This window comes from Synechococcus sp. F70.1 (assembly GCF_047502745.1).
GTDB lineage: Bacteria > Cyanobacteriota > Cyanobacteriia > Thermostichales > Thermostichaceae > Thermostichus.
Genome location: NZ_JANSJL010000087.1, coordinates 50886 through 101914, shown reverse-complemented (window position 1 = coordinate 101914; position 51029 = coordinate 50886). Strand labels below are relative to the sequence as shown.

44 protein-coding genes are annotated in these 51029 nt (G+C 60.6%); 26 read left to right on the top strand and 18 right to left on the bottom strand.

What is annotated here, in order from left to right:
* Window positions 1-2 precede the first annotated feature (2 nt).
* The 6 genes from adhE to cysW all read left to right on the top strand — a co-directional run bounded on the left by adhE (window position 3) and on the right by cysW (window position 9434).
* Complete coding sequence (gene adhE / locus NW860_RS09185; RefSeq protein ID WP_414513770.1) at window positions 3-2597, top strand: bifunctional acetaldehyde-CoA/alcohol dehydrogenase; 2595 nt, start codon at window positions 3-5, stop codon at window positions 2595-2597.
* 52 nt (window positions 2598-2649) lie between these two features.
* On the top strand, window positions 2650-5457 hold the full coding sequence (locus NW860_RS09180; RefSeq protein ID WP_414513768.1) for a GNAT family N-acetyltransferase: 2808 nt from the start codon (window positions 2650-2652) through the stop codon (window positions 5455-5457).
* Window positions 5458-5532: 75 nt separating this feature from the next.
* The gene (locus tag NW860_RS09175) at window positions 5533-6567 is read left to right on the top strand and encodes a sulfate ABC transporter substrate-binding protein (RefSeq protein ID WP_414425182.1); all 1035 of its coding nucleotides are present in this window, start codon (window positions 5533-5535) and stop codon (window positions 6565-6567) included.
* A 175-nt stretch (window positions 6568-6742) separates the two neighbouring features.
* Window positions 6743-7786: a sulfate/molybdate ABC transporter ATP-binding protein gene (locus NW860_RS09170; protein WP_414513765.1), complete on the top strand. Its 1044-nt coding sequence runs from the start codon at window positions 6743-6745 to the stop codon at window positions 7784-7786.
* Between the two features lie 6 nt (window positions 7787-7792).
* Entirely contained in the window at window positions 7793-8605 is an 813-nt protein-coding gene (gene cysT, locus NW860_RS09165; RefSeq protein WP_414513763.1) for a sulfate ABC transporter permease subunit CysT, read from the top strand.
* On the top strand, window positions 8595-9434 hold the full coding sequence (cysW, locus tag NW860_RS09160) for a sulfate ABC transporter permease subunit CysW (RefSeq protein ID WP_011429375.1): 840 nt from the start codon (window positions 8595-8597) through the stop codon (window positions 9432-9434). The genes cysT and cysW overlap by 11 nt, the downstream gene beginning before the upstream one ends.
* 13 nt (window positions 9435-9447) lie before the next feature.
* Here the strand turns inward: cysW and msrA are convergent, their stop codons facing one another.
* The 3 genes from msrA to sfsA all read right to left on the bottom strand — a co-directional run bounded on the left by msrA (window position 9448) and on the right by sfsA (window position 11723).
* The gene (msrA, locus tag NW860_RS09155) at window positions 9448-10122 is read right to left on the bottom strand and encodes a peptide-methionine (S)-S-oxide reductase MsrA (RefSeq protein WP_414393463.1); all 675 of its coding nucleotides are present in this window, start codon (window positions 10120-10122) and stop codon (window positions 9448-9450) included.
* A gap of 81 nt (window positions 10123-10203) precedes the next feature.
* A complete protein-coding gene (gene xth, locus NW860_RS09150; protein ID WP_414513760.1) occupies window positions 10204-10989 on the bottom strand; it encodes an exodeoxyribonuclease III in 786 nt (261 codons plus the stop codon).
* A 14-nt stretch (window positions 10990-11003) separates the two neighbouring features.
* On the bottom strand, window positions 11004-11723 hold the full coding sequence (sfsA, locus tag NW860_RS09145) for a DNA/RNA nuclease SfsA (protein WP_414513758.1): 720 nt from the start codon (window positions 11721-11723) through the stop codon (window positions 11004-11006).
* A 180-nt stretch (window positions 11724-11903) separates the two neighbouring features.
* Between sfsA and NW860_RS09140 the strand changes: the two genes are divergently transcribed.
* Window positions 11904-12500 (top strand): NYN domain-containing protein, encoded by a 597-nt coding sequence (locus NW860_RS09140; RefSeq protein WP_414393469.1) that lies wholly within the window; start codon window positions 11904-11906, stop codon window positions 12498-12500.
* Window positions 12501-12690: 190 nt separating this feature from the next.
* Window positions 12691-15042: an AAA family ATPase gene (locus NW860_RS09135; RefSeq protein ID WP_414513756.1), complete on the top strand. Its 2352-nt coding sequence runs from the start codon at window positions 12691-12693 to the stop codon at window positions 15040-15042.
* Window positions 15043-15077: 35 nt separating this feature from the next.
* On the opposite strand, the gene cbiE is transcribed toward NW860_RS09135, so the two are convergent.
* Window positions 15078-16325: a precorrin-6y C5,15-methyltransferase (decarboxylating) subunit CbiE gene (cbiE, locus tag NW860_RS09130; protein ID WP_414513754.1), complete on the bottom strand. Its 1248-nt coding sequence runs from the start codon at window positions 16323-16325 to the stop codon at window positions 15078-15080.
* A 95-nt stretch (window positions 16326-16420) separates the two neighbouring features.
* Window positions 16421-17047 carry a cobalt-precorrin-8X methylmutase gene (locus tag NW860_RS09125; protein ID WP_414513752.1) on the bottom strand — a complete coding sequence of 209 codons (627 nt, stop codon included), beginning with the start codon at window positions 17045-17047 and terminating at the stop codon, window positions 16421-16423.
* Window positions 17048-17187: 140 nt separating this feature from the next.
* Between NW860_RS09125 and NW860_RS09120 the strand changes: the two genes are divergently transcribed.
* Together NW860_RS09120 and ribH are read left to right on the top strand one after the other, a co-directional pair.
* The gene (locus NW860_RS09120) at window positions 17188-18237 is read left to right on the top strand and encodes an alpha/beta fold hydrolase (protein ID WP_414513750.1); all 1050 of its coding nucleotides are present in this window, start codon (window positions 17188-17190) and stop codon (window positions 18235-18237) included.
* Between the two features lie 151 nt (window positions 18238-18388).
* Window positions 18389-18967, top strand: coding sequence for a 6,7-dimethyl-8-ribityllumazine synthase (ribH, locus tag NW860_RS09115; protein ID WP_414393477.1), 579 nt, complete (start codon window positions 18389-18391; stop codon window positions 18965-18967).
* Here the strand turns inward: ribH and htpG are convergent.
* Both htpG and NW860_RS09105 read right to left on the bottom strand, forming a co-directional pair.
* Complete coding sequence (htpG, locus tag NW860_RS09110; RefSeq protein ID WP_414405529.1) at window positions 18961-20820, bottom strand: molecular chaperone HtpG; 1860 nt, start codon at window positions 20818-20820, stop codon at window positions 18961-18963. The genes ribH and htpG overlap by 7 nt on opposite strands.
* A gap of 163 nt (window positions 20821-20983) precedes the next feature.
* Complete coding sequence (locus NW860_RS09105; RefSeq protein WP_414513748.1) at window positions 20984-22327, bottom strand: LCP family protein; 1344 nt, start codon at window positions 22325-22327, stop codon at window positions 20984-20986.
* A 139-nt stretch (window positions 22328-22466) separates the two neighbouring features.
* On the opposite strand from NW860_RS09105, the gene NW860_RS09100 reads away from it, so the two are divergent.
* The 3 genes from NW860_RS09100 to NW860_RS09090 all read left to right on the top strand — a co-directional run bounded on the left by NW860_RS09100 (window position 22467) and on the right by NW860_RS09090 (window position 25499).
* A complete protein-coding gene (locus tag NW860_RS09100; protein ID WP_414513746.1) occupies window positions 22467-23144 on the top strand; it encodes a 4'-phosphopantetheinyl transferase family protein in 678 nt (225 codons plus the stop codon).
* Window positions 23145-23189: 45 nt separating this feature from the next.
* Entirely contained in the window at window positions 23190-23639 is a 450-nt protein-coding gene (locus NW860_RS09095) for a sulfocyanin-like copper-binding protein (protein WP_414405532.1), read from the top strand.
* A gap of 636 nt (window positions 23640-24275) precedes the next feature.
* Window positions 24276-25499 (top strand): glycosyltransferase, encoded by a 1224-nt coding sequence (locus NW860_RS09090; RefSeq protein WP_414513744.1) that lies wholly within the window; start codon window positions 24276-24278, stop codon window positions 25497-25499.
* Between the two features lie 13 nt (window positions 25500-25512).
* On the opposite strand, the gene NW860_RS09085 is transcribed toward NW860_RS09090, so the two are convergent.
* Complete coding sequence (locus NW860_RS09085) at window positions 25513-27351, bottom strand: peptidoglycan D,D-transpeptidase FtsI family protein (RefSeq protein WP_414513742.1); 1839 nt, start codon at window positions 27349-27351, stop codon at window positions 25513-25515.
* A gap of 486 nt (window positions 27352-27837) precedes the next feature.
* On the opposite strand from NW860_RS09085, the gene NW860_RS09080 reads away from it, so the two are divergent.
* The 4 genes from NW860_RS09080 (at window position 27838) to NW860_RS09065 (ending at window position 31390) form a co-directional block, all read left to right on the top strand.
* A complete protein-coding gene (locus NW860_RS09080) occupies window positions 27838-28887 on the top strand; it encodes a tetratricopeptide repeat protein (protein WP_414513740.1) in 1050 nt (349 codons plus the stop codon).
* 114 nt (window positions 28888-29001) lie between these two features.
* Window positions 29002-29526, top strand: coding sequence for an acetolactate synthase small subunit (gene ilvN, locus NW860_RS09075; protein ID WP_414405579.1), 525 nt, complete (start codon window positions 29002-29004; stop codon window positions 29524-29526).
* 30 nt (window positions 29527-29556) lie between these two features.
* Window positions 29557-30153 carry a hypothetical protein gene (locus NW860_RS09070; RefSeq protein ID WP_414513738.1) on the top strand — a complete coding sequence of 199 codons (597 nt, stop codon included), beginning with the start codon at window positions 29557-29559 and terminating at the stop codon, window positions 30151-30153.
* 202 nt (window positions 30154-30355) lie between these two features.
* Window positions 30356-31390 (top strand): glucokinase, encoded by a 1035-nt coding sequence (locus NW860_RS09065; RefSeq protein ID WP_414513737.1) that lies wholly within the window; start codon window positions 30356-30358, stop codon window positions 31388-31390.
* A gap of 23 nt (window positions 31391-31413) precedes the next feature.
* Here the strand turns inward: NW860_RS09065 and NW860_RS09060 are convergent, their stop codons facing one another.
* Window positions 31414-31983, bottom strand: coding sequence for an NUDIX hydrolase (locus NW860_RS09060; RefSeq protein ID WP_414405538.1), 570 nt, complete (start codon window positions 31981-31983; stop codon window positions 31414-31416).
* 113 nt (window positions 31984-32096) lie between these two features.
* Here NW860_RS09060 and trpE point away from each other — a divergent pair, with 113 nt between their 5' ends.
* Window positions 32097-33614 (top strand): anthranilate synthase component I, encoded by a 1518-nt coding sequence (trpE, locus tag NW860_RS09055; protein ID WP_414513734.1) that lies wholly within the window; start codon window positions 32097-32099, stop codon window positions 33612-33614.
* Here trpE and tilS read toward each other — a convergent pair.
* The 4 genes from tilS to NW860_RS09035 form a co-directional block, all read right to left on the bottom strand.
* Window positions 33611-34618 carry a tRNA lysidine(34) synthetase TilS gene (tilS, locus tag NW860_RS09050; RefSeq protein ID WP_414513732.1) on the bottom strand — a complete coding sequence of 336 codons (1008 nt, stop codon included), beginning with the start codon at window positions 34616-34618 and terminating at the stop codon, window positions 33611-33613. The genes trpE and tilS overlap by 4 nt on opposite strands.
* A 38-nt stretch (window positions 34619-34656) precedes the next feature.
* Window positions 34657-35814 carry a heat-inducible transcriptional repressor HrcA gene (hrcA, locus tag NW860_RS09045; RefSeq protein ID WP_414513730.1) on the bottom strand — a complete coding sequence of 386 codons (1158 nt, stop codon included), beginning with the start codon at window positions 35812-35814 and terminating at the stop codon, window positions 34657-34659.
* Window positions 35815-36278: 464 nt separating this feature from the next.
* Window positions 36279-38666: an endonuclease MutS2 gene (locus NW860_RS09040; protein ID WP_414513728.1), complete on the bottom strand. Its 2388-nt coding sequence runs from the start codon at window positions 38664-38666 to the stop codon at window positions 36279-36281.
* Window positions 38667-38669: 3 nt separating this feature from the next.
* Window positions 38670-38834 (bottom strand): hypothetical protein, encoded by a 165-nt coding sequence (locus tag NW860_RS09035; RefSeq protein WP_414409584.1) that lies wholly within the window; start codon window positions 38832-38834, stop codon window positions 38670-38672.
* Between the two features lie 153 nt (window positions 38835-38987).
* On the opposite strand from NW860_RS09035, the gene NW860_RS09030 reads away from it, so the two are divergent.
* From NW860_RS09030 to NW860_RS09015, 4 genes are all read left to right on the top strand, one after another.
* On the top strand, window positions 38988-39392 hold the full coding sequence (locus NW860_RS09030) for an NIL domain-containing protein (RefSeq protein ID WP_414393509.1): 405 nt from the start codon (window positions 38988-38990) through the stop codon (window positions 39390-39392).
* 70 nt (window positions 39393-39462) lie between these two features.
* Window positions 39463-39684, top strand: a complete 222-nt coding sequence (ndhL, locus tag NW860_RS09025) for an NAD(P)H-quinone oxidoreductase subunit L (protein ID WP_414513725.1) — start codon at window positions 39463-39465, stop codon at window positions 39682-39684.
* 12 nt (window positions 39685-39696) lie between these two features.
* A complete protein-coding gene (locus NW860_RS09020) occupies window positions 39697-40032 on the top strand; it encodes a DUF3007 family protein (protein WP_414513723.1) in 336 nt (111 codons plus the stop codon).
* 159 nt (window positions 40033-40191) lie between these two features.
* Complete coding sequence (locus tag NW860_RS09015) at window positions 40192-40827, top strand: response regulator (protein WP_414513721.1); 636 nt, start codon at window positions 40192-40194, stop codon at window positions 40825-40827.
* A gap of 59 nt (window positions 40828-40886) precedes the next feature.
* Here NW860_RS09015 and NW860_RS09010 read toward each other — a convergent pair whose 3' ends face one another.
* The 4 genes from NW860_RS09010 to NW860_RS08995 all read right to left on the bottom strand — a co-directional run bounded on the left by NW860_RS09010 (window position 40887) and on the right by NW860_RS08995 (window position 46660).
* A complete protein-coding gene (locus tag NW860_RS09010; RefSeq protein WP_414513719.1) occupies window positions 40887-41996 on the bottom strand; it encodes a sensor histidine kinase in 1110 nt (369 codons plus the stop codon).
* Between the two features lie 260 nt (window positions 41997-42256).
* Window positions 42257-43027, bottom strand: a complete 771-nt coding sequence (locus NW860_RS09005) for a DUF2993 domain-containing protein (protein WP_414513717.1) — start codon at window positions 43025-43027, stop codon at window positions 42257-42259.
* Window positions 43028-43096: 69 nt separating this feature from the next.
* The gene (gene bchD / locus NW860_RS09000) at window positions 43097-45112 is read right to left on the bottom strand and encodes a magnesium chelatase ATPase subunit D (protein ID WP_414513715.1); all 2016 of its coding nucleotides are present in this window, start codon (window positions 45110-45112) and stop codon (window positions 43097-43099) included.
* Between the two features lie 105 nt (window positions 45113-45217).
* Window positions 45218-46660: a gamma-aminobutyraldehyde dehydrogenase gene (locus NW860_RS08995; RefSeq protein ID WP_414513713.1), complete on the bottom strand. Its 1443-nt coding sequence runs from the start codon at window positions 46658-46660 to the stop codon at window positions 45218-45220.
* 175 nt (window positions 46661-46835) lie between these two features.
* Here NW860_RS08995 and NW860_RS08990 point away from each other — a divergent pair, with 175 nt between their 5' ends.
* From NW860_RS08990 to gatB, 4 genes are read left to right on the top strand one after another with little or no spacing between them, the layout of a single operon-like run.
* Window positions 46836-48152: an RNA-guided endonuclease InsQ/TnpB family protein gene (locus NW860_RS08990; RefSeq protein WP_414513711.1), complete on the top strand. Its 1317-nt coding sequence runs from the start codon at window positions 46836-46838 to the stop codon at window positions 48150-48152.
* Between the two features lie 39 nt (window positions 48153-48191).
* Complete coding sequence (locus NW860_RS08985; protein ID WP_414513709.1) at window positions 48192-48386, top strand: hypothetical protein; 195 nt, start codon at window positions 48192-48194, stop codon at window positions 48384-48386.
* Complete coding sequence (locus NW860_RS08980) at window positions 48383-48667, top strand: acylphosphatase (protein ID WP_414393525.1); 285 nt, start codon at window positions 48383-48385, stop codon at window positions 48665-48667. Before NW860_RS08985 ends, NW860_RS08980 begins: the two co-directional genes overlap by 4 nt.
* A 57-nt stretch (window positions 48668-48724) precedes the next feature.
* Window positions 48725-50197, top strand: a complete 1473-nt coding sequence (gene gatB / locus NW860_RS08975) for an Asp-tRNA(Asn)/Glu-tRNA(Gln) amidotransferase subunit GatB (protein WP_414513707.1) — start codon at window positions 48725-48727, stop codon at window positions 50195-50197.
* Here gatB and NW860_RS08970 read toward each other — a convergent pair.
* Window positions 50194-50787: a Maf family protein gene (locus NW860_RS08970; protein WP_414405548.1), complete on the bottom strand. Its 594-nt coding sequence runs from the start codon at window positions 50785-50787 to the stop codon at window positions 50194-50196. The genes gatB and NW860_RS08970 overlap by 4 nt on opposite strands.
* Between the last annotated feature and the right edge of the window lie 242 nt (window positions 50788-51029).

Here is a 51029-nt window from a genome sequence, read left to right as displayed (position 1 = left end):
TGATCCAACAGGTGAAAGCTGCCCAGGCTGAGTATGCCACCTTCACCCAGGAACAGGTGGATCGGATCTTTCACAAAGCTGCCCTGGCCGCCAACAACGAACGGATCCCGCTGGCCAAGCTGGCCGTGGAAGAGACCGGCATGGGGATTGTGGAAGACAAGGTGATCAAAAATCACTTTGCCTCTGAATACATTTACAACAAATACAAACACGAGAAAACCTGCGGCGTCATCGAGCGGGACGAGAGCTTTGGCTACGAGCGCATTGCTGAGCCGGTGGGGCTTTTGGCAGGTATTGTGCCAGTAACCAACCCCACGTCGACAACAATTTTCAAAGCCCTCATCACTCTAAAAACCCGCAACGCCATCATCTTTGCGCCTCACCCCCGTGCCAAACGATGCACGGCTGCTGCAGCCAAAGTGGTCAAAGAGGCGGCTGAGGCGGCAGGCGCGCCGGTGGGGTTGATTGGCTGGATTGACGAGCCCACGATTGAGCTCTCCCAGGCTTTGATGCAGCATCCTGAGGTGAAGCTGATCCTGGCCACCGGGGGCCCTGGCATGGTCAAGGCGGCCTATTCTTCCGGCCACCCATCTTTGGGGGTGGGGGCAGGCAATACCCCGGCAGTGATCGATGCCAGCGCCGACATCCCCACAGCCGTCAGCTCGATTATCTTGAGCAAGACCTTCGACAACGGCATGATCTGCGCCTCAGAACAGGCGGTGATCGTGGTGGATGCTGTTTACGAGCAGGTCAAGGCCGAATTCCGCCAGCGGGGGGCCTACTTTTTGGATCCGGAACAAACGCAAGCGGTGCGCTGCCTCCTCCTCAAAGACGGCCGCCTCAATCCGGCTATTGTCGGCCAATCGGTGCAGACCATTGCCGCTCTGGCCGGGATCCAAGTACCCGAAGGCACGAAGCTCCTGATTGGAGAAGTGGACAAGGTGGGGCCTGAGGAGCCGTTCTCCTACGAAAAATTGGCCCCTGTTTTGGCCCTCTACCGCGCCAAGGATTTCCCCAGCGCTGTCGATATTGCCGTCCAAGTGGTCAATTTCGGGGGGCGGGGCCACACCTCTGTTTTGTATACCGATCCAGCCAATCGGGACGATATTGCCTACTTTGAGAATGCCCTACAAACAGGGCGGGTGCTGATCAACACCCCCTCTTCGCAGGGGGCGATTGGGGATCTCTACAACTTCAGGCTGGATCCCTCGCTCACCCTAGGCTGTGGCACTTGGGGGGGCAATTCGGTCTCGGACAATGTGGGGCCGCGCCACCTGCTCAACATTAAAACGGTGGCCTACCGGCGGGAAAATATGCTCTGGTTTCGGGTGCCGCCCAAGATCTACTTCAAGCCGGGATGTCTACCGGTGGCGCTGCGGGAGTTGGCCGGCAAAAAACGGGCTTTTTTGGTTACCGATAGGCCCCTCTTCGAGCTGGGCGTGCTGCAGGCGGTTACCCGGGTTTTGGACGAACTGCAGATCAAGTGGGATGTCTACCACGACGTGGAGCCGGATCCCACCCTCAGCAACGTCAACCGCGGCCTGGAGCAGTTGCGCCAATTCCAGCCGGATGTGATCATCGCCGTGGGGGGCGGATCCCCGATGGACGCGGCCAAGGTGATGTGGCTGATGTACGAGCAGCCGCAGGTGGAGTTTGAAGGCCTGGCCACGCGCTTTATGGACATCCGCAAGCGGGTCTACGAGCTGCCGCCGCTGGGGCAAAAAGCCCAACTGGTCTGCATCCCCACCACTTCCGGGACGGGATCCGAGGTGACGCCCTTTGCCGTAGTCACCGACGACCGGGTGGGGATCAAGTACCCACTGGCCGACTACGCCCTCACCCCCAGCATGGCCATCGTGGATCCGGATCTCACCCTGAAGATGCCCAAGAAGCTAACCGCCTACGGCGGCCTCGATGCCCTTACCCATGCCCTGGAAGCCTATGTCTCGGTGATGGCCAGCGAGTTTACCGACGGGCTGGCGCTGCAGGCGATTAAGCTGCTGATGACCTACCTGCCGCGGGCCTACGAGAGGGGGGCCGAAGATCCAGAAGCGCGGGAAAAAGTCCACTACGCTGCCACCATTGCCGGCATGGCCTTTGCCAACGCCTTTTTGGGGGTGTGCCACTCCCTGGCCCACAAGCTGGGATCCACCTTCCACCTGCCCCACGGCCTGGCCAACGCTTTGATGATTACCCACGTCATCCGCTACAACGCCACCGACGCTCCCTTCAAGCAGGCCATCTTTCCCCAATACCGCTACCCCAACGCCAAGCACCGCTATGCCGAGATTGCCGATTACCTGCAGTTGGGCGGGGCCAATGACGATGAAAAGGTCATGCGCCTCATTGAGGCTATCGAGGAGCTCAAGCGGAAGCTGGGGATCCCGGCCAGCATTCGCGAGGCCCTCAGCGAGAGCGAGCAGGCGTTCTATGACCGTCTGGAAGCGATGGCGGAGCAGGCTTTTGACGACCAATGCACCGGCGCCAACCCCCGCTACCCCCTCATCCAGGACATGAAGGAGCTGTACATCTTGGCCTATCGGGGCTGCCGGGTAGAGGCTGCCCTCTACCACCAGCCGGAGCCAGCTCTGGCCTAAGAGCCGCCTTTCTGCTCCCAGCCAAAACGTGACCCCCACCCTGGCAACGGCTATGGCTACGCTGCACCGCCCCGATCCCAGCCTCGACATCTGGAAGGCCAGATCCCACCCCTTAGCTCCCATTTTTCTGCCCCGTTCGGTGGCGGTGGTGGGGGCCACGGAGCGGGAGGGCAGTGTGGGGCGCACGGTGCTGTGGAACCTCATTAGCCATCCCTTTGGCGGCACGGTCTACCCGGTCAACCCCAAGCGGCACCAGGTGTTGGGGATCCGGGCCTACGAGCGGCTGTCCGCTCTGCCGGAGCCGGTGGATCTGGCCATCATCGCCATCCCGGCAGCCGGGGTGCCGGCGGTTATCCAAGAATGCGTCGAGGCCGGAGTCAAGGGGGCCATTGTCCTCTCGGCAGGCTTTAAGGAAATCGGCCCGGAGGGGTTGGCCCTGGAAAAGACCATCCAACAGGCCGCCCGCGGCAAGTTGCGCCTAATTGGCCCCAACTGCCTGGGGATCCAAAACCCCCACACTGGCTTGAATGCCACCTTTGCCGCCCAGATGGCCCGACCCGGCAACGTGGGGTTTATCAGCCAAAGCGGGGCCCTCTGCACTTCAATCCTGGACTGGAGCCTGCGGGAAAATGTGGGCTTCAGCGCCTTCATCTCCCTGGGATCAATGCTGGATGTGGGCTGGGGGGATCTGATCGACTACCTGGGCGAGGATCCCCATACCCACAGCATTGTCCTCTACATGGAATCCATTGGAGATGCCCGCTCCTTCTTATCGGCAGCCCGCGAGGTGGCGCTGAGCAAGCCCATCATCGTCATCAAGGCGGGACGCACCCAGGCAGCAGCCCAGGCAGCAGCCTCCCACACGGGATCCCTCACCGGCAGCGACGCGGTTTTGGATGCGGCCTTTCGCCGTTGTGGTGTGCTGCGGGTGGATCGCATTGAAGATCTCTTCGACATGGCGGAGGTGCTGGCCAAACAGCCTCGTCCCCAAGGGCCCCACCTCACCATCCTCACCAATGCCGGCGGGCCGGGGGTGCTGGCCACCGACGCCCTCATCCGCGCCGGCGGATCCCTGGCCCAGCTTTCTCCCCAAACCCTGGAGCAGCTCAACCAGATCCTGCCGCCCCACTGGAGCCACGGCAACCCCATCGATATCCTGGGCGATGCCGGCCCGGAGCGCTTTGCCCAGGCGCTGGAAGTGGTGCTGCGGGATCCCGCCAGCCAGGGCTGTTTGGTGATCCTCACCCCCCAAGCCATGACGGATCCCACGGCCACGGCTGAGAAAGTGGTGGAGACCTGGCGGCGCAGCGGATCCCGCCAACCCATCCTGGCCAGTTGGATGGGGGGAGCCCTGGTGGATGCCGGCGAGCAGATCCTCAACCAGGCCGGGATCCCCACCTACCGCTACCCAGACCAGGCGGCGCGGGTGTTTAGCTACTTGTGGCGCTTTAGCGACAACCTCAAGGCCCTCTACGAAACTCCCACTTTGCCCCCTGCAAGAGCGGTCGAGCGGGATAGGGTGCACCAAATCCTCAGCCAAGCCCGGCAGCAAGGTCGCACGCTCTTAACCGAGGTCGAGTCCAAGGAGATCCTAGCCGCCTACGGGATCCCGGTGGTGCCCACGCGGGTGGCAGCAAGTTCGGAAGCGGCGGTGGAAGCTGCTGAGGCCATAGGCTACCCGGTGGTGCTGAAGCTTTACTCCCACACCCTCACCCACAAAAGCGACGTAGGCGGCGTGCAGCTCAACCTGCCCGATGCCGAAGCCGTGCGGCGGGCCTACCAGCAGATCCAGACTAATGTTGCCGAAAAAGCCGGATCCCAGCACTTTCAAGGGGTGACGGTGCAGCCCATGGTTCCCACCAACGGCTACGAGCTGATCCTGGGCAGCAGCGAGGATCCCCAATTTGGGCCGGTGTTGCTGTTTGGCAGTGGCGGACAACTGGTGGAGGTGTTTCAAGATCGCTCCATCGGCCTTCCCCCCCTCAACACTACCTTGGCGCGGCGCTTGATGGAGAATACCCTCATCTACAAGGCCCTCAAGGGGGTGCGGGGACGCCGGGCCGTGGATCTGGAGGCCCTGGAACAGCTCTTGGTGCGCTTTAGCCAACTGGTGGCCGAGCAGCGGGAGATTAAAGAGATCGACATCAACCCCCTGCTGGCCTCGGGCGAGGGGCTGGTGGCTTTGGATGCCCGCGTCATTCTGCGCTCAGAGCAAGAACCACCGGTGCCGTTGGCCATCCGCCCCTACCCCAGCCAGTACACCTGGCCCTTCCGGGACGGCATCACCATCCGCCCCATCCGCCCTGAAGACGAGCCTTTGGTGATCGATTTTCACCGCCACGTCTCCGATTACAGCGTCTATCTGCGCTACTTCCACCCGATCAAATACAGCGCCCGCATCGCCCACGAGCGCCTTACCCGCATTTGCTTTAACGATTACGACCGCGAGATTGCCTTAGTAGCAGAAAAACAGGAGCCAGAGGCCAATCGCGTCAGCGGGACGAAGTCCTTAATCCTCGGCATCAGCCGCCTCTCCAGAAAACATGGCTTTCCCCAAGAAGCGGAGTTTGCCCTCTTGGTGGCGGATCCCTACCAAAGACAGGGGATCGGCACGGAGCTCTTGACCCGCCTCATTCAGGTGGCCCGCTGCGAAGGGATCCAGCGCCTGGCCGGCGAGGTGCTCAGCGAAAACGAGGGCATGCGCCGCCTGTGTAGGCGCTTGGGGTTCCAGTTGCTCCCCTCCCCAGAGGATCCCGGCCTCCTCAGGGCCACGTTGGATCTTGCTGCCGATGCAGCGCTCCCCACGCCCTGCCTAGGGAGCCCTGGCTCTAAAAACGGTTTACCGACCGGCTTACCGTAGAATAGATCCCTGACGCCCAACCTTCCCGCGCCTTTGGGGAGAGGGGTTGGGGGTGAGAAGCTTTTGGGGATGGCTGTGAACAGATTACCCATCGCGGTGGGCTGGTCGGCGAGAGTGGGGCGGTGGCTGGGGCTGGGATCCCTGCTCCTGGGACTTCTGCTGGGGCTGGGTGGCTGCGGCGGCGGGGCGGGATCCCAGGGGGAAGTGAGGATTCTACTAGCTTCTTTTGCAGTGACCCGCGATGCCTACCGGCAGATCATCCCTGCCTTTGAGGCCTACTGGCTGGCCCAGACCGGACAACGGGTGCGTGTAGAAAGCAGCTACGCTGGCTCGGCAACGCAAGCGCGGGCGGTCATCGAGGGGCTGGATGCCGATGTGGTGGCCTTGGCCCTGGGCCTGGATGTGGAGCGCATCGTGGCTGCCGGCCTGATTCGGCCGGGTTGGGAAAGTCGCACACCCAACCAAGGGATCGTCACCCGTTCAGTGGTGGTGATGGTAACGCGGGAGGGCAACCCCCACGATATCCGCTCCTGGACGGATCTGGCTCGGCCCGGCTTGCAGGTGGTTACTGCCAACCCCAAAACCTCAGGGGGTGCCCGCTGGAACTTTTTGGCCCTCTGGAGCGCTGTCCCTGAGCCGCAGGCCCTAGCCTTCACTACTCAGGTCTACAAAAACGTCCGCGTCCTGCCGCGGGACTCGCGGGAGGCTACGGATGTCTTTTTCCAAAAAGGGCAGGGGGATGCCCTACTCACCTACGAACATGAGGTGATCCTGGCGGGCTTGCGCGGCCAGCCCTTGCCCTACGTGGTGCCGGATCCCAACATTTCCATCGACAACCCGGTAGCGGTGGTGGATGCCAACGTAGACCGCAAGGGCACCCGCGCCGTGGCCGAAGCCTTTGTGGACTATCTCTTTACGCCCGAGGCGCAGCGGGCCTTTGCCAAGGTGGGTTTTCGGCCAGTGGAGCCCACGGTGGCGCAAGAGTTTGCCTGGCGTTACCCTCCTGTTGAGAAACTGGTAACCGTTGCCGACCTAGGCGGCTGGGAGACAATCCAAAACCGCTTCTTTGCCGATGGGGCTTTGTTCGATCGCATTCAAGCCGAGTTGTAGGGAGGCTCCCTTGTTTTGGATTCCCATTCAAGTTATTCTGGGAGCTGTATCAACGGTTTGTTGACAGGTTTACCGTAGATTAGGTGGGCGTTTAACTTCCCTCAACCTTTTGAGAAGACTCAGCCGGCAACCAATCCAGCAACTTCTCAGGCAACCCACTAGCTAGGCAGAGCCTATGGGCATCACCATTGCAGGGGTATCGAAGCGTTTCGGCGAGTTTCAGGCGCTCTACCCTACCGATCTCACCATCCCCACGGGATCCCTAGTGGCCTTGTTGGGGCCGTCGGGTTCTGGCAAATCTACCCTGCTGCGCCTGATTGCCGGCCTGGAGAAGCCAGACACGGGACGGATTTTCCTCACCGGGCGGGATGCCACCCACGCCAGCGTCCAGGAGCGCAACGTCGGCTTTGTCTTCCAGCACTACGCCCTGTTTAAGCACATGACGGTGCGGCAGAACATTGCCTTTGGCCTGGAGATCCGCAGGCTGCCAAGAGCTGAAATTCGGGCACGGGTGGACGAGCTGCTGGAGCTGGTGCAACTGTCGGGGTTTGGGGATCACTACCCCTCCCAGCTTTCGGGCGGCCAGCGGCAGCGGGTGGCCCTGGCCCGTGCTCTGGCGGTAGAGCCGCAGGTGTTGCTTTTGGATGAGCCCTTCGGGGCGCTGGATGCCAGAGTGCGCAAGGAGCTGCGCCAGTGGCTGCGGCGCCTACACGACGAGGTGCATGTCACCACCGTCCTGGTTACCCACGACCAAGAAGAGGCTATGGAGGTGGCCGACCAAATTGTGGTCATGAACCAGGGGCGGATCGAACAGGTGGGATCCCCTGCCGAGATCTACGATCATCCGGCCACTCCCTTTGTCATGAGCTTTATTGGCCCGGTCAACGAGCTCTCGCCCCGCTCCGTATTATCCTGCCAGCTCCCTGAAGCGCAGGCCGGTTCGCATCGGCTTTTCTTGCGCCCCCATGATGTCCAAATCGAGCTCAGCCCCACCAGCAGCGGTGTCTCGGCTTGGGTCAAAGAGATTATCCACCTAGGGCGGGAGATCCAGGCGGAGCTGGTCTTGAGCGATGGCGGATCCCTCTGGGCCCACCTCAGCCGCGAGCAATACACCAACCAGCCCCTGCACATTGGGCAGCAGGTTTACGTGCGCCCCAGGGTAATCAAAGCCTTCCCCATCAAGAAAACGGAAATGACAGCCATGGCGGTGGGAGCTTAGGGAACCTTGCTGCAGGCGGTGTTTCCAGTGTCTTGGCCGTGGTGGCTGACCCTGGGCTATCTCTTCCTGATGCTGGTCTTGCCAATAGCTGCCTTGGTTGCCAAGGCCAGCACCTTGGGCTGGGCAGAGTTTTGGCGGATTGCCACCGATCCCCTGGCCCTCTCTGCCTATGAGGTTACTTTTGTAACCGCCTTGCTGGCGGCCATAGTGAACGGTGTGATGGGCACTCTAACCGCCTGGGTGTTGGTGCGCTACGCCTTCCCTGGGAAAAAGCTCCTCGAGGGGTTGATTGATCTGCCCTTTGCCCTGCCCACGGCTGTGGCCGGCCTCACCCTGGCGACCGTCTACAGCAGCAACGGCTGGATAGGATCCCTGCTGGCTCCCTTGGGAATCCGCATTGCCTTTACCCGCTGGGGGGTGGGGGTAGCAATGCTGTTTATCTCTTTTCCCTTTGTGGTGCGGACCGTGCAGCCGGTGCTGCAGGAACTGGAGCCGGATGTGGAGGAAGCTGCCTGGAGCTTGGGCGCCTCCCGCTGGCAGACCTTTTGCCGAGTGGTACTACCGCAAATTCTGCCGTCTATCCTAACGGGGGTGGCGTTGGGGTTTTCTCGCGCTGTCGGTGAGTATGGCTCCATCGTCATTATTGCCGCCAGCATTCCCTTCCAGGATTTGATTGCGGCGGTGCTGGTCATCCAAAGACTGGAACAGTACGACTACGCCGGCGCCACGGTGATTGGGACGGTGATGCTGGTGATCTCCTTCCTTTTGCTGGCGGTGATTAACCTTCTGCAAGGCTGGGCAAGTCGCCATGAGACCTAAGGGAGTTGCCGAGGTTCAAGGGAAGCCACCCGCCAACCCTTGGCTGGCTGGCCTGCTGATTGGGATCGTCTTGCTCTATGTGGGGCTGCTCATCGGGATCCCCCTGGTGAATGTCTTCTACCAGGCGTTGCGGGAAGGGATCCCCAGTTTTTTTCAGCACCTGGGGGAGCGAGAGTTTCTCAGCGCAGCCCGCTTGACTTTGCTAACTGCCCTGGTTGTCGTGCCTCTCAATACTCTTTTTGGCCTCTGCGCTGCCATAGCGCTAGCACGCCGCCGCTTTCCAGGGCGGGCCTTGCTGCTTAGCCTCATTGACCTGCCCTTTTCCATTTCGCCGGTAGTAGCCGGCCTGATGCTGGTGCTGATCTTTGGCCGTCAAGGTTGGCTGGGATCCTGGAACCTGCGGGTCATTTTTGCGTTTCCAGGCATTGTGCTGGCCACGGCTTTCATCACCTTGCCCTTTGTGGTGCGGGAAGTATTGCCGGTGTTGGAAGAGGCCGGCACCGAGGAAGAAGAAGCCGCCAAAACTCTGGGGGCCAATTCCTGGCAGGTCTTCTGGCGGATTACCCTGCCCAACATCCGCTGGGGCCTCTTGTATGGAGTCATCCTCACCAATGCTCGCGCCATGGGGGAGTTTGGCGCTGTGGCGGTGGTCTCGGGCAACATCGTTGGGCGCACCCAAACCCTGCCTCTGTTTGTGGAAGATGCCTATCGCAGCTATGCCACAGGATCAGCCTATGCAGCCGCGGTGGTGCTTTCTTTGCTGGCGGTGGTGACCCTAGTGGCCAGGGAGCTGCTGGAGCGGGGATCCCCTTCCCGTCGCATCTTTTAGGTTCCCTCTCTCTCTAAGGAGAAAGGTCGGGGGTGAGGAGCTCCGGCAGCGGTACCCCAGTTCCCCCCAGGCCGCAGTAGCCGCGCGGGTTTTTGGCGAGGTACTGCTGGTGGTAGTCTTCGGCGTAGTAGAACTCTGGAGCCTCCAGGATCTCAGTGGTGATGGGGCCGTAGCCGTGGGCGCTCAGGACTTGCTGGTAGAGGTCGCGGGTTTTTTCCGCCAGCTCCCGCTGGGTCTGGGAATAGACGTAGATGCCGGAGCGATACTGAGTGCCCACATCATTGCCCTGGCGCATCCCCTGGGTGGGATCGTGGTTTTCCCAAAACACTTTCAAGAGCTGGAGGTAGCTAATCTGGCTGGGATCGTAAACCACCCGCACCACCTCGTTGTGGCCAGTTAAGCCGGTGCAGACCTCTTCATAGGTGGGGTTGGGAGTATACCCGCCCGCATAGCCCACTGCAGTGGTATACACCCCAGGCAACTGCCAAAACCTGCGCTCCGCTCCCCAGAAGCAGCCCATGCCAAACATGGCTAGCTCCATCCCCTCGGGAAAAGGGGGCTTCAGGGGCGTGCCCTTGACGTAGTGCCGGTTAACGATTGCCATTGGCTCGGAGCGGCCCGGCAAAGCCTCCTCCGGGGTAGGCAGGGTCAGTTTCTTGCTCAGTTTGCCGAAACCAAAGAGCGCCATGGCGGCAGCCCGATACATTCGTTAACGTCTACCAGCCTAGCGTAGATAGCCGCTGTTGTCTCAAGGGAGCAGCTTAGAGTTTTAGACTGCCAGCTCCACAACCACAGGGGCATGGTCGCTGGGCTTTTCTGCCCGCCGCGGCTCGACGTCGATCCAGCAAGCCGTAGCTTTGTCCTGAAGCAAGGGGGAAAGGTAGAGGTGGTCAATGCGCCAGCCCCGATTCTTCTGGAACCCCCCGGCCCGGTAGTCCCACCAGCTAAAATGTCCAGGGTCCGGGTTAAACTTGCGAAAGGCATCCTCAAAGCCCAAAGCCAGGATCTTCTGCAGGGCCTGCCGCTCCGGCTCGGAGGCCATGATTTCTCCGGCTTTGCTGGGATCATAGATATCCCGATCTTCCGGGGCGATGTTGAAGTCGCCACAGAGCAGAATAGGCTGCCCTTGGTCGAGGGCCACCTGGAGGTAGTCTTTCAGGCAGGCCAGCCAGCGCAACTTGTAGGCGTACTTGTCAGATCCCACCGCCTCGCCATTGGGCACGTAGAGGTTGAGGATGCGGATGCCGCGGTAGAGGCCGCCAATAAGCCGCTTTTGCTCATCCAGCTCTGCGGCTGCCGGCAGCAGGGCAGCAAAGCCCCGCTCCACCTTTTCCGGCACCTCCCGGCTGATGAGGGCAACGCCGTTGTAGGCTTTCTGCCCGTACACCTCCACATGGAAGCCCCGCTCCTCAAAGGGGGCACGGGGAAACTCCGCATCCACCACCTTGGTCTCCTGCAGGCAGAGCACATCCAGGGATCCCTGCTTGTCCAGCCAGGCCAAAACCTGGGGCAGGCGGCTGCGGATGGAGTTGACATTCCAGGTGGCTACTCGCATCCCAGAAGGTTCTCTCAAGCCACAAGCTTAGCTAGGCCCAGGGGGCGGATCCCTTGCGGCGAAACCTCGACCCGGTAGGGCAGCACCTCAACTCCCGCCTGCAGGGCCTGGTGAAACAGACGGGCATAGCGAGGATCCCGTTCTGCTCCGGGGGCAAACTCGGTGCAATCGGCGCGGTTAATCCAATACAGCAGCAGAGCCCGCTGACCCTGTCGGCGGATCTCCATCAAGTCTTCCAGGTGTTTTTGACCGCGAGTCGTCACGGTATCGGGAAAAAGGGCACAGGAGCCAACAGCCCAGGTTGTATTTTTAACCTCCAGGTAGGCACAGCCGCCCGGCCCCTCCAAAAGAAAGTCCATCCTGCTTTTGCCCCAGACCACTTCCCGCCGCCAGCGGGAAAACTGAGCCAGTTGGGGGAACCAGCCCTGCTGCAGCCCCCATTCCACTAGGCGATTGGGTAGGCCAGTGTTGATCCCTACCCACACCTCCCCCACTTGGATCATCTCCCAGGTGTAGGCCAGCTTGCGCCTGGGATCGGGGTGATAGGAGAGGCAAACGGGTGCCCCCGCCTGGCAAACTCCCGTCATCGGGCCGGTGTTGGGGCAGTGGGCAGTTACCTGTTGCCCATTTTCCAGCTCCACCTCGGCAAAGAAGCGCTTGCAGCGGCCGCGCAACACGCCTTTGAGTAGGGGAATGGGGAAACGATAGGGTGGCGGGCCCTCCTGCCCAGGCATCTGCAAGTGCCCTCCAGCTAAGTATTTTTTCTTTAGGATTTTGGAAGTCTTCCAGGGGGGAGCGATCTTCTACGCTAGGGTAATGGCGTAAGCTAGGGCTCTCATGGGCCGATGCCTTGCTCCCCTGTTAATATCCTACCTTTTCTATCCCTTGGCCAAAACTTGGAGAAGACAACTCGAATGTTGCGTCTTGACCCTGACCCTGGCTTTCAGCTTCCGGAGCCTTTTCAGGACAACCGCGGGCGCGTAGCCATCTTTATTGACGGGGCCAACCTCTTCTACGCTGCCCTGCAGATGGGCATTGAGATTGACTACACCCGCCTCCTGAAGACGCTCACCGGCCGTTCTCCCCTTCTGCGCTCCTTTTTCTACACCGGCGTCGACCGCAACAACGAAAAGCAGCAGGGGTTTTTGCTCTGGATGCGCCGCAATGGCTTCCGTGTGGTTACCAAAGAGCTGACCCAACTCCCCGATGGATCCAAGCGGGCCAACCTAGATGTGGAGATTGCCGTGGACATGTTGTCGCTGGTGCGCTGGTATGAGACAGCGGTGCTGGTAAGCGGAGACGGGGACTTGGCCTATGCCGTCAATGCTGTCAGCTACCAGGGAGCACGGGTAGAGGTGGTTAGCCTGCGCTCCATGACCAGCGATCAGCTCATCAACTTGGCGGATCGCTACATCGACCTGGAATCCATCAAGGACTACATCAAGAAAACCAACCGTTCTTCCTATCTCTACCGAGGGGGAGTTAGCAACGACGAAGAGGACGAGGGCTAGAGCCCTAGGAGGCCCACCACTCCCCAGCCCTCCTGCCATTCTAGGCAAATAAATGCCCACCTGGCTTCCTAGCCCCTCTGCTGGGAAGCTAGGTGTTTTCCGTATGGGTTACTCACCTCCTAGCCCACCTGTCCATTCAGAAATTACAATGGGGCATCTAGCTCATTAGTGTTCCAGGATCTCTCTTTCCATGAGCTACTTGGTTATTGACACCGAGGGCAACCCTAACCTTGAAGAGATTGCCATTGTCGACAGCAGCGGTAAGCTTGTTTACCACGCCCATACCCAGGAATACTCGCCTGGCCACCCCCAGCCCAAGCCTTTAGCCCAGATTGTTGCGGACCTGCGGCGTTTGGCCCAAGGTAAAACCCTCGTTTTCCACCGCGCAGAGCACGACCTAAAAATCCTTAAACAAGCCTTTGAGCAAGCTAACCAAGAGTGGCTTTCTAACCCCGTTTTTTGCACTTGGCTAGCTGCCAAGGAATGTTTCCCCAACCTCCCCAGCTACAGTCTAGAGTATCTTAGCAAACATCTTAGTATCCAACTGGAGAGCGGCTATTTCAACTCCAAACTGGCCCACGACGCCAGCTACGATGCTCTTTTTACCTATCACCTCTATCGCCACCTCACCCACGCTCAGCTCAAAGCTCAGAATATTCCCAACCCCTTTGCCAGCAGTAGAGTTGACAATCCCTTTCAGAGTTACCCCGACGAGGCTACCATCTATCAGTCTCAGTACCAGCAACTCACAGCCGTTCTCCAGGACATTCAACGGGATCCCAACCACCAGAGCCGGGGCGTTGTCCTACTGGGGGAACCTGGATCCGGCAAGACTCACCTAATCATGCGGGTGGCCCAAAACCTGCTGCGCCACAACCGTCTCCTGTTTATCCCTCAGCCCACCCATCCCGACAACATCTATCACCACATCTACAGCCACACCCTGGAATCCCTGCGAGAACGGGTAGATGCCCATCACCACACCCAGCTCGACTACTTGATTGCCAAGAGCTTTGTGGAAATCTTGAAAACCTTCCCCCAAACCTCAAAAACTGAAGAGCTTCTCTCCCTTCTCACGGCGGATCCCCTCAACCTCTTTCATCGCCTGGGAGCAGAAGGCAGCGAGCGTCGTCGTCAGCAATGGCAAGCCATTGAAAAACTGGTTCTGCGCTGGTGGGCAGAGCAAAACTTCCTTACCGGTTCCACCGAAAACATTCTCAAGGGCATCATCAAATACTGCAGCTACAGGGATCCCAACCGCCGTCACCAGATCATCCGCTGGCTCAGCGGTACCGACCTGGATCCTGAAGAAACCAACTTGATTGGGTTGCCCCCTTGGAGTGCAGATCTGGATCGCAACACCTTTGCCCTAGAAGGGATGAAAGTCATCGGCAGGCTTTCGCTGCTCGACCAGCCCCTGATCATTGTCTTCGACCAATTGGAGGCTCTGGGCCGAGAGGAAAATCGAGATATCCTTCTCAACTTTGGCGATGCTCTAAAAGAGCTTTTTACCCGTATTCCCAACAGTCTGATTGTCCTTAATTTGTTTCCTGATCGTTGGCAACATTTCCAAACCCAATTTGACCGGGCTACCGTCGATCGCCTCTCCCAAACCGTCCTCTCCCTAGATCTCCCCTCTCTTCCCCAGCTTCAAGCCCTTCTCCAGAGCCGCCTGCCTTCAGGGATCCACCTCCAAGCTCTCTTTACCGCCGATGACCTAAGCGATATTCTTGGCCAACCCTCCATCCGGGCCATTCTCAACCGGGCCTCAGCCTACTATCGCCACTACATCAACGGGATCCCTCTCCCTCCCCAGGTGCAAGTTGTACCCACTGCCAGCAATCTAGCCGCCCGTGTCCAGCGGCTCGAAACTGAGCTGCAAACCCTCAAACAACTGCTCATCCCCCTTCTGCCTGCCCACGGCCCCTCCATCGTTCTATCTCCACCCCTTCGGGATCCCAGCCCATCTGCCGATCTTGTTGAGACGCTGGATCCCTATCTCCGCACCACTGAGGCTCAGCTCCGCGCCGCCTATCCCCAAGAGGCGATCATCGACAGCACAGCTGATATCGGCAAATTGCGCACCATCGTCAATGCCCTGCAAGGGATCCATCCTGTCCCCATGAGCACCCTGAAGCTGGGCAAACGCAAGCTTCCAGATCACCTCTATTTCCCCAGCCAAAAGCGGGTGATTGCCTTTATCCAAGTGGCTGCTGGCAGCATGTATTGGCAGGTCAATAACTTCAACCAATTGGTGATTGCTCACCCTGGGCTTCAGTTTCTCTTGCTGCGGGACGCCCGCCTCAAGCCTCCTTCTCCAACAGCTACTGCCACCCAAGCGGCCTTGGCTGCCCTCAACAACAGCCCTAATGGCAAGTATGAGCTGCTCACCAAAGAGGATCGCATTCACCTGGAGCTGATGTACAGAATGATCACCGACATCCAAAACCGCGACTTGGAGCTAGACCTGACCTCAGCCGTTCGGTACTATCTTGAGCATAGGGATCCCCCCCTTATCGCCTGGATCCTAGGCCGTGCCTAAGCCTTCCCTGAACTCTCTCCCATTCAGTTGAGGTCTTAGTGGAACTTCGAGGTGGAAGGGATTGCTTGCAGCAGGTAAACGGGGTTAAGGGGGGAAAAGCGAGTGCCCTCAGCCAAGGCCGTGGAGCGGGAGATCTGGACATGTTCCACTCGCACCTGCCAGCCCTGTGAGCGCAGCCACTGCAGGGTTTCGCTGCAGGTTTCTAGGGTGGCGAAGTTGGCCACCAGGATCCCTCCAGGCCGTAGGCGGGGCGCCACTGTGGGCAGGAGCTGGGGGATCCCCTTTCCACCTCCTCCCAGCAACACCCGATCCGGATCCGGCAGGTCAGCCAGCACCTGAGGCGCTGCCCCTGGGATTACCTGCAGGTTTTCCAGACCAAAGCGTTGGCGGTTGCGCTGGATGAGACAAATGCCCATGGCGTTGCGCTCGATGGCATAGACCTGGAGCTGGGAAGAGAGGCGGGCGATCTCCACAGCCACTGAGCCCGTGCCAGCCCCGATATCCCACACCACCCCCTGTCGCGGCAATTGCAAGGCTCCCAGGGTGAGGAGGCGGATGGGCTGCTTGGTGATTAGGCCGGGCTGGTCGGGAAAGGTGTGGAACTGGTCGTCCGGGATCCCAACCAAAGGCCAGCGGCTGGGATCCGGTTCCGGCTCAACGCGCCGCAGCACCACCAGGTTAGGGCTGGGGAAGGCAGAGTTCTCCCCTTCCTGCAGGGGCATGATCTGCTCCTGGGGGGATCCCAGTTGGCTGCATACCCAGGCCTGGTAGCGCACTGGCAGCCGCAGGTCGGCAATGAACTGGGCCAAGCTGGCTGGTGTGTGCTCTGGATCGGTGAGCACTACAATTACAGGGGATCCCTGTTTGAGAACGGGTTCCAACTGCTCCATTCCCCGCCCATGTAGGCTGAGGATAGTGGCCTCCTGCCAGGGGATCTGTAGGCGGTTGAGGGCCAACTGTACCGAGCTCACCTGGGGATAAAAAGCCAACTGCTCCCTCGGGAAATACTGGGTCAGCAGGCGCCCAATCCCAAAAAACAGCGGATCCCCGCTGGCCAACAAGACCAGAGATCCCTGCGCTAGCTCCTGCTGCAGAAGCGGGATCCAACTTTCCACTGGCCCGGTCAGCGGGATCTTGCGGGCTGGATGGTCAGCAAAGTGCTGGAGTAGGCTAGGAGGCCCGGCCAGGACTTTGGCCTGCGAAAGGGGTGGGATCCCCCAGGAAGCCACCGAGCCATCTCCGGCTACCCCTACAACTGCAAGCTGAGGCAACTGGCTCGCCATCTAGCGTTCGACAGGCGGGTGTACTGGCGTATGGGGTTTCCTGCATTTCTATCGCGGCGAGATTCCTGGATGGCCTTCCCAGCTCGTCCCCAATTCTAGCCCCGGCGGGCAGCCAGCAGCAGGGCATTGACAATGGCGGCAGCCACCGGGGATCCCCCTTTACGGCCCTCCACCCGAATCTGGGGAACCTCTGTCTGGGCCAAGGCTTGCTTTGCCTCTTCTACTGCCACAAAGCCCACCGGCACCCCAATCACCAGGCTGGGCCGGACCCGCTGTGCCCGAATCTCTTCCACCAGCGCCAGCAGGGCTGTGGGCGCGTTGCCGACGACAAAGATTGCCTCTGGGTAGCAGCGGGCCACCTTGATCATCCCTTGAGCGGTGCGGGTTTGCCCCACCTCGAGGGGCTCTTCCACCCAGTCCAAGGCGCAGTGGAGCGGAATCCCCTGGGCCTGCAGACCAGCTTGGATCCCGGCGGCTACCATCCTCACATCCACCACCACTGGTCGTTTTTGCCGCAGGGCCGCTAGCCCCGCCTCAACCGCCGTGGGGCTGAACACAAAGCGATCCCGGAGCTCGAAGTCGGCCGTGGCGTGGATAGCGCGGCGCACGATCTCATAGGGGATCCCCTGCCAGGGGTGGGGGCCGATCTCTTGGTCAATCTGGCGAAAGCTGGCTGCTGTAATCGGGTCTATCCAGGCCGTCTCGTCGGTTTTCTCGCTCATCGAATCTGCAAGTAGAGCTCAAGCGAAGACTGCTGGCGGGCGGAAGCTGGGCGGAGCCTCTAGTCCCCAAAACGCCCCGTTAGTCCACTCTAGACGCTCCGAAGAAGCGGCCATGATTGGTCTATTCTGGTGGAGGTGGCTTGTTCGCTCCTTCCTTGCACACACCCAACTCCCTTTCTATTCCCTCCGCGCCGGGATCCCTACCTTCCCCGTCCCAGGCAGTCGACAGCAGGGATCCCCTCTCGGGCCTGCCTCGCTACGGCCACTCTCAAACCTGGCTTTGGCGCGGCTGGCCGGTTCACTTCACCTACACTCCTAGTCGCGCCCAAACTCCTGCAGGCCAGGTAAACTTGGTGGCAGCGCCGGCTCTTTTAATCCACGGCTTTGGCGCCTCCGTCGGCCACTGGCGCCACAACATCGTCCCTCTAGGATCCCAGCGCCCTGTCTACGCCCTTGACTTGCTGGGATTTGGCAAGAGCGCCAAGCCGGAGATCGCCTACAGCGTCGATCTCTGGGTGGAGCAGGTGTACGAGTTTTGGCGCGTCCACATCCGCCAGCCTATGATCCTGGTTGGCCACTCCCTTGGCGGGTTGGTGGGGGTGATTGCGGCTGCCCGCTATCCCCAGATGGTGAGGGGCCTATGCTTGATTAGCTGCGCCGACGGGCCCCATCCAGAAGAACTGCCCCCTCCCTGGGATGCCCTAGTGCGAGCTTTCTGCGAAGGGATCCTGGCGCTGCTGGGCCCTCACCTCTTTAATTGGCTGCGACAGACTAAGGTGCTGCGGGCTTGGATCAAGAACGTCTACAAGCGCGATGAGCAAGTGGACGATGAGCTAGTGCAGATCTTCCAAACGCCAGCTTTTGAGCCAGGAGCAGCCCACGTGTTCTTGGACAGCCTCAGGGCCATCCTCTGCCGCCCCTTCGATAGCCCCAAGCGCCTCCTGCCCACCCTCAAAATGCCCATTCTCCTCCTCTGGGGTCAAGAGGATCCAGCGGTACCCAGCTTTTTGGCGGATCAGTTCAAGCGCTGGCAGCCAGCTCTTACGTTGGTGAAGCTACCGGGGGTGGGTCACTGCGCCCACGACGAGCTGCCTCACTGGGTCAACACCCTCCTCGGCGAGTGGGCCGCCAGCCTGGAGACATGTACCAGACTGCCGCGCCGTCCGGCCAGGGATCCCTTCCTGGCCTAGCTAGATCACTGGGGGAGGATGTCAATCTTGCTGCTCGATGGGCAGCTGCAGAACTATCCTCCTGAAAGTGGGATGGCAAGAAGTATGTCAGGATGGAAGAGTGCAGCTTTGTAGCCTAGGGGAGGCCGCTTCCTTTTCCTGGAGCAGCAAGATGGCAGTTTACGAGGGGAATTTTACGCAGACAGGCGATCTGCGTCTAGCTATCGTCATCAGTCGGTTTAACGATTTGATTGTGGGCAAGTTGCTGGAGGGGTGCCAGGATGCTCTAAGGCGGCATGGCCTGGATGTCAGCCCCGAGAGTCGCCAGGTGGACTACTACTGGGTGCCTGGCAGCTTTGAGGTGCCGCTGGTGGCCCACCAACTGGCCCAGTCCCGCCGCTACGATGCCATCATCTGCCTGGGGGCGGTGATCCGAGGGCAGACCCCCCACTTTGACTATGTGTCGGCAGAGGTGGCCAAGGGGATCGCGGCAGCAGGCTTTCGCACTGGCGTGCCGGTCATTTTCGGGATCCTCACGGCGGACACCCTGCAGCAGGCGCTGGAGCGAGCCGGGATCAAAAACAACAAAGGCTGGGAGTACGCCATGAGCGCCCTGGAGATGGCTACGCTCATGCGTCAAGTGGCTCCCCTTCTCCAAGAAAGTAGAAACGGCGCTGGCCCTCGTCCCCCCTTGCCTGGGGCAGCAGAAGCCCTGCAAGCAGGGGCAAGCTGGGAGAGTGCTGCCTACTGACGGCGGGTAAGCCGCGTCAGCACCTCGTTAGAGCGCTGCACGAAAGCCCGCGCCGCTGCCGGGTCGAAGCTTTTCTGGGTAATCAGCGCTAGGTCATAGATGTGGTTGCAGATAAGATTGACCAGCTCCGGATCCCGGCCCTCCTCGGCTAAAGCTTGCAGGTTCTGAATGAGGGGATGGGCAGTGTTGACCACTAAGGTGTGTTCTTCCAAAAACTCCATCGGCTTCTGTTGCAGGATGGCATTGAGCTCCTGCAAGCGCCGCAGGGTTTCCGGCAGCAGGATCATGGCCGGCACAGACTCGGACTTAAGGGCCTCAGCCTTGATCTGCAGCTTTTCTTTCCCCAGCGCCTGACGGAAAAGATCTACTAGCTTTTCACTACGGGTTTTCTGAGTTAGGGGGTCGACAAGCTCAGCAGCTTTGTCTTTGTTGATCAGGGCTTCATCCAACTCCGAGTCCACCCGCTTAAATTGGATCCCCTCTTCGCGATACTCTCGCTCCAGAAAGCTGCTGAAATGGCTGTCGATCCAGCTATCTAGCATGATGACTTCTAGGCCCTGGGAGCGGTGCAGGTCAATGTAGGCGCTCTGGGCTGCCTCGTCCGTGGCGTAGTAAACCCGCTTGTTCTGTTTCTCTCGCGTGCGCTCTAGGTATTCCTTGAGGGTCACGTACTCGGGTTTGTCGGCAGGGGATCCGGCCACTCGGAAGATGAGAATGTCCTTAATCTGGGCAAAGAATTTGTCGCTATTCATTGCCCCAAATTTCATAAATAGACTGATATCGGGCCAGACCCTGACGTACTTTTCGTAGTCTTCTCGGTAGAGCTCGTTGAGGCGATCCGCCACCTTTTTGGCTATGTGATCCCCAATGCGCCTGACAGTGCGGTCATTCTGCAAAAAACTGCGGGAGACGTTGAGAGGAATATCGGGACTGTCGATGGCGCCGCGAAGGGGCAGGAGGAACTTAGGGATAACTTCCTCGCAGTTATCCTGGACAAAAACTTGGTTGCAAAACAGTTTAACTTGGCCCTTGGTGGGATCGATGTCCGGGCGCAGCTTGGGGAAGTAAAGGATCCCTTGCACAATGAAAGGATAGTCCGTGTTGATGTGAACCCAGAAGTGGGGATCTTCCTGGAAGGGATACAGGTAGCGGTAAAACTCCAGGTAGTCCTCGTCTTTGAGCTCTGAGGGAGAAATCTTCCAGAGGGGCTTTTGCCGGTTGATGACTTCTCCATTGAGCTTGATGGGAACGGGAATAAAATCGCAGTACTTGCGCACCAATTCGCGGATGCGACTTGGATCCAGGTACTCCTCGCTATCGGGGGTTAGGTACAGCGTGACGGTGGTGCCGATAGCAGAGCGCTGGGAATCCGAGAGGGTAAAATTGGGGCTGCCGTCACAGGACCATTTCACAGGGGTGCTGCCGGGCTGGTAGGAAAGGGTGTCGATCTCCACCCGCTGCGCCACCATAAAGGAAGAATAAAAACCTAGGCCAAAGTGGCCGATGATCACCTGGTCAGCACCCTTGTCTTTGTACTTTTGGATAAACTCCTCGGCGCTGGAAAAGGCCACTTGGTTGATATATTTTTTCACCTCTTCGGCAGTCATGCCGATGCCAGTGTCGCTTACGGAGAGAGTCTTTGCCTCTTTGTTAAGCGCAATAACAATCTCTGGTTCTGGAGGCTCCGTCACTTCGCCGGCCAGCTTGGCCATTTTCAGCTTGGCAATAGCATCAGCAGCGTTGGAGATCAGCTCCCGCAAAAAGATCTCGCGATCCGAGTAGAGAAACTGCTTGATGATGGGAAAAATATTTTCCGTGTGGACAGTGATGGCTCCTTGTTCCAAGACGGCCATAGGCAGCTTGTCACTCGAACCAGCTTAGTTCCAATTTACCAAGAAGACTGAGCCTCAAGCCTTGCCCACTACTATGCATGACCTTCGTAGGCCCCAGTAGAGCGGCCTTGTGCTCTGCCGTTTAGGGCAGCAGGGCAATAAATCTGCACTCAAACAGCTGGCCCTAGAGGCTCTGAGCTTGGTTCCTACCGAGGGTAAGCTGCTCCACCCAATCTTGACCTAGGCGAATGGTGACGTCGGAGTTGAGAACTCCCGTGGACTCCACCCGCAGCTCCCCTAGCCCAATGGCAGCGCGAACCTGCTTAGCCCCCTCCCGATCCCCACTTTGGGCAAGGATCTCGGTGCGCGGCAACACCTGGGGGCTATCCTCGACGGCAAAAGCTTGGGCATAGCCCTGTCTAACCAGTTCTTGCACCATGCGGCGGGCCATCCCCGGCTTGCCGGTAGCGTTTTGCACGGCTATGCGCAGGTGTTGCGGCGGGATGGGGGTCACTTCCGCCTCTAGGCCAAAATGGGTGGCGGCCACACGGCGGATCCCGGCCAGATCCGGCAGCCAGTAGCTGGTGGCAAATTCTCCCGCCTGGCTGAAGCGGCCCGGCAACAGCACCAGATCCATGCGATCCCCGCCGTAGGTGAGAAGGAATTTGGCCAAGCTCAAGACTTCTTCCCAGGTGAGGTTGGTATCCAAGTGGGTGCGGACAACCTGCAAAACCTTTGGGATGCGCGGCCAGACGGCGGGGGAGAGCAGTTCCCGGCTGAGGGCCCGCAGCAGCTCCTGTTGCCGTTGCACCCGGCCAATATCTCCTAACCCCAGCTGGTCGTGGCGAAAGCGGGCAAAGTGGTGGGCCTGTTTGCCGTTGAGGCGGTGCCAGCCGGGTTGTAGGGTAATGAACAACTGCTGCGTACGATCCACGTAGTGCATGGGCTCCGGCACGTAGACCTCTACGCCACCCACCGCGTCAATCAGTGCTTCCAGGGCTTCGGTATTGAGGCGGACGTAGCGGTCAATCGGGATCCCGCCCAGCAACTGGCTTACCACCTGAGCTGTTAGGGCGGGGCCTCCCACCACGTTGGCGGCGTTGATCTTGGCCACGCCGAAGCCGGGCAGGCGCACACGGGTGTCGCGGGGGATCGACAACACGGTAATCCGCCGCGCCTGGGGGTCAAAGCGGGCCAGAAGAATGGTATCAGAGCGGGTGTTGAAGCGGTCCTGATCCCCTGTTCCCAAGAGGACGGGATCTGGCCTGTCGAGGCCCAGAATGAGGATGTGCAAGGAGCGATCTAGAGCAGCAGCGCGCAGGGCATCCGGTCGAAAGGCTGCCTGTTCCTCAGCACTTAGAGAAGGGGGAAGGATCGGGCGGTGCAGTATGGCCGCCAGGAAGGCCCCAGCGGAGCCGGACAAAATAGCCGTAAAGCCCAGCAACAGCCAGAGGATCCCTTGGCAAATGGCCTGTTGTCGAGCGGCGCGGACAGGGCCGGGGCGGGGTGGGTAGTGAAAGGAAGACATTAGCTCGAGCCGGGCCTTGGGAACACGTCTAAAGGAAGTACTGTCTAGGTGGTGTTGCCAACCACGCCAGCTCAAGGCCATGTTACCCCATTCGCAACCTCTCGAGCTGTCTAGGTCTCAAGAGGGTGGAAGGGTAAGATTGCGGCAGCCGCTGCTGGAGCTGGAAAAGCCGGAGATCCACCTGTGGCTACAGGCAGTGCCCCCTCTGGAGGTGTTGCTTCCTCAGCTTGACCTGCTCTCCCTCGAGGAACGGCAGCGGGCGGGGCAATTGCAACTGGTGGAGGATCGGCGCCGTTTTCTGGCTGGCCGCCTGTTGCTGCGAACTTTGCTTAGCCACTATAGCGGCATTCCGCCTCAAGCCATCTCCCTCGACCGCACGGTTACCGGCAAGCCCTACTGGCGGGATCCACCTCTGCCGCTGCAGTTTAACCTCAGCCACTCCCACCAGTGGATCCTGGTTGGCTTGGCGCTGCACCGTCGAATTGGCGTGGACTTGGAGCGGATCCGACCCGTGCCCCGCTGGCAGCGCATTGCCCGCCGCTACTTTTCTGCTGCCGAGCAAGCTTACCTCCTGGCCTGCCCACCGCCAGAGCGAGATGCGGCTTTTTTGCAGATATGGACCCAAAAAGAGGCTCTCCTAAAAGCCATGGGTGTGGGCCTGGCTGGTGCCAAAAGGTTGGCCAGGGATCCCGGCTGGCTAACCTTGCCTCTGGGGGTTGCCGATGGCTACGTTGCAGCGGTAGCGGTGGAATGGGAGAGGGGAACAGCCGAAGAGGCGCCCCCAACTGTGCGGCTTGGTCAAGTACTCTCTGGCTAAAGCTGATTGCTATCTTAGGTTCCAGGCCGAGTTTCCCTGTTGGGTATGCTGCGTGGGCTGCGCTATCTCCTGCTAGTGAGCTTTTGTCTGTGGATGTTGAGCAGCGGGATCTCCTGGCCGGCGTGGGGACGGGATCTGTCGCGGCAAACGCCCCAGGACAGGGCAGTCGAGCTGGGCACGGTTGACAACCAGTTGGTATTTGCGCCTAAGGAGCTCTTTTTTCGCAATGGCAACCTCTACCGATTGCGCTTGAGCAACCCCAGCCAATTGAAGCACTACTTCAGCGCCAAGGACTTTGCCGATGCTGTTTGGACACGCAAACTGGAGGTGGCTGGCGTGGAAATTAAAGGGCAGGTCCGAGAAATTGAGCTCAAGCCGGGCGCGTCGGTGGAGTGGCAGTTTATCCCCCTCAAATCTGGGGTCTACTCTCTGGCTTGCACCATCCCTGGTCACGCAGAAGCCGGCATGATTGGCCAGATCACCATTGGCGACTAGGCGGCTCCCTGGGCTGGCCGGTTAAAGGAGAGAAAGACGTTGCCGAGCAAATGATGAACAATCCTCTCCTGCCTAGGGTGCGACGCTGGATGCAACAGCCGCAGGCGGCATCTGCTCGCAAAGCCTAGCCCTCTCTTTCTGAGCAGCTCCCCTTCACAGCTGTCCACGGGATCTGCTGCTACAACGAGCCACAGTTGACGGTTGGCAGCCGCTCGCCGCAGACGTTTATCGCCCCTGCAGTGGAGGCGGTTGGCAAGAGGCCGGCCCCCTGCCCTACGTTTCGGTTCAGTTGCTCTCTCTGCCCACCCAGCTCTACCTGCGCCAACTACCGCCCACAGATAGCAACGGGCCAGAGGGCCCTCTGCAACCCCTTGGCGGCTTAGCCATGGCGCAGCTCCTCCTCGACTGGCAGGCCAAACAAACGCTCATCGAGGCTTGCGAGAGCCCAACTCTGCCGCGGCCTAGATCCCGCTCCCTTCGACGGGATCTCCCTAGGCAAGCTGGGCAGGTGGAGAACTGTCTAGCTCTGGGGGTTATCCCCCGATAGGATAGGGGATTAGCGCTTTGGTGGCGCGGAGCGGTGTTTCCGCGCTCCTGCTTAGGATTCTCCTCGATGTTTTTTGGATGGCCTGCTGAATGCCTCAGGGAACTCTTACTTCGTCCGACCATCCCCAAGCTTCGATAGTCCCTATTCAAATCCCGCCGCTCTCTCAGCCCACCTCTGTCCAGCTTTCGCTGGTTGTTCCCACCTACAACGAGGCCTCCAGCATCTGCAGCCTGATCCGGCAGTTGTGTGCCCATCTGGACAAAATCCTACCTGGGGCCTACGAGCTGATCGTGGTGGATGACAATAGCCCCGATTACACCGCCAAAGTGGCCCAGGAACTGCAAGAGGAATTTCCCCAACTGCAGGTTATCTGCCGAGACCACGAACGGGGGCTGGCCACGGCGGTGTTGCGGGGATGGCAAGCGGCCCGCGGCGAGGTCCTGGGGGTGATGGATGGGGACTTGCAGCACCCGCCGGAGATTGTTCTCAAGCTGTGGCCTGCCATCCAAGAGGGAGTAGACCTGGTGGTGGGCAGCCGCTACGCGGAGTCGGGGGGAGTGAGCCACTGGAACCTGGGCCGGCGCCTCGTCTCCCGGGGGGCCCAGTGGATTGGGCTGATGCTACTTCCTGGGGTTTTTAGGCGGGTGTCGGATCCTCTCAGCGGGTTGTTTCTAGTTAGACGCCAGGCTATTGCCGGGATCCCGCTCAGCCCCAAAGGCTACAAGCTGCTAGTTGAGGTGCTGGCGCGGGGCCGGGTGAGGACCATTGCTGAAGTCGGCTACATCTTTCAGGAGCGCCAAAACGGCGAGAGCAAAATCCAACTGCAAACCTGCCTCCAGTATCTCCACCACCTCATTGCGCTGCGCTTTTCGCTAGGTCAAGTGGGATCCTTTTTGCGCTTCAGCATGGTTGGACTGTCCGGTACGTTTGTGGATATGACATTGCTGTATCTGTTCCACGATCCCAACAACTTAGGGTGGGATCTGGCTATCAGCAAACTTATCGCCTCTGAGGTGGCCATCCTCAATAACTTCCTCTGGAACGACCTCTGGACCTTTCGCCATGTCACTCGGCTACAGCCAGGCCTCTGGAATCGTCTGCAGCGACTGGTCAAGTTTAATGTCATTTGCTTGATTGGCCTGCTGCTCAACTCTTTGTTGTTGATCTTGCTAAGCGAGCGCCTGGGCATTCACTATTTGCTCGCTAACTTGATCGCAATTGGTATTGTTGTATTTTGGAACTTTTATCTCAACGCTAAACTGAGCTGGCGGGTGGCAGCACCAAGGTCAGATGCCCATGGCAGCCAGTCCTGATCCCAGCCTTTTCCTATGGGGAATTGGGGCGGATCCCTTCCAGGGCGATGATCTCCTGGATCACCAAGCGAACCACGGGAGCTGCCGTCGTCGATCCAAAGGCATCTTCCCCCTTGGGCTCGTCGATCACAGCCAAAATCACATACTGAGGACGAAGGGCTGGGAAATAGGCCACAAAACTGGTGATGCGCTTGCCGGGCAAGTAGCCCCCCTGCGGCCCAACTTTCTGCGCTGTGCCCGTTTTACCGCCGATCTCATACCCCTCGACCTTGGCCGACTGCCCAGTGCCAAAGTCCACCACATCCCGCATCTGGATGCGCACTGCCAGCGTGGCCTCTTCCGAGAGCACCCGCACTGGCGCTGGCCGGGGGGGGCCCCAAACCAGGGTGTCAGTATCCCTCTCCACTAGGCCGCGCACCACATGGGGCCGCACCTTTAACCCGCCGTTGGCGATGATGCAGTGCAAGGCGGCTAACTGCAGAGGAGTGAGGGCCAATCCCTGGCCAAAGGCGACGGTGGCCCGCTCCACTGGCACGGTTACAAATTGCCGCAGGGGCTTCAGGCGGCTGGGCGGCTCGAAGGGCAGATCGACACCGCTGCGGTCGTTCAATCCCAGCCGTAGGAGGGCATGGTGGTACTGGCGGGGATCCAGCTTTTGCATCAGGTGCACCATACCCACGTTGCTGGACAGGCGCAGAATCTCGGTAACGCTTAGCCAGCCATGGGCACCCCGCTGGCGGTAGTCGTGGTTTTGGATGGGCCAGCGGCCAATCCAGATCCGCCCTGCGTCGTAAACCCGCTCGCTGGCGGTGAAGGCCCCGGCATCGAGCCCAATGGCGATGTTGATAGGCTTGAAGGTGGATCCCGGCTCGTACAAGTCTGTAACGGCCCAGTTGCGAAAAAGGGCAGGGTCGTACTCGAAGTAGCGGTTGGGATCGTAGGTGGGCTCGCTCACCAAGGCGAGGATCTCGCCAGTGTGGGGCTGCAAAACAATCACCGTGCCCCGCAGCGCCTGAAACCGTTCCATCTGGGCTTTCAAAGCAGCGCGGGCAGCCCGCTGCAGGCGCATGTCCAAGGTCAGTTGCAGCACCGTCTCGCCGGATTGCAGCAGCCTTTCCGGCACCTCGGCAGCCAACAACTGGCCGTAGCCATCTCGGGGAATGGTAACTGGCTGAACTGTCCGCTCCAGCAGTGCCTGTTGAGAATATTCCACTCCTGCCTGGCCGCGGTGGTCTAAATCCACATAGCCCACCACCTCGGCAGCCATCTCCTTTTGGGGATAAACCCGCTGCCGCTCGCTCACCAGCTCCAGGCCGTCCAGGTACAGAGCCTGAATTTGCTCCGCCACTTCTGGCGCCAGCCAGCGCTCCAGCCGCACCGCATGGTTAGCCGACAACTGCTGGGTCAATTGCTCAACTGGCCGCCGCAGCAGAGGGGCTAGAGCCGTGGCAATCTCCTGCGGAGTGCGCCTGCCAAAAAGGCGGGGATGGGCCCAAAGGGTATAGGCAGGGCGATCTACGGCCAACAGCTCCGCCTGCTGCCGAGCTACGGAGTGGCGATCCACGATCGAGCGGCGAGGGAGGAAGGGTCGGAGGTGGGCCCGCTGCTGAGCCTCGGCCCGCTGCTGTAGGGTTGGCCCTTGGTAGTGTTGCAAGTAAACCAAACGCGCCCCCGCTCCCAAGAAAGCGACGGCCAAAGCCAAGCCCACCGCCGCAAGGCGAAAGTTCAGTTGTCGGGCCGTCGGGATCCGATCCTCCCAAAGCCACGCCAGCTGCCGTTCCTTAGCTCGGTGGCGGCGCCAGCGGGCAAGTTGCCGGCTGCTCTGGCTATTCTGTAAAGGCTGCCGGCCCAAGCCAGTCCTCGACTTGTCTTCCACTGCTGCCTTTGGGTAGATACCACCGTCAGTTTGACGCCCATCTCCTCCTCTGGCCAGCGTTTTACCGGGCGGGTGTCGGGATTAGGCCAGGGGGCTCTCGTTTGCAACACGGGTGCGGAGCACTTTGCTACTTTTGTGGCACACTGGACAGCGTTGCCAACAAATCTAGCGTTGCCAACAAATCTTCTGACTTAACGTGGAGTAGCTGAGCTAGTGGGCCGGCAGCTACCTCTCTTCGGTAGGTATTTTGCCTAAGCTAAGGTTGGCATCCAGAGCAAGGGGCAACTCCCGTCAGCTCGACAGGAAGTGACGTCTGTGGAGACCCCCCTAGCCGGCTGGTAGGTGTAGAGTCTACTACCAGCTACAGGTCGTGGAAGCAGGAAGAAGGCAGAAACGCGGCAAGCAATGCCCTGCCATAAATTTTGTTATCGTTTCGCAGGTCTTTCAGGGCGGCGGAATACCATGCTCAAAGCCTACACCTCTGCTGGCCTGCGCCTTGGGGTTGCCGCTGCCTTGCTGCTGGGGAGCCTGGCCAGTTGGCACCAGGATCGCCTCTTGGCGGTGATGGGCCTGGCCAGCGCAGCGGCGATTTCTGCCTTTACTCGCCCGGCCATCTTGGCCTACAACCGCGCTCGCGAACGGTGGCTCAACCGGGATCTGCTAGGGGCCCTGCGGCAGCTTACCCTGGCGCTGCAACGGGATCCCCGTCTAGCCAACGCCTACCTCCTGCAGGGACAGATCCGCCTCGAACTGGGTCAGCTTGCCCAGGCCCTGGAAGACTTCGACCAGGCTGCCCAGTTGATCCCCCGTCGCCCAGAACCCTGTTTCTACCGCAGCCTCATTTACCAAGCGCGAGGGGATCTGCAAGGGGCAACCGCCGAGTTGACCAAGCTAGTACAGCTGCATCCCAGCCCTACTTACCACCTCCGCCTAGCTGAGCTGTACCTGCAGCAGGGATCCCTACCTTCAGCGCTGGCTCACTTGGATGAGGCAGTTGCGCGGGATCCCACCTGGGCGCTCGCCTATGCCTGCCGTGCTCAGGTGTACGGCTACCTGGGGGAGTGGGAGGCGGCTGTAGCCGACTGGTCCCAGGCCATCCGCTGGGATCCCTGCCCAGCCCATTACTACCGGCGGGGGATCGCCTACGCCTGGGCCGATCGCTACCTCGAAGCGATTGCCGACCTCAGCCGTAGCCTAGAGGCAGAGCCCGGCCAGCCCTGCGCTCTCTACCTCAGGGGCAATCTGCTCTACGAGCTGGGGGAGCTTGGGGCAGCCCTCGACGACTACGACCAGGCCTTTCGCCTAGAGGCCAGCGGCATTCCCCTTGACCTTGCCGACGAGTACGGCCTCTACGCGAGGGGACTGGCCTACCGGAATATGGGAGACCTCAAGACCGCCATTGCCAGCTGGCAAGCCGCCTTGCACCTTGGCCACCAGCGCCACAACCGGGTTCTGCAAGAGCAGGTGCAGCGCGCTTTGCGCCAACTCCAGGATGAAGAGGGAGATCCTTAGCACGGCTGAGTTCAATTCGGCAAGGCTCGAGGATCCCTCCTGGCAGCTGTGGAATTGGGGTAGGATTTGTACAAGGCCATCGCCTACTTCCCGCCACTCTCCTCTGCGGTTGCCGTGAGACATACCCTCAGCGCTCTTGTGCAGGATCAGCCCGGCGTCTTAACCCGCATTGCCGGCATGTTTGCCCGCCGGGGCTTCAATATCGACAGCCTCACCGTTGGCCCTACTGAACGGCCTGGGATCTCCCGCATCACCATGGTGGTGCAGGGAGACGAGCACGATGTGGAGCAGCTAACCAAGCAGCTCTACAAGCTCATCGAGGTTCTGAAAGTAACGGATATTACCCACGTCCCCTGTGTAGAACGGGAGCTGATGCTGGTCAAGGTCAATGCCAGCATCGAAACCCGCTCTGCCATCATGGACGTGGCGCAGATGTTCCGGGCCCGCATTGTCGATGTGGCGGAAGAGTCTTTAACTTTGGAAGTCACCGGGGATCCGGGCAAAATGGCCGCCATCATCAAAATGTTGACTAGCTTTGGCATTCGGGAGATCGCCCGCACGGGTCTAGTGGCGCTCACCCGCGAGTCGGGAGTTAATACCGAATACCTAAAGCAGCACCCCAACGCTGCTATGGTCTAACAGACTTGGCCAAGCTGCCGGGAAGAGGAGATGCCTAGGGAGAGGGCCACGGCAAAAGCCGCAAGCAACCGTGGCAGGCGTTGTCTACTCAACCTCCTGGCCCTTGCCCTGGTGGGGCTCCTAGCAGGCTGCGCTCCCCAGCCACCTCAGTCTGTTGTCCAACAGGCCCTGACCTACCAGATTGCTCACCTGTCGGAGCCAGTAGCCTCGCTGGTGGGCAGCGACCGCTTGGCAGCCCATCTGGAAGTGCAGGATGTTCGCATTCGCCGGGATCGCCGGGAGACGGGGCTGCGGGTAGCAACCGGGGAAAAACTAGAGATCCACCACCTCAGCGGCACCTATACTCTAAGGGTGAAGCCACCGGGATCCCGCCGCCCCTACCGCCGCAAAGGCGATCCCTTTCAGCTCACCTTGGCCCGCCAACAAGTCCAATCGGCGGGGTCTCAAGGCCTAACTGAGCGATGGCTGTTGGCCTCTAGCTCCCCCGATGGCAAGGGGTGGGAAGTCGTCGATTTCTTGCCCCCTGGGCAAGCAGAGGCACCCTCCCCTGCGTCAGCTGCGTCTCCAGCCGGTCAAACGGCGTCGCCTGCTGCCACTCCTGCCGTGCCTCAGAGGGAGCCAAACTAGGTGCCAAGGCGGGCAAAGCGTTGCCGCCAATTCAGCATGGGCCAGAGCGGCTCCCAACGCAGCCAGCCCCGGTTCCGCCAGCCAGCTCGGGGTAACCCTGGCATGGGCAAGAGACCTTCCCACCTCTGGATTCCGACGTCCATTGCCAGAGCCCTGCCGAAAATGGCAGGGTGGAATGGGCGCGCTGCTCGGAGAAGGCCCCATGGAGTTGCTGCTGGCCGGAGATGTTGGGGGCACCAAGACCAGCCTCAGTCTGGTCAAGGCCGAGGATCCCGAGCACAGCCTCTACAGCCGCCGCTACGCCAGCCAAAATTACTCCAGCCTTACCCCCCTGGTGCAGGAGTTTCTGGCCCAAGCTCGGCAGGAGCTGGGGTGGGATCCGCAGCCGGCTGCTGCTTGTTTTGCCGTGGCCGGCCCAGTGGTGGAGGAGAAAAGCGGCGGACAAAGGGCCAAAATCACCAACCTGTCCTGGAGCTTGCACTCAAGCCAGTTGACGGCAGAACTGGGGATCCCGCGCCTGGCCTTGATCAACGACTTCAGCGCCGTAGGCTATGGCGTGCTAGCCCTGCACGATGCGGAGCTGGAGACTCTGCAAGCGGGGGAGCGGCAGCCGCGGGCACCCATTGGCGTCATAGGGGCGGGCACGGGGCTGGGGCAGGCCTACCTTACCTGGGGAGAAGGCGGCTACCAGGTCTATCCCAGCGAGGGAGGCCATGTGGATTTTCCCCCGCGCACTCCTCTGGAATGGGAGCTGCTGCAGTATTTGCAACAGCGATACGGGCGTGTCTCCACCGAGCGGGTGGTCTCCGGCCAGGGGATCGTAGCTATCTACCAGTTTTTGCGGGATAGTCGCCGGTCCCAGGGAGAGGAGCAAGGGTTAGCCCAGGTTGCTGCCTGGGAAGGGGGAGCTAGGGAAATTGATCCAGCCGCCCACATTGCTAATGCCGCCCTCGAGGGACGGGATCCTCTAGCTATGGAGTGTTTGCGGCTGTTTATTAGCCTCTACGGAGCGGCTGTTGGCAATTTTGCCCTGCACCTATTGCCCCGGGGTGGGCTGTTCCTTGCCGGTGGGATTGCCCCCAAGCTCTTGCCCCTGTTGCGCCAGGGGGAGTTTCTAGCGGCGTTTTTGGACAAAGGGCGAATGCGGCCGCTGTTGGAACAGCTGTCGGTGCAGGTGGTGCTTAACGAGCAGGTGGGTTTGAGGGGGGCCGCCCGCCATGCTGCCACCTTGCTGTAGTCCTCCTCTTTCGCTGCGGGGGATTAGCTCCCAGCGGCACTGACCCCCTTTTCCGAGGCCAAAAACAGCTGAGCCCGCCAAAAGCAGGCAATGGATTTGCTGTCCAAATCAAGGCCAAAACGAGCTTTCTCTGTAAGTTCAGCCGGGGAAAACTCGACAACAGTAATGTCTTCGTCTTCATCCCTTGCTGGAGGAGAGTCCAGCACTTCCAGATCCCGCGCCAGATAGGCGTACATAATCTCGCTGGAATAGCCGGGGCAGAGATAAAACTGGCCAAGTGAATCCCAGCGGTGGGCCCGCAGACCGGTTTCTTCCTCCAGCTCGCGGCGAATGGTTTCGTCCGGATGTTCTCCCGGCTCGACCGTACCCGCTGGAAATTCATAAAGGTAGGAGGCGACGGCAAAGCGATACTGGCGAATGCAGACAAACTTGCCCTCGGCAGTCACTGGCACAGCCACCACGCCCCCGGGGTGGATGAGGTACTCCCGCTCCCCCTCTGTGCCGTTGGGAAAGCGCAGACGCTGGCTGACGAAGGTGTACTTGTGGCCCTGAAAGCGCAGGCGCTCGCGGAGGACTTGCGATGGGATTTGCATGGCCAAGATTTCCCAAGAGTAGAGCCGCTCCTAGCTTAGTGGTTTCCGGCCCTGTTGCCAGGGATCCACTGTGGGATACAGTCGGGGAAAGCAGGGATCCCACCTGGCAAGCCATGATTTACCCTCCCCTGAAAGAGTTTCTTGCCCTCACGGGTCAGGGCAACTTCATCCCGGTGTACCAGGAATGGGTGGCGGATTTGGAAACGCCTGTCTCTGCCTGGTACCGCGTCTGCGCCGGGCAGCCCTACAACTTTCTGCTGGAATCAGTGGAGGGAGGGGAACAGGTGGCCCGCTACAGCTTCCTCGGCTGCGATCCCCAGTGGGTGCTGGAGGTGCGCGGGGATCAGGCTTGGCAAATCCACCGCGATGGGCATCGGGAGCAGCATCGGGGGGATCCCTTCGCCATCTTGGCCCGCTGCCTAGAGCCCTATGAGCCGGTGCACCTGCCGGAGTTGCCCAGCAGCATTGGCGGGCTCTTTGGCTACTGGGGCTATGAGCTCATCCGCTGGATTGAGCCCAAGGTGCCCATCTATCCCCTGCAACCAGAGGACCCTCCCGACGCCATCCTGATGCAGGTGGACAGCATCCTCATCTTCGACCAGGTCAAGCGCAAGATCTGGGTGGTGGCCTTTGCTGACACGCGCCAGCAGCCGGCGGAGCAGGCCTACGCCCAAGCCTGCCAGAGGGTGGAAAAGTTGGTGCAGCAGCTCAGCGCCCCCCTGGCCCTATCCCACCTCAGCCTCAACTGGAAGCCCCACCTGCCGGATCAGATCCCCCCCAGCACGCTCAGCCGCAACGCCTACTGCCAGGCCGTGGAGCGGGCCAAAGAGTACATCCGCGCCGGCGAGATCTTTCAGGTTGTGCTCTCGCAGCGCTTCACCACTCCCTTTGCCGGCGATCCCTTCCGGCTTTATCGCTCCCTGCGGCTCATTAACCCCTCTCCCTACATGGCATTTCTCCAGTTTGGCGATCTTTGCCTTGTCGGCTCCAGCCCAGAGGTGATGGTCAAGCTCAGCCGCGTTGGGGAAGAGCGCCTTGCCACCGTTCGTCCCATTGCCGGCACCCGCCCTCGCGGCGCTACCCCTGCCGAAGACCACCAGTTGGAGCAGGAGCTGTTGGCGGATCCCAAGGAGCGGGCGGAACATGTGATGCTGGTGGACTTGGCCCGCAACGACCTAGGCCGGGTCTGCCGCCTGGGATCCGTGCAGGTGGACGACCTGATGCAGATTGAGCGCTACAGCCACGTGATGCACATTGTCAGCAACGTGGTGGGGCAGTTGGATCCCCGCTACAGCGCCTGGGATCTGCTGCGGGCCACCTTTCCTGCGGGCACGGTTACCGGCGCTCCTAAGATCCGCGCCATGCAGATTATCCACGAACTGGAAGGGTGCCGCCGCGGCCCCTACGCTGGCGCCTACGGCTACTACGACTTTGCCGGCCAACTGAACACCGCCATCACCATCCGCACCCTCCTGGTTCACCGCGGCCAGGTGAGTGTGCAGGCGGGGGCGGGCATTGTGGCCGACTCGGAGCCGGAGCGGGAGTACCAAGAATGTTTGAACAAAGCGCGGGGCATGCTCATGGCTGTAGCCAGTTTGCAGGAAAGCCAGGGTGGCGCAGGGCCGCTTTAGCGCTGCTGTTGAGCGCAAGGGCGAGAAACCCAAGCCAAGTACTCTTCCTTCACCTCCAGCCAGCCACCGCCGGGGTAGTCGGGGCTGCGGCTGCGGCGACCTGCTTTGAGGAGCCGGACCCCGGCTTCCACCTGCTCAAAGGTGGGGTGATGGGGGAGCAGCAAGGACAAGAACTGAAACAGGACTTGCCGCTGCAGCGCAAGGGGAGCAGCTCGCAAGGGATCCCGCCGCAACCCCGGCAGGGCCGGCTCATACACCTGCGGCCATAGCTGAGCGGCTTGGGCCACCACCAGTTCATGTTCTGCTTGTAACAAGATGGCGGCCCGGTTCAGAGCTTTTTCCACCTGGGGATTGAGGTGCCGCTTGAGATAGGGTATCACCTCCAGGCGGAGACGGTTGCGTCCGTGCGCCAAATCTTGATTGCTGCGATCCGGCCAGACCGGAAGCTGGTACTGCCGGCAAAACTCCTCTGTTTCCCACCGGAAAAGGCCTAGGAGAGGCCGCACCAGCCAGGCCGAGAAGGGATCCCGCTCGTCCAAACGCCGCCGCCAATCCAGACTAGCTAGCCCAGCTGCCCCCGTGCCCCGCAGCAGGTTCCACAAGAACGTCTCCGCGCGGTCACTGGCGGTGTGCCCCGTAACCACTGCCTCGCAATTCCAGGTGCGCGCCCATTTGTCCAGCTGTTGGTAGCGCCAAACCCGAGCCCCCGCCTCATCCCAGCGGATGGGATCGGCAGTTTCAATGGCATGAGGCAGGCCCTGCTGCTGCAGCCACTCTTGCAAAAAGCAGGCACACGCCGTTTCATCCTCCGACCAGCGGTGGTTACAGTGCAGGACAAAGATTTGCCAGTTCCAGCGCCGCTGCAGATCGCGCAGGATCTGGAGCAGACAGAAAGAATCTTGCCCGCCGGAAAGGGCCACTAGCAGCCGCTGGCCGGGGCGCAGCAGTTGCCGCTCGCGGATGGCACACTGAACGCGTAGGTGAAGAGGGGAGAGTCTGGCCACGGTGGGCGATTGCTCTTGGGAACTTGCACCTAGACTTCCTAGGCCAGAGCCCGCGTGAGATGGGAGGCCACCGTCTGCACCGCTGCAATGCTCCGCTCGTAGGCCATCCGCGTTGGCCCCAGCACGGTAACCGTCCCCAGCGGCGCCGAGCGACGGCGGTAGACTGAGGTGATAACCGTGCAGTGGCGCAGAGACTCCAGCGGATTCTCGCTGCCAATGTAGATGACCACGGGGATGGTGTGGAAGGGATCGCCAGAGGAGGGCGGGGCAGAAGGAGTAGCCTCGCTAGAGATCTGGCAATCTGGGGGGCTGGTAGTATAGAGCCCAATCATCCCTTGCAGTTGCTCGGATCCCGCCTCAATCAACTGGGCCACCGCTTGCACCCGTTGGGTCTGGGAGAACTCTGGCTGTCGCATCAGCTCTGTCATGCCTGCGCTAAACACAGGCCCCAAAGAGGGCCGCAGGTAGCGCTGGACCACTGAGCGCAGCAGTTGCTGCAGCCACTGGCTGTAGGCGCGAAACTCTTCGTCTAGCTTTAGCCAGCTCAGGTCCTGCAGCTCGGCAAAGGTCTTGCCCCGCAGCTTGAGGGTGAGAAAGTTGCTCAGTAGCTGCAGCTCGTCTTCCAAATCCTCATAGCGGCTGTCGGGCCATGCCGGTGGGCTGACCAAGGCTGAGTGGGCTTGGTAGGAATCGGTAACCACCACCACCATCACCCGCCCTGGCCCTACCGACAGCAACTGCACGTGGTGAATGGCTACAAGGGGCCCCTGAGGGGGGGTGATGAGGGCAATGCAGCCGCTCACGTGGGCCAAAAGCTGCGCCACCCTCTGGAGGAAACTGTCGAGGTCGTCTCCCAGCTCGCGACTAACCTGATCCAACAGCCGCTGCAGCGCAGGGTGGGGCTCCGGCTGGGGAGCGTCGTCGGGGATCCCCTCCATGCAGACGGAGGTCAACAAATCGTTGACATAAACCCGATAGCCAAAGTCGGAAGGGATCCGACCGGCAGAGGTGTGGGGCTGGAACAGCAACCCCGCCTGCTCAAGGGTGGCTAAGTCGTTACGAATGGTGGCTGTGCTTACCCCAAAGTTATACGACTGAGCCAAAGTCTTGGAGCCGACAGGTTCAGCCGTTGCAATGTAGCTGCGCACTGTCGCCCAGAGGATCTTCCGCTGGCGGGGAGTCAGTTCAAGTTTCATGGCCGCTCAAAAGAATCTGGTTAACCCGTATCTCAAAGCAGACTGCCAAGCAACCGGTAGATTCCCGTTGAGGACTGAGATACCAATCTAAATGAACCTTTAGTCTACCTAACGCTTCGTATTGATGAATTGATAATTTTTGACTTTTTGACAATTTAATTAACCTCGCTGGGGTGGACTGCCTGGCAAGGAAAGCTGCAAAATACCGACAGAGGCGTTGGGTTCGCCCTAAGCTTTCCCCAGAGCTGCTACTTCTGGGGCAACAGGGCTTACCTTTATCCCCTTTGTAACCTTTTGTTCTGAGGTTGCTCCAGGAGCTGAGAGTTCGCCTAGCTGCTCTGAGGGTAGCCGTTTTGGGAGGCAGGGGAAGATCTCGTTGACGAGCAAAGGCCTGACGGAGCTGAGTCCAGAGGACTAAGGGGATCGAGCTCCGCTAGCAGCTTGAGAGATCCGCCCGCTCCTTGCTAGCGCAGCTGGGCCACGGTTACGCCGCTTCCTCCCTCCTGGGGAGGTGCCGCAGCAAAACTCTGAACGCGCGGGTGATTTTGGAGATAGGCCCGGATACCCGCCCTGAGGCGACCCGTGCCGTGGCCGTGGATGATCCAAACGGGACCAGGAGGTGCCTGGGCCAAGTGCGCTTCGAGAATAGCCTCGGCCTCAGCCACGGTTTTCCCCCTTAGATCAAGGGTGTTGTGGCTGGTGCGCAGGTTAAGGGGGGCGGTGGCTGGTGGCGGGGGAGGTGGAGCCTTGGGGCGTTGGCGCTGCTTAGCCTGGTGTTCATCGAGGGGATCCAACTGGGCCCTTGGCACGGTGAACTTGAGGATGCCGCTGCGCACCACATACACCTCTCCTTCGACGGCAATGACCTCTCCCGTTTGTCCCAGCCCCCGCAGCCGCACCCGATCCCCCACCTCCGGCACAAACTCCGTGTCCACAGGTTGAGGTGCCGGCAAGTAGCGCTTGCGGATTTGCTCGAGATGGGCGGTTACTTGGTGAGGAGCGTCCCCCTGTTGCAGCTTGCGAATGGCGGCAGCCACTTCTTGGCGGGCAGCAGCCAGCAGAGTTTCCAGCCCCTGGCGCTGCTGGTACTCCAGTTGGGCCTCTCGCTCGGCCAGCCGCCGGCTGCGCTCTTGCATTTGGCGGTAGAGGGTCTCTAGCTCTTGGTGCAGGGATCCCACCTGGGCTGCCCGCTCTTCCAATTGAGCCCGCTGCGCTTCCAACCCAGCGATGACCTTATCCACTTGGCTTTCTCCCTGCAGACGCCGCTGGGCCCGCCGCAGGATCTCCGGATCCAACTGCAGCCGCTGGGCAATGGTCAAGGCGTTGGAGCGGCCCGGGATCCCCCACAACAGGCGATAGGTTGGGGCCAGGGTGGCTTCATCAAACTCCACCGAGGCATTTTCAAAGCCGGGGTGCTGGTACTTGAGGGCCTTCAGCTCGCCGTAGTGGGTGGTGGCCAGAGTCAGCAGGGCCTTTTCCGAGAGATACTCCAATAGCCCAGCCGCTAGGGCAGCGCCTTCGGTGGGATCCGTGCCCGCCCCCACCTCGTCCAGCAGAACAAGGGCCGGCGCTGGACTAGACTGCAGGGTTTGCACAATGCGGCTAATCCGATGGATGTGGCCGGAAAAAGTGGAGAGGTTTTGCTCCAGCGATTGCTCGTCACCGATGTCGGCATAGACCCCGTCAAACCAAGGCAGTTGGGGCGGATCTTGAGCTGGTAGGAAGATCCCTGCTTTAGCCATCAGCACCAACAGGCCCAGCGTCTTCAAGGCAACGGTTTTGCCACCGGTGTTAGGGCCAGTGATGACCACAGCACGAATAGACTCGGGGAGGGTGAAATCGATGGGCACCACTTCTAGGCCCTTGCCCTCTTGACGGGCCTGCCACCACAGCAAAGGGTGTCTAACCCGGCGCAGGCGCAATCCACCGGCAACAAACTGCGGACGGTTGCCCTCCAACCAAAGGCTATAGCGGGCGCGAGCCAGGGCTACCTCCAGCCTCACCATCACCGCTTGCAGGTGCTCCAAGTCGGCAGCCACGGCTCCCACCTGGGCCGAGAGCGCCGCCAAGATTCGCTCCTCCTCCGCCCGGAGGCGAGCCTCGGTTTCTCGCAAGCGGTTGCCCAGCTCCACCACCGCATAAGGCTCTACATAGAGGGTAGCCCCACTGGCAGAGCTGTCGTGGACAAGGCCGCGGATGAGATCCCGGTGGGTGGCCTTCACCATCAGCACAAAACGTCCCTGCCGCTGGCCAATCAGGGTATCCTGCAGCGCCTGTGGGCACTGGCTCATCACCTCTTGCAGGCGTTCCTGGATCTGGCTGCGAAAAAGGCGGTGCTGACGGCGCAGGTCGGCAAGGGCTGGGCTGGCGCTATCTCTCACCTCGCCGTGCTCGTCCAGACAGCGGAAGATCTCCTGCTCCAGCTCAGGGTAGGTGCGCAGGCTGCTCACCCACTCCTGCAGGCGGGGTAGGTGCTCCTGCTCATCGATGAGGCGACGAAGGCGGCGAGCAGTTCCCAGGGTTGTGGCAATCTGGATCAGCTCTTCCCCGCTCAGGACACCCCCTCGTTCGACCCGTTCCAGGGCCGGCAGCAAGTTGTGGATCCCCTCCAGGGAAACCCCCCCTGGCTGGCTGCGATCCAGCCGTATAGCTTCCTCGGTTTGGTCAAGGTAGGCCTCGCTCTCCTCGCGGCTACGCCAGGGATCTAGCTCCAGACAGGCGCGACGGCCCAGAGGTGTAGCCGCAAAAGTGGCTAGCTGTTGACAGAGGCGGGGCCACTCCAACAATTCCAAGGTTTCCTGGCGGAGGGAAGAGTCGGGGCAAGAAGAGACCGAAGGGATAGCCGTAGGCATTACCTAGCGATTTGAAGAATACCGAAGACGCAGTCGCTCCATCTCGCGTAAAAATTGCCGCTGGTAGTTGAGAAAAGCGGTGTGCCACTCGCGGAAGCGCCGCTCGCCATCGCGCACCAACATCTGTCGGTAGTGCTCGGAGTTGAGGCGGGGCCGGGCTGAGTCCATAGGGTTCAAAGAACGCTCTGCTCCTATTGTGGCAGGCTCCGGGGTACCTCTTGGAGCTTCCAACCGGAGAGGTTCTGCCCCTGCAGGAAGAGGCCTTGCCATACTGGAAAGCGAGGCTTCCTGGCCAATGCTCAACCCGCAACCTGAGATTCCGTGCGCAAACGAGTAACGTTGATCTTCCCGCGGCACTTGGTGAACGTGCCTGTTACCTACCGCCTGGCCAAAGACTTCGACGTGGCGGCCAACATCCTGCGCGCTAGAGTCAGTCCCAACGAAGTGGGCACCCTCGTGGTGGAGCTCTCGGGGGATATCGACCAGGTGGAAGCAGGGCTGGAGTGGGTGCAGTCGCTGGGGATCGAGGTGGCTGACCAGACCAAGGAAATTCAGATTGACCCGGATTTGTGTGTAGACTGCGGCTTGTGCACGGGAGTCTGCCCTACCGAAGCCCTGAAGATTTCAGCTCCTGACTGGAAGCTAGAGTTCCGGCGCAACCGCTGCGTCATGTGCGAACAGTGCATTCCCACCTGCCCGGTTGGGGCCATTAGCGCCAGCCTGTAGGCAGCCTTGAGCTCTGGCGACCTCTCCCAAGAGTAGAATGGGCAGTACTAGGTTCTGGGGCAAGCTCACCATGGCTTCTACCACCTGGCTAGTTTGGGCAACTTATGGTGCTCTAGCAGCTCTTTACCTGCTGTTGCTGCCGTTTTTGTCTTTGGTGTACGTGGACAAGCGCTGGAACTGCAGCGGCGCCTGGGAAAAGGTGTTGATGTTTTTCCTGGTCTTGTTTTTCTTCCCCGGCATGGTGTTGGTAGCCCCCTTCATGACGTTTCGGCCTAAGCCGCGTTCCCTCTAGAGCCCTCGAGCTATGCGCAGACGAGATATCCTCGGCATTGGCCTGGCCCTGCTGCTGGGGGGAGGCGTTCTTTACGGTCTGTTGCTTTGGGCCGGCCTAGACACGGGAACGGCACAGCAGGTGTCGAGTGCGGCGTTTATGCTGGGGTGCCTGGGCTGGACGGTGAGTTACCTGAGGCGGGTTCTAAGCGGCGAGATGACTCTGAAGGCCCAGTGGGCCAGTTTCGAAAGGCAGCAAATTGAAGAGAAACTCCGCTCTTTCTCGCCGGAGGAGTGGCAGGCCCTGCAGGCCGAACTGGAATCCGAAACCGAAGGGGAAGTTAGCTGGCCTGGGCCGGACAGGCGCTAGAGCTGCTTTCGCAAGGTAGAAGAGGGGCACGGCGCCTGTATACCCAGCTACTACTTTCTCCCTTTGGCAAGGCTATTCTGCACTGCAAGCAGGGCTAGGAAAGCAAGCTAAGTGGTACAGGTTTTGACTTCCCATTTTGCTTACGTATTCCCCCTTGCCGTGACTAAGACCGTCCTGGTAGCTCAGGGCCAGCCCTTCCAAGCGCAGCTCTGGAAGTTGGCGCTGGAGTCTCAGCAGCATAGGGTGGTGCTCATTTCGCCGCGGCCAGATCTGGCGGAAGTGGCAGCAACGCCATGCCAGCCCCTAGACTTGATGGTAGTGGATATAACAACGGGACTTTTTAACCCCTACGCCTTCTGCCGAGAGTGCCGGAGCAGGCTCCCGGCTCTCCCTGTGATCCTCACCCACCATCCTCGGCGCCCCATCGAACCTGCTGAGCGACGTTGGGCCATCTCCCAGGGAGCAGCAGAGATGATCCCAGGCTTGGCAGAGGCGGACGACATCCTCCCTTCCCTTGAGCAAGTGTACAAAGCCGCCGGCTGGCCTTTTCCCATCGACGCGCAAGCCCTCTATACCGCTCTCGAGCAGGCAGGTCTGGGGAGTGGCAAGCCCGTTTCTTCTCTGCCTGAGGCAGCAGAAGAACGGCAAGAGCAAAAGGCTGAGACCCAGCCAGCAAAGTACCGGTTGATGTATCGCGGTAGCTCCATTGCTTCAGCAGAAGAACACCAGGAGCAAAAGGCTGAGACCCAGCCAGCAAAGTACCGGTTGACGTATCGGGGCCGCCCTGTCGAGTAGTTGCAAGCGCTCCGCCCTGCTAATGCGAAGCGGGGGACTACCTCGGGCAAGGTTGGAGATCAGGGCAGCACCAGGGCCAGAGTCGTGCCTTGGGATCCCGTCTCCACCAGCCGCAGGTCTCCTCCGTGAGCCTCTAGGATGCGTTTGGCAATGTAGAGTCCCAGACCTCCCAAGCCAGTTGGATAGTGCTGGCCGGCAATGGAAATGGTCTGGGCAATGTAGGGCTGGGCCAGATCTTCTAGGGGAGCTGGCAGGCCGGGTCCATCATCCCGCACCTGGATCTGGTGGGGGCCAACGGTCAGCACCACCGCGCGGCGGGCATAGCGCAGGGCATTGTCCACCAGATTCACCAGCGCCCGCTCCAGCTCGGCCTCATCGGCGTTGCCCCAGCCTTCTCCTTCCACGCCCAGGTCAATCCCCCGCTCTCGCGCCAGGGATCCCATGCGGTTGGCTACCCGCCGAGCCAGGGATCCGAGATCGCAGGGCCGGGGATGCAGGGCAATCTCCCCCCGCTCCAGGCGGTAGACCTCCACCATTTTTTGCACCAGCGCCAGGTTGCGTTGGTTTTCCTCCAGCATGCGATCCAGCAGGGCTAGCCGCTCCTGACGACTCAAGGGCAGCTCCTGCTTGAGGGCGCCTAGCAGATGCCCAAAGGCGATGAGAGGAGTCTTTAGATCGTGCACCAGAGTGGCGGTGAAGGCCTCTCGCTGTCTTTGATGGCTTTGAATCTGGCGCAGCAGGTGGGCAAGGGCTTGCCGCAGGATCAAAACCTCTTGAGGATCCCCTGGGCGGAGCAGCAAAGTCCAGCGGTCTGGCTGGTTAATCAAGGTTTCTAGGTGAGCTAGCTCGCGGGCCAGCAAGGTCAGGGGCCGCAAGAGCATGGAAGACAAGGCATAGCCCGCCAGCGCCGATAGCACCGCCAGCAAAGGGATCCACAGCAGCAGCAGGGCGGATCCCTCACTGCTGAGCTGCCTATCGGCCAGGATCCACGGCACCGACAGGATGAAAACCAGGTTGGGGACAAAGGAAAGGCTGGCAATGACCAGCGCCACCTGAGTGCGCAGGTTGTGGGGAAAGCGACGTCGCCAGAAGTATCTCAAGGGAGAAGGGGAGAGAGGTTTGCCTTGAATTAGGCCAGAGACGAGCAAACCGGTCAAGAGGGCTGGCAAAAGACATCCCCAAACTCCGGGGAAGCTTTCCAGGTCTCCTCAAGTTGCGCCAAGAGCTGTCTGGCTAGGCAGGCTTTTTGACCAAGCAGGGCAAGAGAACCAAAAACACCCCTGGGGTTTAAAGGCTAGAGCTTCGCGGGTCGAGGTGTGGGTTCAGAGGTCATGAAAAAACCCCTGGGTGTCTGTCCGTGTTTCGACCCCAGAGGCTTCTTCTCTTCACTCCTCACCGCCTTTGAGCGTACCCGCCCTCTGAAGGATTGTCAAGCATTTTCCCGCTGGGGTTGGCGAGTGGGAAAACGCACCAGGGTGGCGCTGCCGGAGAGGATCATCTGCTGAGGCTGGAGGCACACCCGATCTACCTGCAGCTTGCTCCCTTGCAAGGCCAGTCGGTCCAAATCCAGGAGCGCATTCAGGTGGTCGACCAAAGCGCGGCTTAGGAGGCGCCCCTCTTCTGTATCGCCCTCAAAGAACGGATCGGCCAAGCAGATGCGGCGGCGCTCTATCACCTCAACGCGGGCGGAGAAGCCCACCCGAAAAACCCTGCTTTCTCCTTGCTGCACCTTGGCCCGCACTTGCAACCGCTGCTCAGGGGTGATGCGCACTTCTACCTGATGAAACGACAGGGGCTGGCCTTCCTGCCCCGCCTGGGCCAGCTTGTTCAGCACAAACGGGGTGTTGAAGGATTGCGCCAGATCCGCCTCGCTCAGCACCACCCGCATCCTAGCCTGCACCGGCTGGCGCAGTCTAATCCGCCCTTGCCAGATTTGGCTGAAATCGATGGCCACGGCATTGCAAAATAGCTCCAGAAGCGAAAGCCGCAGGCCGTTGTACATCTGCAAGTTCTGGCCCACCAGCTCGAAGCTGTCGATGCGCCCTTGCAGCAATTTGGCCATCGGCTCTGCTCGCACCCGTGCCTCCAGCCGCCCGGCTTGCTTAAAAAGGGCACGAATGGCAGCGCTCACCCCTCGGCTGACCCAGTCAGTGAGCATGGAATGGGGCAGAGAGAGCTCTGGCAGGAGTCCTGTGGCCATAGGGCAAGGTGAGGAGCGCCTACAGGGATCATAGCCAAGCCATTAAGAAAAGTTACAAGCGCGGCTCCCCTAGGGAGAGCTACGTTCCTCTCGAAGGGCCGAGCGGGCTACGGCTGCAATCCTCTGGTCACTGGCCCGGGGGAGGTGGAAGTAGCGTCCGCCCGCCAGTTCCGCCAGCTCAGCGCCAAAGCCAGTTGCAGCGAAGCGGCTTTGCGAGTCGATTAAGAGCAACTTTAGCCCCAAGGCGCGGATGCGCAGGGCAATCTCCCGCAACTCTTGTTTGATGTCAACAGGCTCACCCTCCCTCCGTCCCAGCGAGCGGCTGAGGGGAATGTTGGCCCGGCCATCGGTAAGGGCCACCAGCAGCACCTCTCCCACGTCGCCGCTGGCGCGGGCGTTCACCCCCAGGCGCACCGCTTGGGTGAGGGCATGGGCCAGGGGGGATCCCCCGCCACAGGGCAGGGATTCCAGGCGGCGGCGGGCCAGCTCAATGGAGCGGGTGGGGGGCAGCAACACCTCGGCGGTTTCCCCACGAAAGGCGATGAGGGCGACCTTGTCGCGGTTTTGGTAGGCCTCGGTCAGCAGGCGCAGGGCAGCGCCTTTGGCCGCTTGCATGCGGTTGAGGGCCATGGAGCCAGAGGCGTCCACCACGAAGATTACAAGGGCCCCGGCCTTGCGCACCAGTTTCTTGGCGCGGATGTCGCCAGGTTCCACAATAACGGTTCGCCCTGGCTGCCGCAGGCGGCGGCTTTTTTGGTGGGGAGCAGCAGCTCGCAGGGTGGCGTCGACGGCAATGCGGGGGTTGGCTCCCCGGGGCAGGATGGGCTTGACGTAGCGGCCCCGGTCGGTGCTGAACACCAGGCTGCGGGAGCCCGTTTTCCCCTGTTGGGTGAGGGACTGGGCAAAGGCCAAGAGGCGTGGGTCGAGGGCCACCTGCTCGGGATCGAAGAAAAACTCCTGCGGCAGGCTGGGGCTTTGCGGCTGGGGATCCGTCTCCTCTGGGTCGCTGTTATCGGAGGAGCTGGGCGGGGGATCCGGCTGTTGGGATTGGGGTGGAGGGGGAGGTGGCGGATCGGGGTTATAGCGGGCCCGGGGCAGCAGCACCAGTTGCACGGCCTGTTGCAAATCCTCAGCCACTAGGCGATCCCGTCCCTCCAGGGCGGCCAGGGCACAGGCGGCCCGCAGGGCAAACTGCTCCCCTCGATGCCCTTGGACGTTGCCGCGGATGGCCTCTTGCACCAGGTAGAGGATCTGTTCCCGCTTGGGCTTGACCTGGGGCAGCCACTCCCGCGCCAGGAGAATGCGGGTGCGGATTTCCTCCAGTTCCGCTTGGTGTTCCGCCAGAAAGGACTCGGGAGCGTCGACAAATTGCGTTGCCCGCTGGACAATTTCCCCGCGTTCTTCCAGGCTCAGCTCCTGCCCCACCGGCACCACCAGCGCCAGGCGATCCAGCAGGTGGGGGCGCAGGGATCCCTCCTCGGGGTTGTAGGTGGCCACTAGAAGAGGCCGGCAGGGGTGCTGCAGGCTTAGCCCTTCCCGCTCCAGGCGGTTTACCCCGTCCCCCACCACTGCCAGCAGCAGGTTGACAATGGCCTCATCTAAGAGGTGGATGTCGTCTACGTAGAGCACGCCCCGGTGGGCGGCAGCCAAGAGCCCCGGCTGAAAAACCGTTTCCCCCTGCCTTACCGAGGCCTCCACATCTACCGATCCCAGCAGCCGATCCTCCGTCACCCCCAAAGGCACCTGGACAAAGGGAGGAGCTATCACCTGGGTAGGGGGCGTCGTTCCCTGGGGGTAGTGGGTCTTGGCCCAGTCCGACCACGTCTCGGGCCGTGCCGGATCGTCGTTGCAGTAGGAGCCGGCAATGACCTCAATGGGGGGTAGGAGGGCGTGAATGCCCCGGGCCAAGACGGACTTAGCTGTGCCGCGCGGCCCCACCAGCACCACCCCTCCCAAGCTGGGATCCACCGCCGCCAACAATAGAGCCAGCTTGGCGGTTTGCTGGCCGACTACGGCAGTGAGAGGGAAAGTGCGGGGAGGGGCTAGGGTTGCGGATCCTGGGGTTGAGCAGTAGGACGTGGCCATCGACAACGGAAAACAGGGGGTGCAATACACCCAAGTCTATCGCTTGGAGGAGTTCCCCAAGGCATGGCCGACCGGCTGCCGCTAGCCTCTTCTTCGAACGAGATTTCAGCCAGTAGCAATCATCACATGCTTGGTCACTTGATACTCTCGCACGGCCTCTGCCGAGAGATCCTTGCCAAAGCCCGACTGCTTGAAGCCGCCGTGGGGAGCCTCTGAGGCCATGGGCAGGTGGTCGTTAATCCAGACGGTGCCCACCTCCAGCTCGGCGGCTAGTTTCAGGGCTCGTCCGATGTCCTGAGTCCACACAGAAGCCGCCAGCCCGTATAGGACGTCATTGCCCAGGCGTAGCGCTTCCTCGTCCTCGCGGAACGAGCTGAGGGTGAGGACTGGCCCAAAAACCTCGCTCTGCACAATCTCCGCTTTTTGATCGACATGGGTAATCACCGTGGGTTCGTAGAAGTATCCCCGATCCAGGAGGGAAGGGATCCGCCCGCCGGTCAGCACCTTAGCTCCCTCGGCTTTGGCCCGCTCCACGAATCCCATCACCCGCTCCCGCTGGGCTGCTGAGATCAAGGGCCCCATCTCCACTCCCGGCTCAAAGGGGGATCCCAGCTTGACGTTGCGCATGGCCTCGACAATGGCCTCTTGAAGCTGTGCCAGCTTGCTTTCGTGCACATAGACGCGGGTGGCTGCTGTGCAGTCCTGGCCGCTGTTGAAGGTGGCGGCAAAAGCAGCCTTGGCGGCCACCGTTTCCACGTCGGCATCCTCGAAAACCAAAAACGGGGCCTTGCCCCCCAGTTCCAGATGCACCCGCTTGAGGGTGTGGGCAGCCGTGCGCATCACCTGCTTGCCGGTGGCGGTGGAGCCAGTAAAGCTGACCATGCGCACCAGGGGATGCTCCACCAAGGCCTGACCCGTGGCATTGCCCCCAGTAACGATGTTAACCACGCCTGGCGGGATCCCGGCCTCGGCAATCAGTTCCGCCAGCTTCAGGGTGGTCAAGGGAGTAGCAGGGGCGGGCTTGAGCACCACCGTACAGCCAGCTGCCAGCGCAGGGCCAAGTTTCCAAATGGCCATCAGCAGGGGGTAGTTCCAGGGGGTAATTTGCGCGCACACGCCCACCGGCTCTTTGCGAAAGAGCGAGGTGTAGCCCTTGGCATAGTCCCCGGCGCTGAGGCCATGGGCGTCGCGGGCGGCAGCGGCAAAGAAACGCAAGTTATCTACCGCAAAGGGCAGATCCGCCCCCAAACTGACGGCCTCGTAGGGCTTGCCGGTGTTTTCCGACTCCAGACGCGCCAGTTCGGCGGCGTGAGCTTCGATGAGATCGGCCAGTTTCCAGAGGGCCAGGGATCGCTCGCTAGGGGTGAGTTTGGACCAACGGCCATCGGAGAAAGCGGTGTGGGCAGCCTGCACGGCCCGATCCACATCAGCAGGGCTGGCGTCCACCACCTCCGCCAATTTCTCGCCAGTGGCCGGGTTCTCGATGACCATTAGGTCTCCCCCTTGGCTGTCAACCCATTGGCCATTGATCCAGAGTTTATGGGCCATGGCCGCTTCTCAACTGCTTGCTAGAAACACTTTTTCCCATTGGGCCGAATCTTGCCCAGCTTGGGAGGCGTTGCCTTCCCTTCTACTTCCGTCTGATAAGGTCAGAAGGGGGTAGACAACAGCAGGCCGAAAGACTCACAATAGCTCAAACAAACTACCCAACACTCCTAGTCCCATGCTGCTGGGCTTTAAAACCCAGTTGGCCCTCAACAACAAGCAGCGAACCCTGGCAGCCCGGCATGCTGGGGTGGCTCGCCACGCCTACAACTGGGGCTTGGCTATCTGCAAGCAGGCCATTGAGGCCAAGCAGAAACTGCCTGCAGCTAAAGTGCTCCGCACCGCTGCCGCGAACGACCTACATAAGCGCTTAGTGGCAGAGGTCAAGAAAGCCAACCCTTGGTACTACGAGGTTTCTAAGTGTGCCCCACAGCAGGCTCTCCGCAACTTGGAGCAAGCTCTCAAACGCTGGCGGAGCGGGCAGGGTAGGTTTCCCCGCTTTAAGCGTAAGGGGGTGCGAGACAGCTTCTACTTGGAGGGCAGCATCCGCATTTCCGGCAACCGCATCAAGGTACCTATCCTTGGTTGGTTGCGCTGTGCGGAAATTCTCCCCACTGCCACCCCCAAGAACGTTGTAATCAGCCTGCGGGCTGGGCGGTGGTACATTTCCTTCAAGTACGAGGCCCCACTTCTGCAGGTGGAGAAGACTGGAGACGTGGTGGGAGTGGACTTGGGCGTGAACCGCTTGGCCACCTGCTCCAGCGGGGAAATGTTTGCGCTCCGCGCCGCTAGCGCGAACGACAACCCCAAGCCTTACCGCAAAGCCCAGAAGCGCTTGGTGAGGCTGCAACGGCGGGTGAGCCGTAAACAGAAGGGCTCTGCCAACCGCAAGAAGGCGGTAATGCAGCTTGCTAGGGCCCACAAGCGGGTAGCGGATATCCGCCTGGACAACTTGCACAAGTTGACCAGCTATCTCGCCAAGAAGTACCGGGTGGTGGTGATTGAGGACTTGCAGGTGCAAAACCTCCTCAAGAACTACCGCCTGGCCGGATCTTTGGCCGTTCGCGTAAGCGGGACGGAGTCCTTTTGTGGGTTTTATGAGTTCAGGCGACAGCTAGAGTACAAGGCCCAACTCTACGGCTGTCAGTTGGTGGTGGTGGATAGGTTTTATCCATCCAGCCAACTGTGTTCTCGCTGTGGGCACCGACAGAAGCTGCTCCTTCACCAGCGGGTGTTTCGGTGTGAAAGGTGTGGTCTGGAGCTAGACCGCGACCTGAACGCTGCCCTCAACCTGGTCCAGTGGTATCTGGCTACCTGCAGCAAGGCCTACGGCCCGCTATCGCGATCGCGGGGAAGTTACGCCTGTGGAGATCCCTCTGGCGGGGTGGTAGGGGTGAACTCTGCCACTAGTCATGGGTCGCAGAAGCAGGAAGAAAGCAGAGACGCAACAAACACTGCCCTATCGCAAATAGGAGTGTTTGTGAGCGTTTCGTAGGTCTTTCAGAGCAGCTTTCTGCACAGGCAAGGTTGGCCCATGTCTCCTGTGCTGTGGCAAGCCATTGGGTACGCCTGCGGGATCTCGGTGGGGATCCTGGGACTGGTTGCCCTTGTCAACTTTCTCTGGCAGCGCCTAGAGCAGCAGGCCAAAGAAGCCACAGCCCAGCCAGCCGAGCCGCCAGCAGCTCCAGAACCCTGCAGCACCTCGGAGGAGGGATCCCTGTCGACATGAGTAACACCGTTCGCGTTCACGTCTGGATCAGTGGGCAAGTGCAGGGAGTGGGGTTTCGGGCTTACACGGAGGCCATGGCTCGCAAGGCCGGTGTTGGCGGCTGGGTGCGCAATTTGCGGGATGGCCGGGTGGAGGCGGTTTTCGAGGGATCCCCGGCGGCGGTGGAGGCAATGCTGCGCTGGTGCCAGCAGGGCAGCCCTGGCTCAGTTGTAGAGGCCATCGAGCAACGGCCCGAGCTGCCGGAAGGCCTATCTACCTTCGAGATCCGCCCCACTGTCTAATCCCAGCAGCTGGCGAGATCCCACTAGAATGGGGAAACCCACTTTTCTCGTTTGGCCATGACGGTTGCCGCTCCTGCCAAAGTGCAATACGAGGCGGTGATCGGGCTGGAGGTGCACTGCCAGCTCAGCACCCGCTCCAAGATCTTCTCCAGCAGCGCAACGGCCTTCGGCGCTCCCCCGAACACCCAAATCGACCCTGTCTGCATGGGCCTGCCCGGCACCCTGCCAGTGCTCAACGAAAAGGTACTCGAGTACGCCGTCAAAGCCGCTTTGGCTTTGAATTGCACCATTGCCCCCTACAGCAAGTTTGACCGCAAGCAGTACTTCTACCCCGACTTGCCCAAGAACTACCAAATCTCTCAGTACGACCTACCCCTTGCTACCCACGGCTGGGTCGAGATCCAGCTCAGCGACGGCCGCACCAAGCGCATTGGCATCACCCGCTTGCACATCGAAGAAGATGCGGGCAAATTGGTGCATGCCGGCAGCGATCGCCTGGCGGGATCCAGCTATTCCCTAGTGGATTTCAACCGGGCGGGGGTTCCCCTCATCGAGATCGTCAGCGAGCCAGACATCCGCAGTGGCGAGGAAGCAGCGGAATACGTACAGGAGCTGCGCCGCATCCTGCGCTATGCCGGCCTGTGCGATGGCAACCTGCAGGAGGGATCCCTGCGCTGCGACGTCAACATCTCGGTGCGCCCCCTGGGAAGTCAAACCTTTGGCACGAAGGTGGAAATTAAAAACCTGAACTCCTTCAACGCCATCCAGCGGGCCATTGAGTACGAGTTCAACCGCCAAGTTAAGGCTTTGGAAGCGGGCGAGCCTATCGTCCAGGAGACCCGCCTCTGGGAGGAAAACAGCCAGCGCACCATCAGCATGCGCAGGAAGGAGGGATCCAGCGACTACCGCTACTTCCCCGAGCCGGATCTGCCGCCCATTCGCATTACTGAAGCGCAAAAAGCCCGCTGGCAGGCGGAGTTGCCGGAACTCCCCGCCCTGAAGCGGCGCCGCTACCAAGAAGTCTACGGCCTCTCGGTATACGACTCCCGCTACCTCACCGATGAGCGCACCACTGCCGAGTACTTTGAGGCCGTGGTTGCGGCTGGCGCTAGCCCGAAGGCGGCCGCCAACTGGATGATGAGCGATATCGCCAGCTACCTCAACACCCACAAGCTGGACTACCCCGACATTGCCCTCAAGCCGGAAACCCTGGCTGAGCTCATTGGCCTCATTGAGCAGGGGGTCATTTCCAGCAAAATTGCTAAGGAAATCCTGCCAGAGCTGCTGGAAAAAGGCGGATCAGCCCGCGCCCTAGTGGAGGCTAAGGGCCTAACCCAAATCTCCGACAGCCGCCTGCTGGAGCAGCTCATTGCCGAGGTGCTGGCGGAAAACCCCGAGCAACTGCAGCAGTATCGGGGGGGCAAAACCAAGCTCTTTGGCTACTTTGTTGGGCAGTTGATGAAAAAGACCCAAGGACGGGCCGATCCTAAGCTGGCCAACGAGCTGCTCAAGCGGCATCTAGATGGCTAGTTCCAGGCTTCGGTAAGGGAATAGCCCAACTCCTGCAGCATGCGCCGCAAGAGAGGAAGGCTTAGCCCAATTACGTTGCCTGGGCACCCTTCGATCCGCTCCACGAACAGGCTGCCACGGCCATCGATGGCAAAACAGCCGGCACAGTTCAGGGGCTCGCCGGTGGCTACGTAGGTGCGGATCTCCTCGTCGCTGGGCTTGGCAAAAAACACCCGCGTTACGGCGTAGTGGACGAGGCGGCGGTTTTGCTTCAGGTCAATCAAGGCATGGCCGGTGTAAAGTTCTCCCACCTCGCCCCGCATTTGGCGTAGACGCCGCTCTGCCTCCAGGGCATTGGCCGGCTTACCCAGGATCTCCCCATTGAGGTAGAGGACGGAGTCCGCTCCGATAACCAAGACAGGCTCCCGTTGCTGGGCTGCCACCACTTCTGCTTTTGCCAAGGCCAGCTTCTGGACGAGCTCCACCGGATCTGAGCTTTTGATTTGGCTTTCGTCAAAGTAGCTGGGTTGAACGCGAAAAGGAATCCGGGCAGCTTCCAGCAGTTGGCGCCGGGCAGGAGATTGCGAAGCCAGGACGATGGGAGGCAACATCGATTCAAAACTCAAGCCTAGAGTTTGCAGGATCGAAGTTTGCTCTACTACTAGTTTCCCTTAGCCTAGGCAAGGTAGGCCCGCTAGGCGTTGACAGGAAGCAACTGGATCCAGCTCTCCCAGCCCCTCCTCAAGCCGAGCTTGTCCCTGCTTCCTTCGCAGGTGCGCCTTGGCCTGGAGCTGCTGACGGTGCTGAGGATCTCGACAGGCGTGGCCCTCATCCCTTGGCAGGTGGGAGAGCT

Bases quoted from the DNA above. Each gene is read 5' to 3' on its own strand.
- NW860_RS09060 (WP_414405538.1), bottom strand. From the start codon at position 31,983: ATGCAAATCCCATCGCAAGTCCTCCGCGAGCGCCTGCGCTTTCAGGGC.
- NW860_RS09180 (WP_414513768.1), top strand. From the start codon at position 2,650: ATGGCTACGCTGCACCGCCCCGATCCCAGCCTCGACATCTGGAAGGCC.
- htpG (WP_414405529.1), bottom strand. From the start codon at position 20,820: ATGGCCGTCTTGGAACAAGGAGCCATCACTGTCCACACGGAAAATATT.
- sfsA (WP_414513758.1), bottom strand. From the start codon at position 11,723: ATGCCTGGGCAGGAGGGCCCGCCACCCTATCGTTTCCCCATTCCCCTA.
- NW860_RS09170 (WP_414513765.1), top strand. From the start codon at position 6,743: ATGGGCATCACCATTGCAGGGGTATCGAAGCGTTTCGGCGAGTTTCAG.
- trpE (WP_414513734.1), top strand. From the start codon at position 32,097: ATGATTTACCCTCCCCTGAAAGAGTTTCTTGCCCTCACGGGTCAGGGC.
- NW860_RS08990 (WP_414513711.1), top strand. From the start codon at position 46,836: ATGCTGCTGGGCTTTAAAACCCAGTTGGCCCTCAACAACAAGCAGCGA.
- ribH (WP_414393477.1), top strand. From the start codon at position 18,389: ATGGCAGTTTACGAGGGGAATTTTACGCAGACAGGCGATCTGCGTCTA.
- bchD (WP_414513715.1), bottom strand. From the start codon at position 45,112: ATGGCCACGTCCTACTGCTCAACCCCAGGATCCGCAACCCTAGCCCCT.
- NW860_RS08980 (WP_414393525.1), top strand. From the start codon at position 48,383: ATGAGTAACACCGTTCGCGTTCACGTCTGGATCAGTGGGCAAGTGCAG.
- NW860_RS09105 (WP_414513748.1), bottom strand. From the start codon at position 22,327: ATGTCTTCCTTTCACTACCCACCCCGCCCCGGCCCTGTCCGCGCCGCT.
- cysW (WP_011429375.1), top strand. From the start codon at position 8,595: ATGAGACCTAAGGGAGTTGCCGAGGTTCAAGGGAAGCCACCCGCCAAC.
- NW860_RS09065 (WP_414513737.1), top strand. From the start codon at position 30,356: ATGGAGTTGCTGCTGGCCGGAGATGTTGGGGGCACCAAGACCAGCCTC.
- NW860_RS09040 (WP_414513728.1), bottom strand. From the start codon at position 38,666: ATGCCTACGGCTATCCCTTCGGTCTCTTCTTGCCCCGACTCTTCCCTC.
- NW860_RS09020 (WP_414513723.1), top strand. From the start codon at position 39,697: ATGCGCAGACGAGATATCCTCGGCATTGGCCTGGCCCTGCTGCTGGGG.
- NW860_RS08985 (WP_414513709.1), top strand. From the start codon at position 48,192: ATGTCTCCTGTGCTGTGGCAAGCCATTGGGTACGCCTGCGGGATCTCG.
- ndhL (WP_414513725.1), top strand. From the start codon at position 39,463: ATGGCTTCTACCACCTGGCTAGTTTGGGCAACTTATGGTGCTCTAGCA.
- NW860_RS08970 (WP_414405548.1), bottom strand. From the start codon at position 50,787: ATGTTGCCTCCCATCGTCCTGGCTTCGCAATCTCCTGCCCGGCGCCAA.
- NW860_RS09035 (WP_414409584.1), bottom strand. From the start codon at position 38,834: ATGGACTCAGCCCGGCCCCGCCTCAACTCCGAGCACTACCGACAGATG.
- cbiE (WP_414513754.1), bottom strand. From the start codon at position 16,325: ATGGCGAGCCAGTTGCCTCAGCTTGCAGTTGTAGGGGTAGCCGGAGAT.
- msrA (WP_414393463.1), bottom strand. From the start codon at position 10,122: ATGGCGCTCTTTGGTTTCGGCAAACTGAGCAAGAAACTGACCCTGCCT.
- hrcA (WP_414513730.1), bottom strand. From the start codon at position 35,814: ATGAAACTTGAACTGACTCCCCGCCAGCGGAAGATCCTCTGGGCGACA.
- NW860_RS09070 (WP_414513738.1), top strand. From the start codon at position 29,557: ATGCCTAGGGAGAGGGCCACGGCAAAAGCCGCAAGCAACCGTGGCAGG.
- NW860_RS09095 (WP_414405532.1), top strand. From the start codon at position 23,190: ATGCTGCGTGGGCTGCGCTATCTCCTGCTAGTGAGCTTTTGTCTGTGG.
- NW860_RS09125 (WP_414513752.1), bottom strand. From the start codon at position 17,047: ATGAGCGAGAAAACCGACGAGACGGCCTGGATAGACCCGATTACAGCA.
- xth (WP_414513760.1), bottom strand. From the start codon at position 10,989: ATGCGAGTAGCCACCTGGAATGTCAACTCCATCCGCAGCCGCCTGCCC.
- NW860_RS08995 (WP_414513713.1), bottom strand. From the start codon at position 46,660: ATGGCCCATAAACTCTGGATCAATGGCCAATGGGTTGACAGCCAAGGG.
- NW860_RS09005 (WP_414513717.1), bottom strand. From the start codon at position 43,027: ATGGCCACAGGACTCCTGCCAGAGCTCTCTCTGCCCCATTCCATGCTC.
- NW860_RS09090 (WP_414513744.1), top strand. From the start codon at position 24,276: ATGCCTCAGGGAACTCTTACTTCGTCCGACCATCCCCAAGCTTCGATA.
- NW860_RS09080 (WP_414513740.1), top strand. From the start codon at position 27,838: ATGCTCAAAGCCTACACCTCTGCTGGCCTGCGCCTTGGGGTTGCCGCT.
- NW860_RS09135 (WP_414513756.1), top strand. From the start codon at position 12,691: ATGAGCTACTTGGTTATTGACACCGAGGGCAACCCTAACCTTGAAGAG.
- gatB (WP_414513707.1), top strand. From the start codon at position 48,725: ATGACGGTTGCCGCTCCTGCCAAAGTGCAATACGAGGCGGTGATCGGG.
- NW860_RS09140 (WP_414393469.1), top strand. From the start codon at position 11,904: ATGTTGCGTCTTGACCCTGACCCTGGCTTTCAGCTTCCGGAGCCTTTT.